The sequence below is a fragment of the Bradyrhizobium sp. UFLA05-89 genome, from assembly GCF_059803475.1.
Window position 1 is genome coordinate 1 of record NZ_JBANBA010000080.1, and the last position, 44,317, is coordinate 44,317.

General features: G+C 57.9%; 29 protein-coding genes, 7 pseudogenes and 1 riboswitch. Of the genes and pseudogenes, 18 read left to right on the forward strand and 18 right to left on the reverse strand.

Annotated features, from left to right (window positions below):
- Positions 1–452: 452 nt before the first annotated feature.
- The gene (locus tag SO139_RS31615; protein ID WP_498541160.1) at positions 453–1,880 is read left to right on the forward strand and encodes an aspartate ammonia-lyase; all 1,428 of its coding nucleotides are present in this window, start codon (positions 453–455) and stop codon (positions 1,878–1,880) included.
- On the opposite strand, the pseudogene SO139_RS31620 reads toward SO139_RS31615, so the two are convergent.
- Positions 1,840–2,055, reverse strand: a pseudogene (locus SO139_RS31620) (transposase); the annotation flags it as partial. The gene SO139_RS31615 and the pseudogene SO139_RS31620 sit on opposite strands and share 41 nt — an antisense overlap.
- A gap of 278 nt (positions 2,056–2,333) precedes the next feature.
- Entirely contained in the window at positions 2,334–3,257 is a 924-nt protein-coding gene (locus SO139_RS31625; protein ID WP_498541161.1) for a TauD/TfdA dioxygenase family protein, read from the reverse strand.
- Positions 3,258–3,856: 599 nt separating this feature from the next.
- Positions 3,857–4,081, forward strand: a riboswitch (cobalamin riboswitch).
- Positions 4,082–4,187: 106 nt separating this feature from the next.
- Between SO139_RS31625 and metE the strand changes: the two genes are divergently transcribed.
- A complete protein-coding gene (metE, locus tag SO139_RS31630) occupies positions 4,188–6,512 on the forward strand; it encodes a 5-methyltetrahydropteroyltriglutamate--homocysteine S-methyltransferase (protein ID WP_498541173.1) in 2,325 nt (774 codons plus the stop codon).
- Between the two features lie 22 nt (positions 6,513–6,534).
- Here metE and SO139_RS31635 read toward each other — a convergent pair.
- Positions 6,535–6,678, reverse strand: a pseudogene (locus SO139_RS31635) (transposase); the annotation flags it as partial.
- A 121-nt stretch (positions 6,679–6,799) separates the two neighbouring features.
- A complete protein-coding gene (locus SO139_RS31640) occupies positions 6,800–7,096 on the reverse strand; it encodes a hypothetical protein (protein ID WP_498541162.1) in 297 nt (98 codons plus the stop codon).
- Positions 7,097–7,439: 343 nt separating this feature from the next.
- Between SO139_RS31640 and SO139_RS31645 the strand changes: the two genes are divergently transcribed.
- Positions 7,440–7,988 (forward strand): avidin/streptavidin family protein, encoded by a 549-nt coding sequence (locus tag SO139_RS31645; protein WP_449379876.1) that lies wholly within the window; start codon positions 7,440–7,442, stop codon positions 7,986–7,988.
- 652 nt (positions 7,989–8,640) lie between these two features.
- Here SO139_RS31645 and SO139_RS31650 read toward each other — a convergent pair.
- From SO139_RS31650 to SO139_RS31665, 4 genes are all read right to left on the reverse strand, one after another.
- The gene (locus SO139_RS31650; protein WP_449379877.1) at positions 8,641–10,023 is read right to left on the reverse strand and encodes an MFS transporter; all 1,383 of its coding nucleotides are present in this window, start codon (positions 10,021–10,023) and stop codon (positions 8,641–8,643) included.
- Positions 10,024–10,089: 66 nt separating this feature from the next.
- Positions 10,090–10,983, reverse strand: a complete 894-nt coding sequence (locus SO139_RS31655) for a beta-keto acid cleavage family enzyme (protein ID WP_498541163.1) — start codon at positions 10,981–10,983, stop codon at positions 10,090–10,092.
- Between the two features lie 406 nt (positions 10,984–11,389).
- Complete coding sequence (locus SO139_RS31660; RefSeq protein ID WP_498541164.1) at positions 11,390–12,031, reverse strand: hypothetical protein; 642 nt, start codon at positions 12,029–12,031, stop codon at positions 11,390–11,392.
- Between the two features lie 301 nt (positions 12,032–12,332).
- Positions 12,333–13,115, reverse strand: coding sequence for an outer membrane protein (locus tag SO139_RS31665; protein ID WP_449379881.1), 783 nt, complete (start codon positions 13,113–13,115; stop codon positions 12,333–12,335).
- A 703-nt stretch (positions 13,116–13,818) separates the two neighbouring features.
- On the opposite strand from SO139_RS31665, the gene SO139_RS31670 reads away from it, so the two are divergent.
- Complete coding sequence (locus SO139_RS31670; RefSeq protein ID WP_498541165.1) at positions 13,819–14,283, forward strand: hypothetical protein; 465 nt, start codon at positions 13,819–13,821, stop codon at positions 14,281–14,283.
- A 559-nt stretch (positions 14,284–14,842) separates the two neighbouring features.
- On the opposite strand, the gene SO139_RS31675 is transcribed toward SO139_RS31670, so the two are convergent.
- From SO139_RS31675 to SO139_RS31685, 3 genes are all read right to left on the reverse strand, one after another.
- The gene (locus SO139_RS31675) at positions 14,843–16,201 is read right to left on the reverse strand and encodes a CaiB/BaiF CoA transferase family protein (RefSeq protein WP_498541174.1); all 1,359 of its coding nucleotides are present in this window, start codon (positions 16,199–16,201) and stop codon (positions 14,843–14,845) included.
- Entirely contained in the window at positions 16,089–17,246 is a 1,158-nt protein-coding gene (locus SO139_RS31680; protein WP_498541175.1) for a CoA transferase, read from the reverse strand. The genes SO139_RS31675 and SO139_RS31680 overlap by 113 nt, the downstream gene beginning before the upstream one ends.
- An 83-nt stretch (positions 17,247–17,329) precedes the next feature.
- A complete protein-coding gene (locus tag SO139_RS31685) occupies positions 17,330–18,970 on the reverse strand; it encodes a flavin-containing monooxygenase (protein WP_498541166.1) in 1,641 nt (546 codons plus the stop codon).
- Positions 18,971–19,321: 351 nt separating this feature from the next.
- Here SO139_RS31685 and SO139_RS31690 point away from each other — a divergent pair, with 351 nt between their 5' ends.
- From SO139_RS31690 to SO139_RS31725, 8 genes and pseudogenes are all read left to right on the forward strand, one after another.
- Positions 19,322–19,885 (forward strand): hypothetical protein, encoded by a 564-nt coding sequence (locus SO139_RS31690; RefSeq protein ID WP_498541167.1) that lies wholly within the window; start codon positions 19,322–19,324, stop codon positions 19,883–19,885.
- A gap of 136 nt (positions 19,886–20,021) precedes the next feature.
- Positions 20,022–20,240: pseudogene (locus SO139_RS31695) on the forward strand (transposase); the annotation flags it as partial.
- A gap of 1,428 nt (positions 20,241–21,668) precedes the next feature.
- Positions 21,669–21,835: pseudogene (locus tag SO139_RS31700) on the forward strand (cyclic nucleotide-binding domain-containing protein); the annotation flags it as partial.
- Positions 21,836–22,110: 275 nt separating this feature from the next.
- A pseudogene (locus SO139_RS31705) lies at positions 22,111–22,292 on the forward strand (hypothetical protein); the annotation flags it as partial.
- Between the two features lie 56 nt (positions 22,293–22,348).
- Positions 22,349–22,909, forward strand: coding sequence for a GNAT family N-acetyltransferase (locus SO139_RS31710; RefSeq protein ID WP_449379886.1), 561 nt, complete (start codon positions 22,349–22,351; stop codon positions 22,907–22,909).
- A 698-nt stretch (positions 22,910–23,607) separates the two neighbouring features.
- On the forward strand, positions 23,608–23,811 hold the full coding sequence (locus SO139_RS31715) for a hypothetical protein (RefSeq protein ID WP_449379887.1): 204 nt from the start codon (positions 23,608–23,610) through the stop codon (positions 23,809–23,811).
- 5 nt (positions 23,812–23,816) lie between these two features.
- Positions 23,817–24,737, forward strand: coding sequence for a GH25 family lysozyme (locus SO139_RS31720; RefSeq protein ID WP_449379888.1), 921 nt, complete (start codon positions 23,817–23,819; stop codon positions 24,735–24,737).
- 123 nt (positions 24,738–24,860) lie between these two features.
- Entirely contained in the window at positions 24,861–27,251 is a 2,391-nt protein-coding gene (locus SO139_RS31725; RefSeq protein WP_498541168.1) for a T6SS phospholipase effector Tle1-like catalytic domain-containing protein, read from the forward strand.
- 120 nt (positions 27,252–27,371) lie between these two features.
- On the opposite strand, the gene SO139_RS31730 is transcribed toward SO139_RS31725, so the two are convergent.
- Positions 27,372–27,539 carry a transposase gene (locus tag SO139_RS31730; RefSeq protein ID WP_449379890.1) on the reverse strand — a complete coding sequence of 56 codons (168 nt, stop codon included), beginning with the start codon at positions 27,537–27,539 and terminating at the stop codon, positions 27,372–27,374.
- Positions 27,540–27,556: 17 nt separating this feature from the next.
- Positions 27,557–28,629: pseudogene (locus SO139_RS31735) on the reverse strand (IS256 family transposase); the annotation flags it as partial.
- A gap of 1,196 nt (positions 28,630–29,825) precedes the next feature.
- On the opposite strand from SO139_RS31735, the gene SO139_RS31740 reads away from it, so the two are divergent.
- Together SO139_RS31740 and SO139_RS31745 are read left to right on the forward strand one after the other, a co-directional pair.
- Positions 29,826–30,569, forward strand: a complete 744-nt coding sequence (locus SO139_RS31740) for a response regulator transcription factor (RefSeq protein WP_449384269.1) — start codon at positions 29,826–29,828, stop codon at positions 30,567–30,569.
- Positions 30,570–31,063: 494 nt separating this feature from the next.
- Positions 31,064–31,258, forward strand: a complete 195-nt coding sequence (locus tag SO139_RS31745; protein ID WP_498538062.1) for a hypothetical protein — start codon at positions 31,064–31,066, stop codon at positions 31,256–31,258.
- A gap of 316 nt (positions 31,259–31,574) precedes the next feature.
- Here the strand turns inward: SO139_RS31745 and SO139_RS31750 are convergent, their stop codons facing one another.
- Positions 31,575–32,258, reverse strand: coding sequence for a helix-turn-helix domain-containing protein (locus tag SO139_RS31750; protein WP_449384268.1), 684 nt, complete (start codon positions 32,256–32,258; stop codon positions 31,575–31,577).
- Positions 32,259–33,908: 1,650 nt separating this feature from the next.
- Here SO139_RS31750 and SO139_RS31755 point away from each other — a divergent pair.
- From SO139_RS31755 to SO139_RS31770, 4 genes are all read left to right on the forward strand, one after another.
- Positions 33,909–34,226 carry a MoaF-related domain-containing protein gene (locus SO139_RS31755; protein WP_498541169.1) on the forward strand — a complete coding sequence of 106 codons (318 nt, stop codon included), beginning with the start codon at positions 33,909–33,911 and terminating at the stop codon, positions 34,224–34,226.
- The gene (locus tag SO139_RS31760) at positions 34,223–34,975 is read left to right on the forward strand and encodes a DJ-1/PfpI family protein (RefSeq protein ID WP_449384265.1); all 753 of its coding nucleotides are present in this window, start codon (positions 34,223–34,225) and stop codon (positions 34,973–34,975) included. The genes SO139_RS31755 and SO139_RS31760 overlap by 4 nt, the downstream gene beginning before the upstream one ends.
- Positions 34,965–36,584: a tyrosinase family protein gene (locus tag SO139_RS31765; protein ID WP_449384264.1), complete on the forward strand. Its 1,620-nt coding sequence runs from the start codon at positions 34,965–34,967 to the stop codon at positions 36,582–36,584. The genes SO139_RS31760 and SO139_RS31765 overlap by 11 nt, the downstream gene beginning before the upstream one ends.
- Before the next feature lie 69 nt (positions 36,585–36,653).
- Positions 36,654–36,974, forward strand: a complete 321-nt coding sequence (locus SO139_RS31770) for a hypothetical protein (protein WP_449384263.1) — start codon at positions 36,654–36,656, stop codon at positions 36,972–36,974.
- A 2,568-nt stretch (positions 36,975–39,542) separates the two neighbouring features.
- On the opposite strand, the pseudogene SO139_RS31775 reads toward SO139_RS31770, so the two are convergent.
- The 4 genes and pseudogenes from SO139_RS31775 to groES form a co-directional block, all read right to left on the reverse strand.
- Positions 39,543–40,647: pseudogene (locus SO139_RS31775) on the reverse strand (Fic family protein).
- Between the two features lie 185 nt (positions 40,648–40,832).
- On the reverse strand, positions 40,833–41,246 hold the full coding sequence (locus SO139_RS31780) for a hypothetical protein (protein WP_498541170.1): 414 nt from the start codon (positions 41,244–41,246) through the stop codon (positions 40,833–40,835).
- Between the two features lie 668 nt (positions 41,247–41,914).
- Positions 41,915–43,564: a chaperonin GroEL gene (gene groL, locus SO139_RS31785; protein WP_498541171.1), complete on the reverse strand. Its 1,650-nt coding sequence runs from the start codon at positions 43,562–43,564 to the stop codon at positions 41,915–41,917.
- Between the two features lie 81 nt (positions 43,565–43,645).
- On the reverse strand, positions 43,646–43,960 hold the full coding sequence (groES, locus tag SO139_RS31790; protein WP_498541172.1) for a co-chaperone GroES: 315 nt from the start codon (positions 43,958–43,960) through the stop codon (positions 43,646–43,648).
- Positions 43,961–44,317 lie beyond the last annotated feature (357 nt).

Consider the following 44,317-nt stretch of genomic DNA (forward strand, 5'->3'; position numbering starts at 1 on the left):
ATCACATACACCCCCCGAACGGGACATGCGTTGAATCTGTTGGTCTCCACGTCGATATTCTTCTAACCGCGAAGAGAGCGTGGACGCTCGTAGATCAATCTATGAAGAACCATCGCAAAATTGCGGAGTCCGCTATACTCGCTACGCTAAGGCGGACACCTGTCGCGATAGGATCCGCAGGCTGTCAGACGGCATGCGCCATTTGTCCGGAGTTGTTCGATGTTGCTGGTCCCCTGTCGTCAGGCAAGGGAAGACGGCAATGTTTCGGCAAGGCTTGCATTTTGTCTGGACGAGCACAATGGCCGGTTTCGATGAAGCATCATCAATGCGGTGCTCACCGGAGCCGCTCTACGAATTGACCTTTGTCCGATCGCTGCCGTGGCGCAAATTGCTTGGGCGATGAACATTATTGATATCGATAGCCACTCGAAGAAAACGAAAGCGTTGTCGTCATGGGGCAGATACGCATCGAAGAAGACCTTCTCGGTGAGAGAGAGCTGCCCGCGGACGCACTCTACGGCATCAATACCCTTCGGGCTGTGGAAAATTTTCCGCTAACGGGCCGTACCATCGCGACGCTGCCTGAGTTCGTCACAGCAATGGCGATGATTAAGGAAGCTGCGGCGCGAGCCAATCAAGAGATCGGCGCGCTTTCAGCGGAGCGAGCCGAAGCCATCATCAAAGCGTGCCAGGAGATCCTCTTGGGAAAGCACGATGCTCACTTGATTGTCGATGTGCTCGAAGGCTCCGGTGGTACATCCTCCAACATGAATGTTAATGAAGTGGTCGCAAACGTGGCCACGCGGCTGAGCGGAAAACCAGCTGGCGACTACTCCTTCATCCATCCAAACGATCACGTCAATCTCAGTCAATCCACCAACGACGTGCTTCCGACGGCCATAAGGCTCGCGATCTTTCGTGTGTCGCAAGGTACTTCGCTTGCCTTGATGCAATTGGCCGCTGCCTTCTCGGAAAAGAAGAAGGAGTATTCCGAAACCTTGCGCCTTGGCCGCACATGTTTGCAGGATGCTGTTCCGATGTTGTTCGGTCAGACATTCGGGGCATATGGGGCGGTCCTACAGCGTCATGCGAAGCAAGTGGAGGAGTTGCGGCGCCAACTCCTGGTCCTTCCACTCGGTGGTACCGCAGTTGGCACCGGACTTAACTCTAAACCTGGCTACAAACAGGCGGTGTTCCGACACTTGTCGACCTTGATTGGTAACGAAATCAAGCCAGCTACCGATACATTCGATGCGATGCAGAATTTAGACGCGTGTGCGCGGTTATCGGCCGAACTTCGAAATTCAGCGAATTCCCTCTGGAAGATTGCAAATGACCTCATTGTGCTCTCGTCGGGTCCCGGCGGCGCTATCGGAGAAATTGCCTTGCCCGCGATCCAGGCTGGATCTTCGGTTATGCCCGGCAAGGTAAACCCAGTTATTCCTATAGCGGTGTGCCAAGCAGCATTTGCGATCGTGGGGAACGATGCTGCCATCGCGATGGCCTGCCAGCACGGCCTGCTGGAGATCAATTGCTACGACATGCTGGTTTGCGATCGCCTGATCGAGTCCATCATCCTCCTTCAACGTTCGGCGACGATCTTCCTCGAGCGGTGTGTGTGCTCGCTTACGGTAAATGAAGAGCGGTCCCGGCAGAATTTGCTGGCGTCGAGTGCGCTAGCGACAGCACTGGTACCTGAGTTCGGGTACGCCAGTGTCGCCGCGGCTGTAAGAGCGGCGCTCAATGAACATCGACCTTTTCTTGAGATCGCCATCGAACGTGGACTAGTGAGGCGCGAAGACGTGGAGTCGCTCATGTACTGCGCTGCGATTGAAGCGACTAAGACGAAGAGGACTCATGAAGGCGCAGCCATAGCCTGATCGACGCGAGTCGAACGAAGGCAAGGTAGTTGGCGGCAAGTCTGTCGTAGCGCGTCGCTACCCGCCGATATTGTTTGATCCTGTTGAAGAACAACTCGACCTGGTTGCGAGCTCGGTAGAGATAAGGGCTGAAGCAGATCGGGTTGCTGCGATTGATTTTCGGCGGGATACGGGTATAACGACCGCGCTCGCCCACGCTTCTCAAGGTTAGACGCGGCTGTCGGGAGGCACTTTCAAAGCGGCAAGCCGCCATTGCTGATGGGGACGACGGCATCTTGCGACAAAGCCGATATGGCCTCACAAGAACCGGCCCTGCTTTTGATTTGAAAGCGCGGGCCGCTCGAAGACATCGTGGAAATGCGATAACGAAGCAAGCCGAATGCTGCATGCAGCAAATTGGCGAACAAAGGTAGGGTGTGCATCGACCGGATCGCGGCCAATCTTGTGAAGGCGCTAGGCGACCTTCGGTTCCTTGGCTGCCTTGATGCGTGTTACGCTGCTCTGACCATCGATGCTGACGGGTACTTCACCGGCGACGGTGGCGCGACGAACGAGGCGATGCTGATCGCCGTAATCGTTCACCGCGTAATGCTGTGTAGCCCGATTGTCCCAGATCGCTATATCGCCTTCCCTCCAGCTCCAGCGGACGGTATTTTCGAGAGCCGTGATATGAGACTGAAAGACATCAAACAGCTTCTGGCCGTCGTATTTTGGGATACCAACGAAATTTTGCACCAGAGCGCCGAGCACCAGTGTGCGTTCGCCGGTCTCGGGGTGCACGCGCACCACAGGATGGTCAGTCTGATAGATCGTTCTAGTAAAGACTTCGTCCAAGTGCTTTTTGTCGAGCTCGCTGACACGGTCCAGTATAGCGTAGTCAAAGGAGTTGCTGTGAACGGCCCAAAGCTTGTCTGCAAGCCGCTGCAACGGCGGTGCTAGGTCGAGGTAGGCCGCAACGGTGTTTGACCAGGCTGTGTCGCCACCGAAGGGTGGTATTACAACGCCTCGTAGCACCGCAATTTTGGGGTAGGCATCGACGAAGGTTCCATCGGTGTGCCACAAGTCGGCCCGGCTACCGGCGCGGGCAGAGTCAAGCTCGATGATCGACGTCGTTCCCTTTATGGCACCGAGCGTTGGATGAGGTGCCAGACTTCCAAAACGAAGTGTAAAGCGCTCCTGCTCAGCATCGTCGAGATGACCCTGGTCGCGGAAGAAAATAACCTTGTGCTCCAGCAGCAGCTCATTGATCGCGGCGATCGTCTGGTCCGGCAAGTCTCCCGACAGCTTGACGTTTCGGATCTCTGCGCCGATGCGCGCTGCGCGTTTGACGATGTCGGCACGAGGAATGATGCTATCCGACGATACGGCTGCATCCATGGTGACACTCTCCAATTTGCAGGTTGTTCGCCAGACCAAGCTATTCAACTGCGGCAGGAGTCGACGAACGCTAAATTGCGGACCGCATAGCGGAAATCCGCCACAATGCGTGACAACAGCGACGAGCTCTTCTTGTGCTCTTGAGGCGACCTCGTAAAATTGACCGGGTCTGTCAGTTCGATCAATTCCTAGTATTGGTAGTTGACCGATCCAAAATGCCTTGCACTTCGCTGGGACGTTGATGCAGATGTTGCAGTTCGGCGCCGACGAACAAGAAAACCGTCCGCGTTGGAATCGACAACGACGCTCCTCAAGGTCTCGTTGGCCGAGATCTATTTTGCTTCCTTCGTACTGTTCGATCGATGGCGATCTTGACGGCGGCGGAGGTCGACGCCATGAAGGTATAAGACGCACTTTACGACGCACTCGCACGTGTTAGGCGCGAGCTCGTCGAGCAGATCCTGCCGCGTGAAGCTTTGCGCGACGATTGCTCCGGACAGATGCGAAGGGCTCGATGCTTTCTTCGTTAAGACAGACCTGCCCGGCCAGAAGCCGCAGCAAAGGTAATCCGCAGAGGTTGACGTTACCCCTCTGGTGCAGATAATCGAAGTTGTCGAGGTTCTCCAGATCTCTCTTGATCTGGAGCTAAGAGGGAAGCCGGTGCGTCCTCGATCCGTTCAGGATTGAATCAATGCCGGCGCTGCCCCCGCAACTGTAAGCGGCGAGCCCGCATCCATACGTGTCACTGAAGCAGGCGCTTCGGGAAGGCCGGATGCAGGCGATGACTCGCGAGCCAGGAGACCTGCCCCGACAACATAATCGACCACGGGCGGGGTGTCCGGTGGTACGCCAAGCAGTAGGGCGCTTTCGCGGCCCTCCTGCCTGCGTCTCCGCCATAGCCTTTGCTCCAACCACAATGGGGTTAAAGCTATGTCTCTTCCCTCACTTCCTGTCGCAACCCTCGGCATGCCACGTATCGGGCCACGCCGCGAACTCAAACTGGCGCTCGAAGGCTACTGGGAGGGCAAGATCAACGACCGGCAGCTTCTTGAAGCTGCGGCCGGCCTTCGTGTCGCTAACTGGGCACGGCAGAATTCGCTTGGCGTCACCGTCATCCCATCGAATGATTTCTCACTCTATGACCAGGTTCTCGACACGAGCGTCATGGTTGGCGCGATTCCTAAAGCGTACGGCTGGGAGGACGGTCCGGTCTCGCTGACAACCTATTTCGCCATGGCACGGGGCTCGCAAGACCAGGAGCACGACGGTCAAGCCCATCATGGCCATGGCGCCGCTGCGCAGGAAATGACCAAGTGGTTCGATACCAATTACCACTACATGGTGCCCGAATTCCATAAAGGTCAGACCTTCAGGCTTTCCTCCCGTAAGCCGATCGAGGAATATGAGGAGGCGAAAGCCCTTGGCTATCAAACACGGCCTGTCCTGATCGGACCAGTCACCTTCCTTAAGCTCGGCAAGAGCGCCGACTTGGCGTTTGATCCGATTTCGCTGCTCGATAGCCTCGTTCCGGTCTATGTCGAGGTCCTCCAAGAACTGGCGAAACGTGGAGCCGAGTGGGTCCAGCTTGACGAGCCCTGCTTGGTGCTCGATCTGGACGAGACCACACGAAGCGCGCTGCAGCGTGTCTATCGGCGTTTCGCCAAGGAGGTGCCCGGCATCAAGATCATGCTTGCCACTTATTTCGGTGCAATTGGCGACAATCTGGCGACAGCTCTGGGGCTGCCAGTCGCCGGATTGCACGTCGATCTGGTGCGCGCTCCTCAACAATTGAGCCAGATTGAACCCGGCGCCCGCGCGGACCTCGTGATTTCACTCGGCATCATCGATGGCCGCAACGTGTGGCGCTCCGACCTGTCGGCACTCGTGGAGCGGTTCAGGCCCGTCATTGCAACGTTCGGCAAGGATCGCGTGCAGCTGGCGCCGTCCTGCTCACTCCTTCATGTCCCAATCGACCTTGAGCTGGAGACCGATCTCGATTCTGACGTAAAGAGCTGGCTTGCCTTCTCGGTTCAGAAGATCGGCGAGCTCGCGACCTTGGCAAAAGCGCTCGCGGTCGACGGAAAGGTCGTTGCCGCCGCGTTTGCCGAATCGGACTTTGCGGCGACGGCCCGCCGAGCTTCGCCAAAGATCCATGACACGGCCGTTGCCCAGCGTACGGCGGCGATTGATGCGGTTATGCGCCGCCGCAATAGCGCTTTTGAGAGCCGCGCCGAGGTTCAGCGCAAGCGTTTCGGCCTGCCGCTTTTCCCAACGACCACGATCGGGTCGTTCCCGCAGACGGCAGAAGTCCGCACTGCTCGCGCCGCGCGTGCCAAGGGAAAGTTAACAGACGCGCAATATGAACAGTTCCTGAAGGATGAAACGGCTCGCGCCGTCCGATGGCAGGAAGACATCGGACTCGACGTGCTCGTACACGGCGAGTTCGAGCGCAACGATATGGTCCAGTATTTCGCTGAGCAGCTCTCCGGGTTCCTATTTACTAAGCACGGCTGGGTGCAATCTTATGGCTCCCGTTACGTTCGCCCTCCGATCTTATTCGGCGATGTCTCCCGGTCGAAGGCGATGACCGTCGAATGGTGGAGCTACGCGCAATCGCTGACCAGGAAGCCTATGAAGGCCATGCTTACGGGGCCGGTGACGATCCTGAATTGGTCGTTCGTCCGTGACGACATTCCGCGCAGCGAGGCCTGCCGTCAGATCGCGCTCGCGATCCGGGACGAGGTCGCCGACCTCGAAAAGGCGGGCGCGACCATGATCCAAATCGATGAGGCAGCGCTACGCGAAGGTTTGCCGCTCCGTCGATCCGACTGGAAGGCCTATCTCGACTGGGCCGTGGAGAGCTTCCGCATCTGCTCCTCTGGTGTTGCCGACGCAACGCAGATCCATACCCATATGTGCTATTCGGAGTTCAATGCCATCATTGATGGAATCGCCGCGATGGACGCTGATGTCATCTCGATCGAAACCTCCCGTTCTAAGATGGAACTGCTCGATGCATTCACCGCCTTCAAATACCCGAACGACATCGGCCCCGGCGTCTATGACATCCACTCGCCGCGCGTGCCCGAAGCCACTGAGATGAAGGATCTCATCGCGCTGGCCCGCCAACGGCTGTCGGACTCACAGCTCTGGATCAATCCGGATTGCGGTCTGAAGACTCGTCAATGGGAGGAAGTCCGTCCGGCGCTCATCAACATGGTTGCAGCGGCCCGCGAACTACGCGAGGCGGGCTGACGACAGCGTGACCTTGCGCCTGCAACAGCTCCTGCAGCAGCTTCTCCGGCGGGATTGGCGGCCGTCCAATCGACGAATAGAGCGCGACACACTCGCGCTCAAGCGCCGAACGCGGCTCGTTCACCATCGTCCGGGTTGCTTGCAGCGGATGATCACGTTGCCCTCGCCCAGCTTTTACTGTCTCGACGGGTAAGCCTGACTACTTCCATGGACATCGACGAAGACGGGCCTTTTCTTGCTAGACGGCGCTCAACGGAAATTAGTTGCCACTCCGCGCGCACGAACAATTATAGATCAGATTGTATATTCGCTAAAACGTCGCCGGCCACGATTTCGGGGTCTCCAAGCTCAAGGTCATGCAGGCTCGCTTGAACAAACTCCAACACCTTGTGATTGGCCGCAATGGCGCTTTCGCGATCCTCGAAGATCATAACAGCGACACAGATACCTTCGCCTGCATCCAACACGTAGTAAGATCTGAAACCATGCGCTTCCCTTAGGATCTGACCGATACCGCTTTTGGCGCGGCGAGCAGCATCCGCAACCGAACGAACTTTGAGGTACTTGCGAATGACCATGTACATCGAAGCGCCTCGACTTTCAGTTCCACCTCACCCATCAAAGCCCATCGAGCCGCGCTTGGACGAGCTCCCACTCCCGCTGTGGCCACAACGCCCGCCCCAAAGGGCCTGCGCTAGGGATTGTTAGTGGGCGACTGAGAGTGAGCCGACCCGCCTCGTTGCCGTACATGATGGCCCAGAGCTGCGGACAGCTCAACCAAAGCCGGCCGGTTACGTGTCAGCCGCTCGCAACTGAAGAACCCCATCATTCTGCCTCACAGAACTAAAATTCCAGACGTTGATCACAACTCAACCTGTTAGCGCTATCACAATCTACTACCCGTTTAAATTGCCAACGTAAAGTTTTATGATTGAGCCGCTCCGCTACTGGAGCGATATGGAGTCGGAAATGTCTCAAGCAAAGTGGAAATTGACGAACTGGATGGCCGCGGCCTGCCTAGGCCTGTTCCTGGCGGCGCCTGCATCGGCGCAGCCGATCTGGACCTGGACCAACCAATACGGCTCGACTCTGGCGGTTGACAATTATAATGCCAACACAGGTGCGATTTCCGGCACTTACACCAACAATGCGAGCAATAGCTGCGATGAAGGTGCCCCTCAGGCGATGACGGGCTGGCTTGCGCGGTCTAATAGTGGCACGGCGATCAGCTTTTCGGTGAATTTTGCGGGCTGCGGGTCGACAACCGTATGGACGGGCCAGCTGAACACTGCATCGGGATTTCAGGGGCTCTGGCTACTTTCACTCGCCGAACCGGTGATCTGGAATGGCATCAGCGCAGGCGCGGACACTTTCACCTTCGCAAGCGGCGACAAATCGAAATTGCTGTCCGCCGTCGGAGAGACGGCCAAGAGCGGTTCAGGCGAGAAGCTCTCGAATACAAAGAATCGCAAATGACCTGATCTGCCACGTGGCGAAGGAAGGAATGCCAAAACCCTGATCTTTCCCGCCCTCCTCTGCGCCGACGTTCGCTCTGGCTCAACCACGCATTTGGTATGGATCTCGAGATCGAAGTCTTGCCGAGCCTGAATGCCTGAACTGTTCAGGCTCGGCTTTATTCATTGGAGATACGCGCCGACTGAGCGTATCGTAGATCCAATGTGCGAACTAGTCTGCGAGAAATGGATCATTGGTTGCAGCTCAAACCGCCACCAATTAGCAAGACGCAGGAGCTGGCCGCATCTGAATTTCCGTCCCAATCTAAAGTTTCCAGATTGCAATACGTTCGCTTGCATCGGGAGCGGGCATCGAGATCGCCTTCAAATTCGCGAGTCGCCAGGATCGAGTTGCGTCAGAGGACGCTCGGTCCAAAAGCCGGTCAAGCCCAGACGGTCATAGCAAGAGCGTTCCACCAAATAGAATGAATTCATGTGCCTAGCGGTTCGTTGCCGGCACGCCATTCTTTGCCACCGATATGTCCTCGATCAGTTTACCACTCCCATCAACGTAGGCGATCCAGGATTCGCGTGCGATCTCATTCAGCGGGTCCTTCACCGCAGACACCGCATTTCGGTACACTTTAACGGGAAAGTCCTCTATAGGCGCTCGGTCAGCGAGCAACGTCAGTATGGTACAGGACCACCAGTCTAAGGCTGCCGGCGATGCCCGTTGCAACAATTAGCACGATTGCCATTGCGACCAAGCCAATGTCAAAGGATCCCGTCCTATCCTTAAGGAAGCCGACCATGTATGGGCCAACGAAGGCTCCAAAAGCACCAATGGAATTGATGAATGCGATGCCTCCGGCGGCAGCGGCGCCAGTAAGGAAACTCTGCGGGATCGTGTAGAGGATTGTTCGTGCCGAGATCGTTCCGATCAGAGCGAGCGTCATGCATATGAGCGCCGGCACGAGCGAGGTGAGTACGACCGAAAAGACGAGTCCGGTGGCGCCGAGCATCAATGCGGCGATCAGATTATAGATTTTTTGCCCCTTACGATCGACAAGGCGCGCCCAGAGCAACATGCCTATTGTCACAAATAAATAGGGCACTGCCGAGAGCCAACCGACCTGCATATTGCTCAAGTTGCGGCTCTTTAGGATCAGAGGGAGCCACATACCGATCCCATAAGTGCCGATCGTGAAAGCGAAGGTAATGCCCGTCAACATCAGCACGCGGACGTCCTTCATCGCCGCCAACAGATCCTTTTTGACCTTGCTGTACTTCTCCCTTGCGAGTTCATCCAGCAGCGCGTCCCGCTCTCGGGGCGTCAGCCACGAGGCCCTGTCAGGCGTGTCGGCTAGCAGAACGAGACATAGGACTCCGAGCAGACAGGCCGGAAGACCTTCGATCAGGAACATCCACTGCCAGCCGGCCAATCCCCACACTCCATCCATTCCCAATAGCGAAGCCGATAGTGGATTGCCGATCAACGAAGACAGCGGTGTTGCTGCCATGAACCAGGCGAGGACGCCTGTCCGCGATCGCTCTGGAAACCAGATGGAAATGTACCAGATGACACCGGGGAAAAAGCCTGATTCGAACACTCCTAGTAGGAAACGGATCCCGTAGAAGCTGTATGGTCCGACGGCGAATGCCGTCGCCGCGGCTGCAAGACCCCAGGTTATCATGATGCGGGCGAGCCAACGGCGCGCACCGAAGCGGTACATCATCATGTTGCTGGGAACTTCCAGCAGGCAGTAACTAAAGAAGAGCATCCCGGCACCCCAGCCGAACTGGGCGGCACTTAAGCCGATGGCTTCGTTCATCTGCAGCGCAGCGATGCCGACGCTGGTCCGGTCGAGGTCGTTGACGAAATAACCCAGGCCCAAAAGTGGCACGAGCCGCCGCGTGTTCTTGCTGACAGCGCTCGCGACCAAACCAGACCTTGCCTCGTCATGACACTGGGGGGCAGCGGCGTCCAACAATTCGTTCTGCTCCTGCAATTGGTCACTGACCAGACGCCGATTCTTGCTTAGGTGCTTGAGCTGCACGGCGAAATCAGCCCAAAACTTTGGGAATCACTGCCGCAATCGAGAGCATCGGATCGGCTATCCGCGCTATTTGCGTGGCGCGAGCCCAAGCATTGCCCGAGCTTCCACTGCGGTGGCGGGCTCGTACCCAAGTTCTCGGATAATCCTAACCGTCTTCTCGACCAGCCGCACGTTCGTGGCAAGTATGCCTTGTTCGAGATAAAGGTTGTCCTCCAGGCCGACACGAACGTGGCCGCCTGCGAGCACCGCGTGAGTTGTTGCGTGCACCTGTGCTCGACCGACGCCGCTAACGCAAAACATAGCTCCTTTGGGAAGATTCCCGATGAGCATATTGAGGATCTGCGGCGTGTACGGCAATCCGCCCTGAATTCCGCGATCGGCACCAAGAACGAAGTTGATCCAATAGGGAGGTTTGTCGAAGCCCTTATTGATCAAGCGTATCGGATCTTGGAGAAGATGGGAAAGTGAGAAACATTCCCACTCAGGTTTGATGCCCTTCTTTTGGAATCGTTTTGCCATGATGTCGCAGCGGCTGGGCGAGGTGTTAACGACAATCTCGCGGTCGCCAAAGCAGGCTAGAACGGTGTGGGCGTCAAATGTCGCCATGTCAGCACCGGCCTCGAGGCCCTTCAGACGCTGTTCGAATATAATCTCATCGAGACCGGGCTCTATGGATCGCACCATGTCTCCATCGATGCCCCCGCCCGTGCTGTTGTTGATGATGATGCCGCACTTTGCGAGGATCCGGGAATTGATGTCCTGGTATATTTCCGGATTACAGGTCGCGCCATCGTCCGGCCTGCGCGCATGCAGCGCCACGATAGATGCACCCGCATCGTAGCACCGGTACACATCCTCGGCGATTTCGTTAGGCTGCGTCGGCAGGTGTGGGTTTTGCGATTTTTTCACCACACCTCCCGTCGGGGCGATCGTGACGATGACCTTGCTCTCAAATTTCATACTGCGTCTCCTTTCGAGGGCTTAAGTCATAGGTGGGTGCCGTCCAGCTCGCGTCGATAGGTGAGCGGCAACCACGGCGTTTGGTCGAAATCGGCATTGTTCTGGTCAATCCGTTTCCGTATTGGGTTCGATTTCGGCATACGCGATGCCCGTGAAATTGCCCTGGGATCAAAGGACATTGCGTTTATTCCCTCCATCATGATCGGCGGAATAGATCGAGCCGGCGAGGTCGGTGATGAACATCTGGTTGCCGGGAACGTCGAGTGCGATGCCGATTCCCTCCATCAGATGAGTGATCAGAATTTCCGGCTCCGTCTTCGTGTCGACGCTTGCGCGATTGGCTGTGTTGCCTCGCGGAGGGTCGCCGCGGTCCGTCCAGTAGAGGACGCGGTGTGCAAGATCGAATTCAAGGTGAATTGGTTCCCGGCAAGCCATCGAACAATAGCTCGATATCGGAGCGGTTTGCTGGGCTCTCACCCTCCGGTATGTCGATGTTGGCGCGGAAGATTCGGCCCAGGCCGCCATTGTCCGGACCCTTTTGCGTCCAGTAAATCTGGCGACGCGCGGTGTCGATGGTGACGCCAATGCACCATCTGGTCGGAGCGCGCCGGTCCACGTCACCGCGGCCCGCCTCGATGAGCGTCTCTATTGCAGAGCCATCGAGATTACATCGCATAACCCGCATACCTTCACGGTCAGACCAGTACAGCTTGCCACCTTTTTGATCGAGTTGAATCTGCTTCGGCGTGAATGTGGCGCCGCGCGGAACGACGACTTTGCGAGCACTTCCATCGATATCGGCGCGCTCGATCGAACCATCGTTCACGGCAACACCGGAGCCCATATTGGTCCAATAGATGTGACCCGCGCCGACATCGATGGCGATTCCGTCAGGAAGCTGACAATCCGTAACAATAACTTTTCGATCGGAACCATCTGGATTCATCGCTTGAATACGGTTGGTGCTCACCTCGAGGAAGAATAACCGACGACCTGCGATCGGCCGGTCGGACGAGAGTTGCGATTTGACCGCATTAGCGTCGGTCATGGTATTCTCCCTCACGGCTGAGGTATCGCATATGCTTAGCTTATGATTGCCTTCCAAGCCGCAACAGCGATTGCCGATCCGAATCTGACTTGTGCTGGCAACGGATAGGGTACGCGCTCTCGATAGTTAGTGTTGATACGCCGAAGCATCTCGCGTGCACGCACTACTGCGGACCAATCAGGAAGATCTGCACGGTAAGCAGTGGAGCAAGGGCCGAGCAACTGCCAAACCATTCTTGCGGCAGATGGTCGTTTGACGCTTCCACGACACGCCACGTGGCATCGGCGCTGCTGCGCGATCCTTACTTGCGAAGGTCAATATTGCGAGCCCCGTCACTCCAGTGGTAGTTCACGCGAACCAACCCGATGTCAACGTCTTGACCGATGCGGGCGGTCCCTGCACGAGCGCTCGCTGGAGCGCCTGTGAAACCGCTTGAGAAAAAGAAGTCCACATCCCGACGGCCCATGAACAAGTGGTCGTACTCAACGCCGATAGACCAATTCGGAGCGAAGCCGAATTCAACACCCGCGCCAACCGCACCGCCCCAACGAATTTCGCTGCCATTGTCGATTGTCAGCTCGCTCGCAAGATCGAAGACCCGGTATTTGTCGCGGACGGCTGCAGCGCCACCCTTCATATAGAGCAGCACGTTATTCCAGGCATAGCCGACCTGACCCGTGAACAGGCCAAATGCATTAATTTTTGATTCATCTTTGACGCCTGCGAAGGCGAGGTTGGTGTTGGAGCCCTTGAAATCGGCCCAGTTGCCCTGCGCCTCAAGGCCGAACACCCAGTTCGCCGCCTGCCATCGATAGCCGATTTGACCGCCGGCGGTGCCTCCTGTCGCACTATGGCATCCCATGATGAGCGGCGGAGCGACGACCAAGCCGCCAGCATTGACGACGTCCCAGCACTGATGCGCGGAGCCTCCACCTCCATCAATGCCGGCGTAGAAGCCGGTCCAATCGTAGATCCGAGTGACCGTTGCGAGCGCTTTGACGTGGGGCCGCACCGTCAGATCAGCGGCGGAGACTGAAGCGGCCATCGCAATCAGGGCAACTATGCCCAGCAGCATTTCTTTCATTCTTTTTGGCTCCGTTCCGTGGTTCGCTTGATCGTCTATCGGTCACGATAGCCATGTGTTCGTCCTCTCCATCAATTGACAAGGTTGGTAGTTGACTGCATCGCAGGCAATATCAAATCTGCCGCAACAGCCCCGCAACTTCATGAGTAGGTCGATAAGCCCGGGGGCGAAGTTCTGCCCTAGACAGGCGCCGCACAAGGGCGTTCGCAGAACCGAAAGGTCGGGAGCTGGGCAGTACCCCATCGGTACGAATATCGCGGTCCAGGCGGTCGCCTCATTTTAGGATCGTCATCTCTGTCCGGTTGAAGACACGGATGTCCAGCCTGACGAAGGTCTCCAGCAGCGCTGGCTGCAAAACACGAGGTTTTTTCTTCACAGAGGGACGCGCGCAACCTCGTTAGTGGCACGGCGATTGCTGGGATGGATTAGAGGTGACGGCGCCGGTGCGCTCCTACGGTCTTCCCAAGGGTCCAGATGAGGCCAGCCCGATTGATCAACGAAAGCTATTCTGGTGTCCTCTGTCAGATCGGCAGAAGTGCTTGGCGCGGCGCCGAGCTGAGCGATCATGCTGCTGTGCAACGGGCCTGAGAGCGCACCGCGCGGCTCATGCTGCACGTTTCGACGAGGGCATCCCATCGCCCCCCTTTCTCATCCTGGACGATTCGAGCGCCGGCGCTAGCAATCACAACAACAGGAGATGGTGATGACGAAGGAAGATGGACTCAACGATGACATAGGCATTGCTACAGGCGCATTTCAGGACTTTGCCAAGCGAGCCATTGAGACGCAGACGGAGTTCTCGAAAAGAGCTTTCGATATCTATTGTCATTGGCAGGAACGAATTCAAACCGAATCAACACAGGCGATGGAGCTCTTCGGGAAAGTCACTTCCACGAACTCCGCAACCGATCAGATCCGTTTTCTTCAGGTCTGGATGAAAGGCGCCACGCAGCGGGCCTCGCAGGACGTGATCTATTCCATTGAAACCGCAAAACTTCTCGCGAATATTGAACTTCCACTCTTCGTCGGCTCTGAGCTGTTCAAGCCTGCAGTCCTCTTCCCTCTCTTGACGACGCTCAACTTGCCAGCGGGCGCTGGCATTAACTTTCATTGTGGTTCCTGGCAGCTGCCGACCCTGCGGATTGAAGGAGGTCGACCGGAACGATGAAGATTGGATTTCCCGACCAATAGGCCATGGGGATGCAGAGCTTCTTCGCTCGAAGCAGCGTAAGGCTGGCCGTGACGCTGGCAAATATTGTGCGTGCCGATTTTTCCTTCCTCCAAACCAAGAAAGGCCATCAGCATCCGTTTGGCTCGGCTATAACCGTCCGAGGGGGCGAGTGCGCATTACCGGGGTAAGCCAAAGCCCCGTGGTCGCATTACGGGCGCGCTCTGCGCCGATATTCTTCGGACCAATCGCATGTCGGCAACGACCGAAATCCAACTATCTTGTCTCCCGGCCGTCCTGCCGCTTGCGGCACATCGAACCAGGAGTGCAAATGACCCAAGAACTCCAAAGCCGAAGACCAAGACCTTCGACGCTAGGAAGAGCTCAATGTCGAATTTGTCGCGGATCTGACACCGGACGACTCGTCCTCCGCGAGCTAGAGAAAGCCGGCGGGTACGCTCACCGATCGGCACCTCCACCACGAACGAAAAAAGCGGACGTTGGCAAATGTGCGTCGTTGCGGTCGACTGTTATGTTCAGGGCGCTTGTTAGCTTTTTGCTAACTCCGCACGGCGACCATCGACGTCCCGATGATGCCCTTCGACGCCAATTGCGCGATCTCGGTGCCGGAGAGCCCTAGAAGTCCTGTTAGGATCTCGCTGTTGTGCTCTCCCAGAGTTGGCGCTGCCATGCGGATCGCAAGAGGCCGAGAACCATCCCGAATCGGCATTGACGGCTGTGGATGCACGCCAGTGAACGCACGTTCCACTTTCTGCAGAAATGCACGCGACCGGAGATGCGGGTCCGTAAGCAGGTCAGTTGGCTGCCGGGCTACGCCAGCCGCAATTCCTTCCGCCTGCAACATCGACATCGCCTGCTCGGCATCGCGGGTGAGCGTCCAGGCCTCGATGACCTTCTCTATCTCATCCTCGATGCCGCGGCGCGCTTCCGCAGATTGCAGCGATGCGTCTTTCGACCAGTCTGCCCGTCCAATGATAATGGCAAGCCTCTGCCACATTGTCTCGTCGCTCACCGCTACCATGACCCAGCTGTCCTCACCTGCGCACCGGAAGCAGCCATGCGGCACGAACTGCGGATGTCGAGTACCATACCTAGGTGGCGGCACGCCGCCGATCGATTGAACGGTGATCCAAGGCGCCGCAAACGGCATCATGCATTCGATTTGCGACAGGTCAATGAACTGTCCTAGCCCGGTATCGCGGGCGTGAATCAGCGCGACCAGGACCGCTGCGCAGCCGTTCAACCCACCGACGGCATCCCCAAAGGCAACGTGGCTCATCACGGGAGGGCCGTCCGGATTTCCGACTACCATCGGCAGCCCAGAGCCCTGCTCGAGGGTCGAGCCGTAGGCCCGACAATCGCGATTGAGGCTGTTTGCTCCAAAAGCTGACATCGACAACATGACAAGCCGAGGATTGAGCGTTCGAAGCACCTCGTAGCCAAGCCCGAGCTTTGGCAGCACGTCAACCGAATAATTGTCTACGACGACGTCGGCTCCCGCCAGAAGACGCTTGGCAAGAGCGAGTCCTTGGGGCTGCGTGAGATCGAGCGTGATGCCTCGCTTGTTGCGGTTCATGACGCAGAAGGCCGGTGTCTTTTCGTACATCTGAGCGTCGACATAAGCGGGCCGTCGGTCAACACCGCGCCACCAATCCGGGTACTTGGTGGACTCGATCTTGATGACGTCTGCACCAAGATCAGCCAGAGTGCGCGTGCACAACGGACCTGCCCAGCCCATCGTGAAGTCAATGACGCGGATCCCACGCAAGGGCTGCCGTCCGGCATCAACGCACCTGGCCGCCTGCGACATAGCCAAGGATCGCTGCTTTTGGATGTCCGCAAAAGTTTGCTGCTCGCCCGGTTCCGGAACCTTGCCGCCTCGTCGCGGCGGCGTCATGGTGAGCCGCTGCATCGATCCGGCGGTCATGCCTTCTTCTTGGCCAAGCACGACAGGCACGATTGCGCCGCGCACCTTTTTTTTTGGTATCGCGCAGCAGATCGGAGACGATCGGGATCTTCCGCTTGCGTCCCTCCGCAAACCACTCCTGCGCTGTCCGCGCTTTCAGCCTCGGCACGAACTGTTGTTCGATCCTCTCAATGTGCTTCAATCGCTCTTCGCCGAGGACCAGAGCCGGATTGTCGCGCAGTTCGGACAGGCCGAGCATATCGCAGAATGCGCGCCATTGTGCCGGTGTGAACGTCGTCACACCGAGCCATCCTTTCCTGGTCTCGTAAATGCCGCCCGGAAAAACCGGCCAGAAGCGATTAACGCCAATCCGGCGCATGACCTCGCCGCGCGCCGATGCCTCGAACATGAGATATTCGCTGATAGCCAGGCTCGATTCGAAGATGCTGACCGACCACGACGCCCCTGCTTCACCCTTCGTTCGTGCAACCGCCGAAGAGGCCGCGGCGATGAACCCCCACAAACCGCCGAGGATACCGGTCTGGAAATCTGGTGCGTGCAGCGGCGGCCCCTCGACCGGTCCGACCAGCTTGACGAGGCCGGCGAGCGCGCGGATGGTGGCATCGGTTGCGGCAAATCCTGCATAAGGACCCTCGCGGCCGAACCAGCTCGCTTCGAGGCAGATCAATCTGGATCGCCGCTGGCGAATCGCGGCGATGTCAATGGGCGGGCAATCCGCTGCATCAACGTCCCTGCCGTCAATCAGTATATCGCAGTTTTCGATCATCGCAGTCAGCCGCGCGATCGCATTCGGGGCAGCGGGGTCGATGATCGTGCTTGATTTGTTGAAGTTCAGGAACGCGAACCAAACGCTCTGCCCCATCGGAGTGAGCGGCGCACAGTCGCGAAGTGGATCGCCCGCCGGCGGTTCGACCTTCTGAACATCCGCGCCGAAGTCGGCCAACAATCGCGCGCAATAGCTAGTTGCCGCCGAACTGCCAATCTCGACGACCCGAAGAGCTGACAGCACTCCCATCACGGCTCCATTTTCCCAGATAAGAGGCCATCAGTCGGGAACTCTCGCAATTGCTCGCATCCGAATCGTTCTTAAGTATGGAGCTAGTGCATAGCAAAGCCCTGATAGCCGCTTGCGGCGACCTCGTCGCATTTTTGTCGATAGCTGCCTACCCCGCCGGTGTAGGAGAGCACCCGGCGCGGTTTCCCTTCGACGTTCGATCCCAAGTACCAAGAATTGGTCTTGGCGACTAACATCTCATTGGCAGTCTCATCATGATGCGCCACCCATTTTTCTTCCGCCTCTTTGGTGGGCTCGATTACGTTCAGGTTCTTGTCACGGAGATAGCTGATGCATCCGGTTATCCACTCGACCTGCTGCTGCAGGCAGGTGGTCATGTTGCAAAGCGCTGCCGAGGGAGCAAGCGGCACGGCGGTCGTGAAGAGATTGGGATAGCCGTGCACCTGCAACCCCATAGTGGTCCGAATGTCTCTGCTCCATTCTTCCTTCAGTGATCGTCCGTCGCGACCGCGGATGTCGATACGAGTCAAAGCGCCAGTTCCTGCGTCGAATCCGGTCGCCAGGATGATAACGTCAAGTGGGTGAACCGTGCCATCCGCCGTCTGAATGCCTTCGGCCGTGATGCGCTCGATTGGGTTGGTCTTGACACTGACAATCTCCACATTGGGTCGCTTGAACGCCTCGAGGAAATTCTGCTCCAAAGGTACCCGGTGGGTGCCGAAACCGTATTCGCTTGGGATCAGCAGGTCGCACAGCTTGGGATCCCTAAGGCGCTCGCGCATTTTCGCGCGCACGAATTCGGATATCTCCCCGTTAATCGTTTCATCGAAAAACAGCTCAACGAAGGATGAAATCCACAACTTTACAGAACCGTCGTTCCAGCAATCCTCTATCACCTTGCGACGCTGTTGAGGGGGTAGATCGGCCCAGGCGTATTCGAAGTCATACTCGAAGCCCGTGAAGGTATGCGGCAGCCGCTCCGCAAGGACTTTGAACTTTGACTTGTAGACATCGACGTCCGCGGCCGCGTACTTGAGGTTCTTCATAGGGATGATGTATTGTGGGGTGCGGACGAACACCTTGAGATGGCCAACCTCTTCCGCGATCGTCTGGATAACTTGGATTCCCGTCGCTCCGATACCAACCACGCCCACACACTTGCCAGCGAGATCGACCAGCTGATGCGGCCATCGCGCCGTATGAAACACCTGGCCCTTGAAGGTCTCCTGCCCCGGGAAGGATACATGGGGCGCCGAGAGCATGCCACAACAAGTGACGAGAAACTGGGCGTCTATCACATCACCATTGTCGGTCGTGACCACCCATCGTTCCACCGTTTCATTGAAATGAGCGCTCTTGACCGTCGTGTTGAACTGAATGTCTCGACGTAGATCAAGCTCGTCCGCTACGAAATTCAGCCAGCGTTCGATTTCCGGCTGGCTCGGAAACTTTTCGCTCCAGCTCCATCCTTTATAGAGTTTTTCCGAGAAAAGGTATTGATAGATGTAGCCTTCCGAATCGACGCGCGCACCGGGATATCGGTTCCAATACCAAGTGCCGCCGACGCCGGAGGCCGCGTCGATCGCCCTGACGCTCAGCCCGAGCTCCCGCAGACGGTAGAGTTGATAAAGGCCCGCAATGCCCGCTCCGATGACAACAGCGTCGAATTTCGCTGTCGCATGCGCGCCCTTACCACCATTGGGTCTAACCGTGGGCTGGATCATTTCTCCTCCTGCGTGCCGTTGAGGCCCCAGCGAGGAGAACAGCAAGTACCGTACCAGAGAGTAAGCGTCGCACTCGTATCAGCGCTAAGCATGTGAAGAAGTGCTCCGCATTGCCGCGTCTTAGATAACGCCTCTCACGAATAATCGCACGGCATGGGATTGTCGGGGCCGCTACTCCTACAACATCGTGCGGCATGCAACATTTGGAAAAGGTCAACTACCAACACTAGCAATTGATTTAGATGACAGGCATGTGTCACTGATTGCTGGCTGAATATCGCATCAGAGCTCGCCGAGCTTCAGCAATAGCTCATCCATTGATACAAATCGTTCTGAGAAGGACTTGCGGCAATGCAATCGTCTGCACTGACGTCACGCGGCGATATCGCTGAAGCCGCCCCTGTCTATTCTCCCGATATTGCACAAATCATCAAGTGGCGCGATAGCTCCTATGCCGCTGATCTCTATATCGCCGCAGTCTCATGGCTTGATCTCTTTACTTATCTCGATGGTCATCCGGTAACGGAGGAGGAGCTACGACTTCATTTCTCTCTCCGCGAGCGGCCAACGCGCACCATGGTTCGACTCTTCGAATCGTGGGGCCTCATCTCCAACGAATCCGGCCGGCTGCACGCAACGGCCCCAGCCGTTCAGTATTTGAGCGGCAATTCCGCAGACAACGTCGCCTCGTATATTGCAACCATGAAGTATAAGCCTTCTGTTCGGGAACTTTATGAGATCTTACGGCAGGATGGTTCTGACACCTGGCACGTCGAGCGCGGCGTAACCAAGAGCTGGGACGCATTCGCACCTCCTGCCAATCAGAACACAAGACGGGAGCTACGGGCGACACGACAACTACGGATTCGCGCTCTCAGCGCAACCGGGCGAGTCGCAGAGGCGGCCAGCTACTAACTCGAGCTCGCGGCTCATCGTATGCATCGGCCTGCCCGCACCTTCGTGCTCCCGGTGCCTCTGTCCCGATGGTCGCACCATACGCTACGATCTTGAATATCGCAGCGGAACATCGGCACCGAGAAATCTCATACCGGTTACCAATCCGCTCGAACGCGTCAACGGCGAGATCAAGCGGCGGACCGAAGTGGTCGGCATCTTCCCCAACGAGGACGCCATCATTCGCCTGATCGGCGCCATCCTGCTCGAACAGAACGACGAGTGGGCCGTCCAGCGCGGCCGCTACATGACGCTGGAAACGATCGCGCCTTTGGGCGATGATCCCGCCGTCAGCTTCCCGGCTATCGCCAGCTGACCGATCCGGCCCATGCCGGCGAACGTGGTGACACCCACTCAGCTACACCACGCCACGGGACACGATCTTCGATATGGCCTTGTGCGGCGGCTCTCTGCTCTTTGCATTGTCGACGGCTCGTGACCTCACGAAAGAATTGCTACCATCATTGAGAAAGAGACTGACGTGTCATCCGTTGCATGGACTGAGTTTTTCGCACGCTGCGGTTCAAGTGATCAAAGATGTCGAGCCCGAGAAGAACCTTCGATTTCATGACAATCGACAAAAGTACCTAATGTTCGTCAATACGTGCAGCGAGAAGCGCGTCGTATCAGAACGAATAGCACTCGAACTCGATCAGATTCGTCCGCGTCCGCCTGCTGTGCGGGTCTTTGATGCGGGCGTTGGCGATGGAGGCTCGCATGCTCGAACGCCGTGATTGACACTCACCTGGCTGGCCGGCCCCTTCGGGATGGCCGCCCGGCGCTTCGGCTTTTGCCCTGCGGAGCCGGGAGTAGGTCACTCCCGACGCTAGTCTTGGCCCGTATGTCCTATTAAACCGGCCTCGGCCACGTCTCACTGAACTGTCGCGTTCATGGTGATTACCGACGTTCCCGAACCCGAAGGGCCCTTTCCCGTGAAGCTGACGGCAAACGCGTCGTTGCCCTTGCCCACTTTGGCGGTGTAGGTGTAAGTAGATATGTTCAGCTTCTTCAGAGTCCCATGTGCGGGCTTTTGAGAGATTGGTCGAAGCGGCAATCACCCGTCCAGCTTGAGCGGCAATAAATGTACCGCCGGCCGAAACATTGAAGTAGCCGCTAGAGTTTACTCCCCAACTCGACTGGAAACGTAACCGGACACTCTGAACCGGCCTCCGCAGAGATCGGTATCAAGCCAAGAACGGCCACCGCGGCAATTGGTGGTGTACGAAAATGCATTTCTGTCTCCACAATGTGAAGGCGATCTCAACCGCCGACCTGAACCTTTGTTGACGCACCTCAAAGAACCCCGTCGCGCTCACTCGCGACCGGAACTCCAGTTGAAGTCGAGATACGGCGGCATACTGCAGACCGGCGACGCATTTCTCCCTCAAGGAACTTCAGCGCGCCGGAAATCGTTGACTTTGCCTCGCTCGGTTCGTGAACCTGGGCAGAATGCCAGGCCATGGACTGCCAGCCATTGAACCAATTATCCCTAGACTGCTTCGGATCTAGATCAAAAACCGCGAGATTGACGGTCTTACGATTCGTGTAAATGCTATAACCGTCATACTGAGAGTCCCTGAACGCTGCTAGACGTGCCAGCGACACTGAATTCTGTTTTGAGAGTTTTTGTCCGGGTTGATTTTTGATTCAGGAGCCGGCTGATGTTTGTTCGCATCACCACAGACCACGCGCCTCGCCCAAATTCGCTCAAACACTTCCGCTTGGCGAGCAACTCAACCCATCGTCAAGCGAATTCACGTACAAAACGGGGAAGCAACTCTACGGCGAAAAGGAGCCTGCCGAGTACGTCTATCTCGTAAGCGAGGTGCAGTGCGGAGCTACAAGCTACTCTCCGATGGTCAGCGCCAGATCGGCGCATTTCACTTGGTCGGTGACATTTTTACCCGAGAACGGTGAGATGCACCGGGTTACAACGGGCGAGATGAGCGAAGTTTACGACGGGTTGGGCGCAGCGCATAAGCCAACGAGTGTCAAATGCAAGTGCGAGCGTTGGGTTATCAGCGACTTGCATGATTTCGTCACCAACCGGTGCGCGTTGGTCGTTTTTCTGCGCGCAAATATCAACGCGTCTACTCGAAAAATACGAAAGGCTGATTATCTCCACTCTGTCAAAAAGAGTTTGTCTTGGACTCGCGCATACGAAGATTGTCTGAGAGGATTTAGTCATTGGACGACGATGTCAGAACGACTATCGCGCTGCTCTGCTTTCGCTGGTCGCCATCGGCTTTGTGCTGATCTATAGGACATCCGGCGTCCTAAACTTCGCTAAGGCGCGATGCTGCTGTTCGCGGCGCGGATCTTCGTCAGTCTGGTCGAGCGTGGAACGTCCTTTGCGTTCGCGCCGGTTGCGATGCCCGCCGATGCACCAGGTGCATGTTGCTTGAGCTTGGAGGAGGATCACATATGGTGACCACGCGCGAAGTGTCTGTCGATGACGCCCCAACGGTGACCCACATGGTTGCTGCCCTAGTCGCCGAACTCGGCGCCGGCCAGGTACTGGCCGAACCAGATACCCAGCTTGTGGCTGAACTTCTTGCCATGAAGGAACGTATCTATGGGTTTCTAGCTTTCGCGGAGGACCGCCCGGTCGGCGTCATTATGTTGTCGGAAAGTGCAGCCCTTTTCGCGCGCGGGACCTACGCCACTATCACCGAACTCTACGTGGTGCCGGACCAGCGATCGTCTGGGGTCGCGATGCGCCTCATTGAGGCTGCCGTACGCTTGGGGGCGGCAAAAGGCTGGGGCCAGCTTGAATTGGCGGCGCCCAGGCAGCCGATGTGGAGCCGCAATTCCAGCTTGGCATTGTACTTCAAGGCTGGTTTTGCAGAGATCGGCCCACGTCTAAAGCTGCCACTGCAATGCCTCAGTACCCCGCGTACGCAAGGCGCTCCTAAGGGGCGATCGCGATTAGACTCTCGGCGGCAACGCGCACTATCCCGCTCTAGCCGGATTCAACTGCTGTAAGGCTTGCATTGGAATCCGTGGGCACTCTTTCGGCCAATTGGACTACGCAATACTACTGGCGCTGGCTGGCTCCGCCGCTTTTCGAGCAGCCTAGTGAGCATCGTTGAATAGGCGAAAGCCACGACAGCGAGACAGCTACGGTGGTCACGTAGCGATAGGATGCGCGAGACACGCAATTCGATCTGATTTTCAACTATTGCTGATTCTTAGCGAATTAGCTGGCTTTCGCGAAGTACTCTCGCGGCGAGCGAACAATACCGCTCCGGGTGCCGGATCGTCCTGCCCATCGCTGCTACGCATGATCCGCGGGAGGCCCGGCAAGCCTATGATGTCATCTTGCCCGCACCGAATGCCTGGCTAAAGACGGCCGCGAACATCTTTTGAGAGGAGGTCGTTAACTAGACCTATTTCATATCTTTCGTTTGCGCTTTCGTAGCCAATGCTTGGGTTGTATCGCGAGCAAAAGACTTGCTTCGAGGGTGTTGAGAGAGCGCTACCGCGCGCTTTACAATCTTGTCGATCAACTTTCGGCTGTGGATATGTTCGGGCCCCCCCCGTTTGGGAGTTGCTGAAGGAGGTCGACCCTCAAATACTTTACGCATTGCATTTGGCTTGCTTATTCCTTCACGTGGGGGCGCGTGTGAGATGATTGACTTGCCGTCACGGGCGTATCTCGCCTGCTGTCTACCGGCTCGGGCGTGGCCGGCGCCTTTGCCGCAATCACTCTCATCACGGATACCAGCAAGACTATTTCTCCCGAGCAGCTGTTTACGATCGCGGCAGCCGGCTACACCGGTGCCGATTTCATCGAAGGTTTCATAACGCGGATTTCAGGCAACCAGCCGGATGCTCCCGCAGTGAAGCATGTTGCCACTAATTCTTCCGATGACGCCGTAGGATAAATGCCATGGGATCAGCTGTTGAATTGCCTATTAACGGCCAAGCCACCGCAAATGTCAGGGTCAATCTGAGACAGGGCTCGCCAAGCCTTCAATCTCCGGTTCTGCGAAAGCTGAATGCCGGGACAACAATTTCGATCGAAGGCCTTGTCATCGGCGATGCCGTCCAGGGCAACGCGCATTGGTACCGGACGGCGGACAGTGCCTATGCGTGGGCCGGCGCTTTCTCTTCCATCCAGCGGATCGAGCTGTCGCCGTCCCTCTCTCCTGGCAAAGCGGCTGTGGATACAGGGCTGGACCGCGTTCCGCTGGTGGTCGACATCTTTCACGGAGACAGTGTCGTCAGCTTCGATCAGGCATTCGCCGCGGGGCTGCGTGGGGTCATTCACAAGGCGACAACTGGCGCGTCCGGCAGGGACGATGCGTACAAGCGTCGGCGTGATCTTGCAAATCGTGCAGGGCTGCTTTGGGGTGCAACGCATTGGGGTACGGCCCATGCACCGATAAGCGATCAGGTGAGCAACTTCCTTGACTGGGCTGATCCCGACAAGGACACGCTCGTTGCCCTTGATTTTGAGCGCGATGATGGAAACCAGATGACACTCGAGGGAGCACGTGAGTTCCTGGAGCTTGTCAACAACGAGCTCGGACGGAAAGCGGTGCTCTACAGCGGAGACACGCTAAAGACCGCACTTGGCAACAGGAGCGAACCGTTTTTCGGCTCGCACAGGCTTTGGCTGGCACAATATGGCAACCATCTAACCGTGCAGCGGAGCTGGCAGACGTATTGGCTGTGGCAGTACACCGACGGCGAGAAGGGGCCCGGGCGCAAGACTGTACCGGGAATTCCCGGAGACCGGCGCAAACGCCTCGACTGCGACCAGTTTGCAGGTAGCGTCGATGATCTGAAGGCCCAGTGGGCGGAGTAGCTGTACTCGCGGCGGGGGCGCGCAACTGTTGGAGTACGCCCCCGTCGCATCGTCAATGAGCAGCCGGGCTGTAGGCGAGAGTTCAAACAAAATTCAATTCTTCAATCTGGATTTGCTCCTGCGGTGAGGAAAGCCGACATGCCGAGACGAATCGTCCTCCTTTCCGACGGCACGGGCAATTCGGCCGCCCAGGTCTGGCGCACGAATGTCTGGCGCTTATTCTGCGCACTTGACCTCTCGAACGACGATCAAGTCGCCTTCTACGATGATGGTGTCGGCACCTCTTCGTTCAAGCCGCTTGCGCTGTTAGGCGGCGCATTCGGCATCGGACTTCGCCGCAACGTGCGCGAGCTCTACAAGTTTGCTTGCCGCAATCACCGCGGCAAGGATGACCAAATCTTTGGTTTCGGCTTTTCGCGCGGCGCCTTCACGATCAGGGTCTTGACGGGGCTGATCCTGGACCAGGGGCTGATCGATGCGAGTAGCATCTCGGAAGAGGAGCTCGATCGGCAGGCCCGTCAGGCCTATCGCGACTACCAGCGCAAGCACTTTCATACCAACTGGTATTTGCTCTATCAGGGATTCCGAAAGCTCATCGGTCGGCCTATCCTCGCATGGGATTCAGAGGTCCCAGCTCGCCGACATGCCGTTGAGATCCGTTTCCTCGGCCTCTGGGACACGGTGGCGGCTTACGGGTTGCCGATCGACGAGATGACGCGTGGAGTGAGCCAATGGATCTGGCCGCTCGAGCTCCCCAATCACACGCTTGGCAACGAGGTGAAACGCGCCTGCCACGCACTTTCACTCGATGATGAGCGGACGACCTTTCATCCCATTCTCTGGAACGAGCGCGATCCGGAATGGATGGCGCCGGCAGAGACGGAAAAACCGGGCTTTACCGCCAGCGAGCGGATCGTGCAGGTCTGGTTCTGCGGCGTCCATGCGAATGTGGGCGGAGGTTATCCCGACGACTCGCTGGCCCAAATCCCTCTTTGCTGGATCATGGAGGAGGCTCGAGCGTGTGGCCTCAAATTCAAGACCGAGAACCCGGCTGCGTTGGCCGAGGTGAGACAGGCGCAGGACAAGGACGGCAGGCTCTACGATCCACGCTCGGGCTTTGGCGCCTACTATCGTTATGGCCCTCGTCGGCTTTCACGGTTGTGCGACCAGCGGTTTTCCAGAACTACGGGGGACGAGGTTTACATCGAAAGACCCAAGATCCACGAGACCGCGCTACGTCGTATCAAGAATAACGCGCATGTCTATGCGCCGATCGGGATTCCGCACGAATACGATATCGTGATGGCAAAGCCGGTCCCGCATCCAGAGAATGCCGACTACTGCACCTTCGAAGTCAAGAGACTTCCAACCAAGCCGGGAAACGGCGTCTACGAGACCGCTAGCCAGGCCGCTGCGCGCGTCAGCGCCGAGCGAAAAGGGGTTTGGCCGAGAGTGTACTTACGCGCTGCCCTGTACTTCTCAACTCTCGCGGCGACCGCCTTTGCGATCATTTTTCCACTGGCTGGACGCGGCAATTCGATCAATGCAGATGCGAACCCGCTTGGCATCGTTTCGGACATCATTCGGACGGCCAGCGGCTTCGTTCCAGGCTGGGCCTCCGGCTGGCTTAGCTCATACGCGGATTACCCCTTCACATTCTGCGTGTTGGCCCTCGTGCTGACCGCCCTGCTGTATGGAAGCAGTCGTGTTGCTTCCAGCGTTACCGGAGAGATGCAGGGGCTCTGGAAGAAGGCTTTTGACGAGAAACTGACTCCCGTGTCGATCAAGCCGGAGCGCAATCCGAAGAGCGGCCTGCTGTTTGTGCAATCGATCTGGAAATACTACGTTGGCCCAGCAATTTCCGCGGCGATCTTAGCCTATCTGACAGTCACGGTCGCCGCGAAGTTTCTCTTGACGGCAGTCGATCAGGCCGGCCTCATTTGCGAAAAATCTGCAGCGCCCACAGACATTCCTGACGGTGGCGTCCTGATCTCGTTCGATGCCAGCAAAGTATGTCATGCGACCGGCTACAAGATCGGACGGCTGGACCGGTATTTCATCTGGACCACACCAGACCCTGGCGAGCTCAAAAAGCAACACCCGAACTACAAGGATGATCACGCGGCCTGTACGCAGCCGGGTGTCCCGCTGGGCGGTGCAGGCGTCACGACGGATGGCCGTGGCTACAGCACCTTCGGCGATCCGGCGGATGCGACACGGCTTAGTTGGTATCAAATGGCTCTACACGTGCTCAAGCTGCCGCTACGACGCTACTATGGCGAGCCGTGGTTCCAGCCGATCGCACGCTACGGCCAATTCGGTGATCAGGTCGATTTCCTCGAGCCCGACCCGAATCCGGCTTTCAGAAAGATTTCCGAGTACGTATCTCCGAAGGTGCCGGGAGAGCTCATCTTCTATGTCAATGAAGCAGCTCTGCCGGTGCCGCAGAGCTTTCAGTGGTTCTACAACAATCACCAGGGCTGCATCTCGTTCTTCGTCAAGCCATCCAAGTAGGACGTAGCGCCTCAGATAAATAATGATTTCAAACGTCTCCCCGCGCTGGCATGGATCGTGTCCCGTGGCGTGGTGTAGCTGAGCTTAGGCCACCACGTTCGCCGGCATGAGCCGGATCGATCAGCTGGCGATTGCCGGGAAGCTGACGGGGGGATCATCGCCCAACGGGGCGATCGTTTCCAGTGTCATGTAGCGGCCGCGCTGGACCGCCCACTCGTCATTCTGTTCGAGCAGGATGGCGCCGACCAGACGGGTGATGGCGTCCTCATTGGGGAAGATGCCGACCACTTCGGTTCGTCGCTTGATCTCGCCGTTGACGCGTTCGAGTGGATTGGAGTGGTCCGCAGGTGCTTCCAATGCTCGGCCGGGAAGTCGTAGAAGGCCAGCAGCGCGTATCGATCCTTACTGAGGCAGTCGGCCGCCTTCTCGTATTTGGGCGTGTAGCTCTCGATGAAGGCGTCGAACGCCAGCTCGGCGGCGGCCTTCGTTTCGGCCATCCAGATCTCCTGCAACGCGCGTTTGGCCTTCGGGTGCTGGCTCTTCGGCAGCTTGGCGAGAACGTTGGCGGCCTTGTGCACCCAGCAGCGCTGCTCGCGCGTTTTCGGCCAGACCTCACCGGCCGCCTTCCAGAACCCGAGTGCGCCATCGGCGATCACGAGCTGCGGAGGTACGTCGAGCCCGCGCCGCTTCAGATCGAGCAGCAGATCGCGCCAGTCGTGCGCGCTCTCGCGGACGCCATCGGTGAAGCCGACCAGTTCCTTGCGGCCTTCCGGCGTCGCGCCGATCAGCACAAGGATGCACTGCTTTTCGTCTTCGAGGCGTGCTTCGAGATGGATGCCATCAGCCCAGATGTAGACGTAGCGCTTCGCCGAAAGATCGCGTTTCTGCCGCGCGGTGTGCTCGTCGAGCCAGCCCTCCTTCAGCCGGCCGACGGCGGATGCCGACAGCCCGGCAGCATCCTTGCCGAGCAGCGCCGACAGCGCCTCGGAGAAGTCACCGGTCGAGATACCCTTCAGATAGAGGATTGGCAGCAACGTCTCGATCGACTTCGATCGGCGCATGTAGGGCGGTAGGATCGACGGTAAGAACCGGATGCGATCGGGGTCGGCAGCGCAGACCTCGCGATCGCGCACGCGTGGCTGGCGGACGACGACCGGACCGATACCGGTCATCACCTCGCGCTCCGGCAGGTGACCGTGGCGGACCACGCGCTGATGGCCGTCCCGGGTTTTCAAATCGGCATGCTTACCGAGAAAGTCCGCGACCTCCGCCTCGACCGCCTTGGCCAGCAGGGCACGCGCCCATCGCGCAAGATTTCGGTGAGTGGATCGTCGAACCCTCCTGGCTGAATCAGCTTGGTGACGTTATCGTTGGACACGGCATATCGCTCCTTCGTGGAGAAGTGGAGGCGTCAAGCACCCCCACGATATGCCGCCTTCCCGATTCCCGCCGTCACCAACTTTCGGCGATAGCTCGGTTACCGGCTTTCAAAGCTTAAGACTCGCGATTTAACTGCCTTCACTTCCGAAATTCTGCGTGTGATTGCGAGACTGCGCAGCTTTTGGACACGACGGTCCGCCCGTTGAACGACGCGAGCGGGGCGCGAGAGGCGCTAAGCGTCCGCACGATTTAGTTGGCATTACACAGAGCTGAACCAGACGCCACATTTACGCCAGGGTTTTTGCGCCCACACTGAGGGGGACGATCGCAAAAACGGGTTAATTCCGCCAGTGGTTCTCAAGCGACGACGAGGATCGAACGAAACGAATGCTGGGCATTCGCCCACCAATAGGTAGTGGTTGCGGCCCCCTGACGCTCGATAACCGCTTCTGGCACTTCGCGATATATTGTATCGCTGCACAACTTCAGTCGCTTTGTGACATGGTCATCATCGCATCGCGCCACCAAGTTTTTAGTACACGGCCTAACATTCTCGTGATTCAGTCATCGGCCGTGTTCGCGGGATGAAGCGTAGTGGACGCCCGCTGGATATGCTTGCCCAATCCCGGCGCGCGCGCTAACGCGGCGAACGGCGTCGATCAGATAGGCCTCACGGGTGTTCGTCCTTCTCAACACTGCAGTCGGTGAGATCTCTTTTCTTCCGCATGCGGCGGAGTGAATTGGACCATCCAATCTGGCGATCAGAGAAAAGCTTTCCCCAAAAAGCCGGATTGGCAGTCCGGCGTAGCGTCCCCTTCACTCACACGGATCTTGGGGCGAGACCGCCTCTCAACGCAACCAGTTTTGGTTCTCTGATTTCCGCATGCAGTGTCGTTCTTCGCCAGTTCGGATTTTGAGTTCGAAGGCCAGCCTGTTTCGATGAGCTCAAAGCCTCTTTGCGAAGGCGCGAGCAGGAGCTAGAGTTGGCAGCATTGCTTTTACTGAGCACGAAGGCGCACGTGAGTAGATTGCCGACCCATCAAAGCGCCGGCCACAGGAACAAAATCCAATAGCTATAATTTGGCCCGCAGCATTGTCACGCAGCTGAACTAGAATGATTGCCTGATTTTTCGCGCGGAACCGGCGCCGCTCCCTTCCCGCGACAAAATAAATCGATCGAGGAGATTTTTAATCATGAGTACGAGCCCGGTAACGATTTATGTGGTTGATGATGATGAGGAAATCAGGAGTGCTCTCGGAAGTCTCTGCGAGGATGCCGGACTTCAGGTGAGACTGTTCGGCTCGATTGACGAATTCATAACGGAGGATCTCTCTGATGGCCCGTCATGTCTGGTGCTGGACGTTCGCTTCCCCGGCACGTCACCGACCGGTTTGGAGTTGCAGAGAACACTCGCCGATTCAGGCATCCTGATTCCGATCGTATTTATCAGCGGCGTTTCGGATATTCGGGTTTCCGTGGAAGCGATGAAACGCGGGGCGGTGGACTTTCTGCCCAAGCCTTTCCGCGAGCAGGAATTTTATGATGCGGTGCGGCTTGGCGTTGAATGCGACCGAAGTCGGCTGGAGCGCGAGCACGTCGCGCGCGAAGCCCGGCTACGTGTCGAGGGTCTCACGGCACGGGAGCGTGACATCCTACCGTTGGTGGCAGACGGATTGCTCGCCAAGCAGATCGCGATCAGGCTGAATGTCAGCGAGGTGACGGTGAAGGTCAATCGTGCTCGGATGATGAAAAAGCTGGAACTTCGTACCCCCGTAGAAATCGTGCGGCTCGTTGACAGCATCAGAACCGATACTGCGACGATACGTCCAAGCCTCGTGCGATCAAATGTGACTCACTTTCAGGCCAGATCGAAAGCGGGACCTCTCGAGAGCAGTCCCCTCTCCTCGCAAAGGTATGCGGCGAGCAGGAAAACGTAACATCCTCCGGGAGCCTGGCCGGCAATCTTGCTCAAAGACTCCTGGGCGGCGCTCTTATCGATGCGTCACTGCACTCATTCTGTGAACTCCAGCTCAAACCGATTCATCTCCGTCGACCGGGTATGGAAAATGAGCGACCTTCCCGACAATGTGGCCAAGCGCGGCGAAGCAAATTTGACGAGTTGCGCTGGGTGCAATGTTGCCGCACCAGATCACTTATTGCGGAGAGAGGTCGCCTCTCGCCACCTGTGGGGCGGCGGTCCGTCGACCCACTTTGGCGCGCGGCGTCAACACTGCGATCTGATGCGGAGATGCCGGCATTCCACCAAGCGTAAGCCGGGGGGTGGCGCCTCTTCCTCGGCGTTGGCCGGGCCCAACGTCGCAAGCTGGTGGGGCTCCAAATGGGAGGCGTAGGCACAAAATTGTCGAGGCGCGGTCCACTCCCCGGAGACCGATGGAGGCACCCTGACGTTGCATGTCAGCTCGGAGGGGGCATGTTCGACATTTATGTGAACGATAAACGTGATTTGCTGGTCGTCACGCAGGGTTCGTCATTGCCGCTAAGTGGCGCGTTGGGGAAGTGGCCGAGGAGGAAAAGGCGAGTCGCCAGCATTAGCGATGAGATCAGGTTGGCCATAGTGGAGCAGGGCTATTACATGCGCAAGCTAAGCGATTTGAGGAAGCATTAGGGCAAGTTTTGGCGACCCCTTCCCGTCGTCGATCCGTCAGCTGCGACAGCGGAATTATGCGACCACGGCTGGCGTGACTGCGATCGTGTGCAGAGACCTATCCAATGAGAAATCAGGAACGTCGCACTTCGCACCAATAGGACCATCATTTCGGTCTCGCCTCGCCGCGGGACCAGGCGCAGAATTAACGGAAGACACAGCTGTCGCCAGCAACGATCAGGAATCGTTCGAGAACTGAGACTGCAGTTGATGCCCGCCCTTGAGCTGGCTGTGAGCAGGGAGAGCGACATTTGCGAAGAAGAAGTCGCCCGGCGAATTAACTTTGCAAATCAAAACTCACAAGCTGCCGACGGTCGCGGATCACGATCTCGCGCTGATTTCTCCCTATAAAATCGAGGATTCCCCGTCTGTGAAGATGGGACACGGCGCGCGAAACGGTTTCGAGCGTCAAGCCAAGGTAGTCGGCGATATCGCGGCGGGACATCGGGAGGGACAATGCGCCGGCCGCAGCGGATCGCTCGTCCATTTCAAGCAAAAAGGCCGCCACTTTTTCCAACGAGGTTTTTCGTCCAAGCAGCAGCATATGGTTTTCGGCGTGTTGTAGACTTTGAGCGGTCATCCTGAGCAGATTGTGAAAAACGACCGCATCATTCTCGGCTGCGTCTTCAAGGCTGGTGCGCCTGATTATTCGAACCGTAGTCTCCACGACCGCTTCTGCGGTGAACCGATGGTTCTCACCGTTCTCTAGTCCGAAGATATCGCTGACCAGATGAAACGCGCCAATTTGGCGTCGACCATCCGAGAGCAGTTTGTAGGTTCGGACCGCACCTTTGGTAACCTGATAGACGTACGCGGCGGGTTCTTTCTCGCCGTAAATCTCCTTCCCCTTCCTGTAGGTGAACTCACTCAAGTTAACGCTCAGATCGGAGCTGCTTGTAATCCCGAGGTCGGAAAGCGAGTTGGGGCGGGACGTTCTGACTTGGTTGGTGCGCACGAACATGGGGCACTCCTGCGGAAAGCCAAACGCGATTTGGCGCGCGGAGTGAAAGAACACCCCTTGCGCCAAAGAATGCATCTGATCGACCAGGACCGTAGCCAATCACTGTCCCTGAGATCAATGCGGTTGGTGCCATGAAAGCTATCGTTCGTGGTACGTCTCGAGTAAGTAAAACCTGAGGACTCACACTAAGCACCCTCACGCCTTCTTCATGAGTTAGGTTCAGCGCAAAGCCGCGCTGAAGCCGAGACCGAGGATGTAAGTGCAAGGACGGACGCTGCCCGAGGGTATCTCCCGGTCTGCAAAAGCGTAAGCGCGGAAGACCGGGGAAAAGCGGCCGAGCATCGCGCCCTTGCAGGCACCAGGGGTAGCGCCCCTTTAATTCTATCGTGCGAGGGATCGTGACGCTTGGCCGGCGCGCTCGCGCATAGAGCCCGGTCGGCTCTTTCGACGCGCCTCCACGTCCCGACGGTCGAAGAGATCAGGGTCCAACCCCTTTGCATGAGCGTCAGCGCGTGTGACGGAAGCAGAGTTGAAGGCAGCATCGCGAGGACAAAGTGCGTGTTTTACGGAAACAAGGAGGAAAAGCTGCGTCCCGGTACAGAGAATGGCCGCAGAGAGACGAACGGTGATGCAAAATGCGGATAGTGTTGTGCAGTCCCGATTTCTGGAATCGGTAGCTATGGGCGTACCGTCTGCTCGTTCGCTAGGCCCTGCGCCCAAAGCAAGCAGCGAGGGTTTCGGTGTGCACTCACTTTAGTGATACGTGAAGCAACGCAGGCAATGTGGGCGCTTGTACTCGTTGTTAACCTAAGGTAGCATTGCCCATACTTATTACTGCGATTGACCAATCAATTTGCACCATCGTTTGTGCCTGGAGAGCGATATGTGTATAAGAGACAGGGTAGCATTCCATCCAAGTCTCGGGCCGATCTGCGATGGGCCTCTCGGGCAGGCGCCTTGTCAGGTGATCCGGCGCTATCTAGCGATGCAACAACTTGCGGCTCGGCAATACCCATTCCAACAAATCGGAGCGCTCCCTAACGGGGCCCCGCTTTGCATGGGGCCGTTGGGGCCGGGAGTGTGCGATGCTATCCGCAACTACTTGATGCAACAAAACCAGGGCGGCCCGGGTCTGAAGAGCATCGATCCTGCACGTCCTCAGTTGGTCAACACCGGCACCACTGTCCAGCCGATGTGCAACGGTCCCCATGGCACAACGCCATGTTATCTCGTTCCTCAAATGAGCCTTGAACGGCTATCCGGCCAAGTCCCGTCACCGGGGGCGTTCGGTGTAGCGTCGGGCGGAGATCCACAGAGAACCGCCGACGAGTGCGCAAGGCGAGACGGCCCAGATGTATCCCAGTTTGCCGGGCGTGCGGATCAGCAGGTGATCCTGCCTCAAAGCCAGCAGGGGCTGCTGGACAGTGCGGTTTCGAACAGGGACGGCTCGTCCTTTGCGTCGTGTGCTGCTCTACATCTTGGGATCCAGCTGTCGGACAATCAGCGCATCCTTGCACAGTGTGCCATGAGATCAAACGGCGACCGGGCGGCCTTCCTCGGTTGCGCCGGAGGGAATTTCGCCAACTGCAAGCGGTTCGAGCTTTCGTTACGAGGCGAAACCAGCAACGTCCGAGAATGGGGAGTGGTACCATGGCATGTGGATTTCCCGGAGTAGGTCATCGCTATTTCGTCGATTTCGTCGCCTTTCAGGTCGAGCTCGATTTCGCGTCGGAAACATCGCTGACCTACTACAACCTGGACAAGAACGGCAACAAGGTCGGATCGGAAACCGTTACCATCAAGGTCGAGCCGATCACCGACGGGATTTTCCTGGTGACCTGGCAAGAGTCCGACAAGACGACGGTCGTTCACATCGAAGATTACAACCGTCAGACCATCGTCACCAATATCACGGAGCCGGATCTCTCCTTTGACCAGTTTCACGGTAAGTTCCGGGAATTGCCATGAGGGCGGCTTCGCTCGATACGGCACCACCGTCGACGCAGCGGATCGGCATCTTCGTCTTCGAAGGCTTCGAGCCGATCGACGTGTTTGGCTTCGCCGAGGCCTTCACCATCTCTCGTTTTCTCGGCCAGAACTACTGGGACCCGTCACCCTATCCTTTCGCAACGATGCTCATTGGGCGCCACCTCGAGAAGGTGAGGAGCATCAACGGTCCTGCAGTCATGCCGGACCTGGACATGAAGCAGGCGCTCGCCGATCCACCGGATCTCCTTATGATCCCCGGTGGCGGGGGTACGTGGCCGCTGCTCGACGAACAGGCCGATCCTGAAGGCGTTGCGATGCTGCTCGAATGGGTGTGCCAGATGGACGCCAAGGTGAATCTTATGGCCTCCGTCTGCACGGGCGCAGCGGTGCTCGCGCGCGCTGGCCTGCTGACTGGTCTCCCGGCCGCGACAAATCATGGTGCTTTTACCTGGGTGGCAAAGCAGGGACCAAAGGTCCTTTGGGACAATGTGTCGCGTTGGGTCGACGCAGGACGCTACGTGACGTCGGCCGGCGTGTCGGCCGGAACGGACCTCGGCTTCTACCTGGTGTCGAGACTGGCTGGGCGTGCCGTTGCCGAAAACGCAGTGGCAGCGGCGGAGTACGATTGGCATCGCGACCCGCAGACGCCAATTTTCTACCCGCCTCAAGCTCAATGGGACGACTGCGTCGTTGACAGGAAAACTACGGGAGGGACAGATGCAAATTGAGCAAATCACACGCCGCGAGCTTCTGGGAGCGATGGCGGCCACCGCGGTTGCTCTTCCCTTCAAGCCGGCTCTTGCAGCAGCAAGATACAAGAGATGCAATGTCACGAGCGATGAAGGACGCAAGGCGCTCGTGAGCTACGCCAAAGGCGTCGAAGCGATGCTGAGGCTGCCCGCCGATCATCCCCACAATTGGTTCCGCAACGCCTTCGTCCACCTCCTGGACTGTCCACATGGAAACTGGTGGTTCTATGTGTGGCATCGTGGGTATCTCGGTTATTTCGAGCAGACCATCCGCTCGCTCAGCGGTGACGCCGATTTCGCCCTTCCCTACTGGGACTGGACCGAACTGCCGCAAATACCAGACGAGATGTTCGCGGGCGTGCTGTCGCCGACGAGCGATGCTTTCAAGCCTTATACGGAAAATTTTGCTGTTTTCACCTCGTTCATCAAGCCGACGCTCTCACGATACTGGGACAGCCTCTCTTCCGCGCAGAAGGGTCAGCTCACCGCGCGCACCTACGTGCAATTCGATGATCTGTGGAACGGTCCACTCGGTGTGACCGGCAAGGGCGTGGCAGGAAACGAATGCTTCGCACCAACCTGCGGCGCGCGTTACCTGTCAAAGACCAATCCTCATCTCGACGGTGATACGACGCGGGCCGTGTCAAAGCTGACTGTCTCTGCTGGTCTGCTGGCGCCTGATTTCTACAACCCTGTGAACTATCTCAGCTTCAACAGTATCAAGAGCCCATCCCACAACACAGCGTCGACCGGCGCGCCGACGAGCTTTTCGGTCCTCGAGGGAATGCCGCACAATCTTGTCCACAACTGCATTGGCGGACAAGGCCCACTCGATCCTGGCCCCTATGGAAACATGACCAATTTCCTTTCTCCGGTCGATCCGGTTTTTTTCCTTCACCACTCCAATATGGATCGGCTCTGGGACGTGTGGACGCGCAAACAGAAGTCGCGCCATCAACCCTATTTGCCCGAGGGCGACGACTTGAAAACCCTGTCGGATGAGCCGTTCTTGTTCTTTGTAGACGCCAATGGAGACTATGTCTTGAACGGCAAGGCCGGGGACTATCTCGCCACTGAGAGATTCGACTACGACTATGACGACAAGGGTTTTGGCGAAACACTCGTTCAACCGGAAGTCGCCGAGCTCACTACGCAGAAGCCACCGGTAGCCGCCGCGCGCGTATCGGCGAATGCCGCTTCGGTTGAGATTCCGGCTGCGACATTGCAGGGGCGCAGCAACGCCAATAACCCGCGGCCGCTGGTCGCGCAGGTCACGCTGACGCGCCCCCAGGGCACCTCAAGCACCCGCCGGTTCCGCGTATTCATCGGCGCACCGTCCGACGCTACCAATCTCGGCGTTGACAGCCCGTATTATGCCGGAACAGTCGGGTTTTTCGGCCCGCAAATGGCAGACATGGGCATGTCCCACGAGGCAACCTTTGCGGTCCCGCTTCCCGCCACGCTGCACGCTCTCACTGCGCCCCTTGCCACCGCGGCCACCAATGCAAATCTGGCCGTAAGGGTCACGCCAGTAAATGGGGAGGAGACCACTCCTGTGCTCAAGGCAGTCTCGATCGGAGCGCTGTAGGCCGTGCGCCATTTGGTAATCGTGTTGATGCTCGCAGCATCCGCTGCCTATGGCGCAGAGGAAGGAGGAATGGAACGAACGCTTACGCTCCCCCATTCCCTTGCCCCAGGGGCCATCGCGTGGATCGAGGTGCAAGTGGGACCTCTTGCGCCGGGTCAGCGTGTCCGTGTCACCACGCAAGCTGGCGAGCTACTCGGCGCCATCTCGCCTTTCGGCCCGGGCGAGCGCCAGAACGCTGGCATCTATTCGTTGCCCGTACCTCCCGATGCGATTCACGACGACAATCTATCCGTTGTCGTGACCATCACCGAAGCAAACAAGCCTCCTCGCGCGCCGAATCCAGCGGAGGTGAAGAGTCTGAAGTTGTTGGCTCCTAATACGACAAGGTAAAGAAACTGGCGCGCCCGGCACGATTAGGTGGGTTCATCGACACTACGAAACCTTCCTAAAACTCGGCGGCTCTGTCAGATTCAGGCTGCGGATTATCGAAAGAGTAATGGCCTGGACGCTGGTGGTCGCAGCCATCATACGACGTGGGTCGAGCTTCGCCCTGCCCGTCACGTCGATCGATAAGCCCGACAATGGGGCCGACCTTGCTCGCTTGTTTGCGCGCTCTGTGTGTTTCGCAAGGAGGAGCTCGTCCTATTCGGCAGATGCTTGCGTCAACGAATCGGCGATTGCCATGCACACCGCCCTTAGCTCGATCGCAATCTGGCTCCAACGCCAGCTGCGAGGAATCTACCTCATATACGGAGGTATTACGATGGCGGGCGGGTGCATCGCTGTGTCCCGTTCTTGGCCACTGATGATCGAATTCACTGGTGCTGCCTGACTGGCGGTCCGGCCGACACGCTGTCGCGTGTCTGCTTGGCAACCAATGTCGACAAGCGGACATGGTCGTGCAGCCCTGAGCGGGCTGAAACTCGCGAGTCTTTAGCCGGCATACAGCTTGCAGTGAATGGGCGCGAGATGGCGTAAGCCGCGCTATGCATGCGTTGCGTGTTTCCGCTGCTTGGCTTGATACGCGAGCCCTGCGAACGCAAGGTCACAAGTCCACGGCGACTAGGTGTGATTGGCGGCAGCCAGGGCGGACTGCTGTTGGCGCGGCAATCACCCAATGTCCCGAGCGATCATCAAGGGGCCGCCATACACCGAACTGAAGCGTCGGGCGCCTCCTGGATTGCCGACGGCGACCTCGCCATTGCCGAGCAGCGCACGTGGATCAGGTCTGCTCGCCTCATCAGACACTGGTCCTGGACAAGACCCAACCCGCCTCCTTAATTCTCACCTCAAAAGCACGACTGCATGCATCCGATGACCCGGCCGCAGGGCTGCCGCGAGGCTCGCGGACTACGGGAACATCGATGGGGGACACGCCGCCGCGCGCCAATCTCATCGGATATGTGCGTCAACTAACCCGCAAATACGCCTATGCACCGAGGCAGCTTTGTTCTGAGCAAGCTCGACGGACGGACTTATCGAAGCAGATAAAGTCCAGACCATTGGTTGTTTCGACGTCACACGTTGGTCAGCTGAATTCGTTCAGGCGCCAGCAAGGCGATATCACCGAACAGCCGACGGCGGGCAAGATGCAACTCCGATCTTGACTGCTGCTGGAGGAAGGCGCTCCGTCTTGTGGAGGCGTTCGAACACGGGCCGCCAATTGCCGCGTCATCGGGCCGCATCTCGGTCGCAGAGCCTCGTTGGCCCAGGATTTGCTATTCCTACCTCAACTTCGTTCCATTTTTCTGGAGAGATCGCGCAGCAATGTCACGCCGCTGAGCGGGTTTTCTCAATGCCGACCGTACTTCCGAGGCCGCAAGATCCGAAGGGCCTGTGGCGCCTCAATCGAGATTTGGTCGAAAGCGCGGAGCCAGGCCGGCGAGTTCGGCGTGACAGACCGGCGCCGAAAGAGGCGGTCAGTCGTTCCCGCCGGCGAACTAACGAGATTGACAGCGGCTCATCTCGCTCGGTCCGCCGCGTCCGTCCGCAGGCATCACGTCGATCAAGCGACAATCGGACTGATACTTCAATACGGAATAACCCGCGGACCCAACTCCGCGCCGAAATTCGGCGTTCCGCCACTCATTCTCGAGAATTCCGGCTCCTTAGCCCAGTGAATGATGGATGTTCCGCTCAGGCTGTCCCTATAACTAGAGAAGCGCCGCGTTTCCGAGTTGAACTCGGCAGGTGACTTCGTTCCGTCAGGCTTCCGTAAGCCTGCTGTGCAATCATTGATTGTCGTCAGTCAGCCCCTGCACAGGATTGGCGACTCAGAGGCCCGGCCGGATTCGCCTCCAATGCCGGGCCTCCTCGCTTTGGGGAGTGCCTTAGATATTGCGTACCGGCGCGCTTCGCTGAAGCTTTGATCTTGTCGTTATCCTCGCCCTTACCTTGTTTCTATCACCCATCCTCAGCGCAGACAGCGGCGCGGTATGCAGACGACCCCATCAAGCCCCGTCACTACAAAGGCTCCGGCGCGTGCTAAATCATTAAGGACATAGACCAACTTGGTCAGTGCCTCGATCTCGCCTTCAAGAAACGCTCAATCTCTGCACGTCCTCGAGCAATCGGCGATGTCACGGCAAGTCTTTAATGGGATTGAGCGCCGTAAATCCTTCGACAGGTTCAAGCTGCGAAGCGCCAGAAGTAAATTAGACTTTTCGCTCTCGTTTCGACCAAGGATCGACGTGATCCGTGCGAGTTTGATGTTTCCGCTGTCCTGAATGGACCTGAAATTGGATACACGAAATGAAGTAAGCAGCATCATCCCCCCGAAATTTGTATTTAATATACAACCCGCGACTGGAGCTCGCCAAAGTAGAAATAGTGGCTCCAGCCTTAAAGGGACTTGCTCAGCAAGCACGAAGGGGACAAGTCGCTGATCACAACGGGGGTGAAGGCCGCGCTAGAGGCGCGCGATAGCCCGCGTCAGACGAGTATGGTTGATAGTTCTGCTCACTCGTTTGCATCGAGTTTCAGGTGATAACGCGTATGCTGGAGCTCGCCCGTCCTGGTCAATGCGCCTTTCGCGACGAGGTCCTGCAGGTCACGAGTGGCGGTCGCGCGAGCCGCCTTGGTAATGCTGATGTACTTCTCGGCGCTGAGACCGCCCTTGAACCCATCGATGCCCTCCTTGAACATTCGAGCCAGAGCCTTCTCCTGGCGTTCGTTGTACTGACCGCGGAGACGCTCATAGAACTTTGTCTTCGCAATGTAGAAATCGACACGGTGGTTAGTGTTAACCTGCGCCTCAAAAATGGTATTGGCGAAGTACAGCAGCCAATCCGTTAGCTCCATGCGGCGGTTGTTGCGCTCAAGCGCATCGTAGTAAGCCTTCCGCTTGCGCTCGATCGTGTAGGCGAGCGCAATTAGCGTCGGTTGGCCGAGATTTTGCGCAAGCGACTTTTCCGCGACCGCGCGGGCAATGCGGCCATTCCCGTCTTCGAATGGATGGATGCTGACGAAGTACAGATGGGCAAGAGCGGCGCGCGTCATCACCGGCAGCTGTTGACGGGTGTCAGGGCCCGTGTCGTTGAACCACTGAACGAACGCAGCCATTTCTTTCGCCATGTTTTCAGACGGCGGCGCCTCAAAGTGAACCCTGCGCGGGCCGATTGGGCCAGAGACCACCTCCATGGGCTCTGCATGAGTGCGGAGAGCACCGATCGTTCTGATGGTCCGGTCCCCGCTCATCAACATGCTGTGCCAGCCGAACATGTCTCGTCGGTCAGAGGCTTTTGGAAATTGAGGTATAGGTCGACCATCATCTGCGCGATACCTCTTTCAGCAGAAGGCACGCCGGCCTGCTGTTCGCCAAGGCCGAATTGGTAGCGCAAGGACGATTGAATGCTGTCGCGGTTCAGTATGTCGCCTTCAATTTCCGAGGTCTTCAGCGCCTCATCGCTGATGAGCTCGATCCGCAGGTTTTGCTGATCATCCTGGCTGACGTGCCTGAACGCACCAATGAAGTCGCCCCAGCGAAGGCAGCTTCCAACCGCTCAAGGGCTGCCCGCGTCATAGGTAAGTGGGGCCAGGTCGGTTCCTCCCGGTTCCAAGGCATGAGCTATAGCACTGCTTTCTATAACTCAGCGTGGGATTAATAATGAGCTATAGCAAGCCATCCTATAACTCACTGGAGAGTTGCGAGGCTTTTCGGTCATCCGCGAATTAGACGCGCGACCTGGACCGATGTCGTCCGGCAGACAGCCGACGTTTATGTGAGCCTAGGTCACATTATCGATATCGCTATTGCGTTGCCTTCAGGACCTCGCGAAGCGTCGCTGCGAGGCGCTGATATTGCTCGGGCTTCGTCTCTTTGAGAGTAGCAAGGTCAGCCGCGATGTTGTTGAGGCGTCGCGCTGCAGCTCGTGCCTTGATTTCATTGATATCGCGATGAATCTTGGCAAGTTCTTCGAAAGCCGGCGCATCCTGCTTCGCCTTGGGCAACTCGGCGATAAGAATGGCGAGAGCGTCCATGACGCGGCCTAGCTGGCGACCGTAGCTCTGCGCGGCAACAATCTCTCGTTCGGTATCAGGCGCGCTTGAATTCTGCTCTGTGATGTTGGTTACGCTACCAAACACCCAACCAGGCAGTATGGGCTGAACGAAGTTCCGAGGCGCCGCAAAGAAATCGAGAGGATTGGGCATGCTGCCCTTCATCCAGGATGGCCAATCCCATCTGGGCGGATTCGCAGGCTGAGAGTCGCTGCTCATGAGGTAGCTTCCTTCCGGCGATGTCGAGAGGGAACGATGTTCGCTGTGCTCGCAAGCCCAATGTAGGCCGCGCGATCATCTCTCATTGTGAAGGATTTCACATCCAACGCTTAATGCCCAGCTACGTACAATATCGCAGGCTGGTCCTGACCGTCGCGCGTCGGCAATAGTGCTGCGTCCCAATTTTGCGCCGTACAGTACAATCAGTCCGACTGCTTTGAGGAGGCTGCGCCTAGTTGAAAGCCCTAGCGTGACTTCAGCGCCGGTCCGTAGACGCCATGTCCTTTGTGCTTTGACCTTCTCGTTGGTTCAATACCAGTGGCATTGTCCGCATTTTTTGCTCGCCTTAAAAGTGCTCCACCTGTCGAAATCCGCGGTGGCCCAAATAAGTGGCGGCAGTTGGCGGGCAATAGCATCGGCAGTGACGTGCGAACGACCAGAGCGCCCCACCCTCGTTCGGCATCCGTCGCCGAGCAGGGAATGGTTTCGCTTGATCGTGTCCCTTGACAACGTGGGAACAGGCCAGGGGGGCGCGTTGCGAGCCCATCCTAAGTAGAAAACCCCGGCGTGGCCGCCGAGGTTTTCACATTTCATGGTTCGGTGTAACGGCTAGATCAGAAGTCCATGCCGCCCATGCCACCCATGCCGCCGCCAGGAGGCATGGCGGCACCGGCAGCTGCCTTCTTCGGCAGCTCGGCGACCATGGCCTCGGTGGTGATCAAGAGCGCCGCCACGGAGGAGGCGTTCTGGACTGCAGTTCTCACGACCTTGGTCGGGTCGATGATGCCCTTGGTGACGAGGTTGCCGTATTCGCCAGTCTGCGAGTCGAAGCCGTAGGCGTACTGATCCTTCTCGAGGATCTTGCCGACGATCACCGAACCGTCTTCACCGGCATTGATCGCGATCTGGCGGGCCGGCCAGGACAGCGCCTTGCGCACGATCTCGACGCCGGTCTTCTGGTCGTCGTTCTTGGTGCGCAGACCCTTGAGCGCTTCGGTTGCACGAAGCAGGGCGACGCCGCCGCCCGGGACAATGCCTTCCTCGACCGCGGCGCGGGTCGCATGCATCGCGTCATCAACGCGATCCTTGCGCTCCTTGACCTCGACCTCGGTCGCGCCGCCGACGCGGATCACCGCGACGCCGCCCGCGAGCTTGGCGAGACGCTCCTGGAGCTTCTCACGGTCGTAGTCCGAGGTGGTCTCCTCGATCTGCGCCTTGATCTGGGCCACGCGCGCCTCGATGTCAGCCTTCTTGCCGGCGCCGTTGACGATCGTGGTGTTCTCCTTGTCGATCATCACCTTCTTGGCGCGACCGAGCATGTTGAGCGTGACGTTCTCGAGCTTGATGCCGAGATCTTCCGAGATCGCCTGGCCGCCGGTCAGGATCGCGATGTCCTGCAGCATGGCCTTGCGGCGATCGCCGAAGCCCGGAGCCTTGACGGCCGCGACCTTCAGGCCACCGCGCAGGCGGTTCACGACCAGGGTCGCGAGCGCTTCGCCTTCGACGTCCTCCGCCACGATGACCAGCGGCTTGCCGGTCTGCACCACGGCCTCGAGCAGCGGCAACATCTCGTTCAACGAGGAGAGCTTCTTCTCGTTGATGAGGATGTAGGCGTCTTCCATCTCAACGCGCATCTTGTCGGCATTGGTAACAAAGTAGGGCGAGATGTAGCCGCGATCGAACTGCATGCCCTCGACGACGTCGAGCTCGGTCTCGAGCGACTTCGCTTCCTCGACGGTGATGACACCCTCGTTGCCGACCTTCTTCATGGCGTCTGCGAGGAATTTGCCGATCTCCGCGTCGCCGTTGGCCGAGATGGTGCCGACCTGGGCAATCTCCTCGTTGGAGGTGATCTTCTTGGAGTTCTTCTCGAGGTCCGCAACGACGGCCTCGACGGCGAGGTCGATACCGCGCTTGAGGTCCATCGGGTTCATGCCGGCGGCAACCGCCTTGCCGCCTTCACGGACGATCGCAGCCGCGAGCACGGTCGCGGTGGTGGTGCCGTCGCCGGCCGCGTCAGCGGACTTGGAGGCGACTTCGCGCACCATCTGGGCGCCCATGTTCTCGAACTTGTCGTCGAGCTCGATCTCCTTGGCGACGGTGACGCCGTCCTTGGTGATGCGGGGAGCGCCGAACGACTTGTCGAGGACGACGTTGCGGCCCTTCGGACCGAGCGTGACCTTCACGGCGTTGGCGAGGATGTCGACGCCGCGCAGCATGCGGTCGCGGGCGTCAACGCCGAATTTCACTTCTTTGGCTGACATATTGGTTTCCCTGAGTTCATCTCACCCTTGGCGTGGCGCCCGGCAGGCGCTCCTCAGGGGTGAGCGGTGCGAGCGGTTGAATTAGGCGGCCTTCTTGTTGGAAGCGGGAGTTTCGAGCACGCCCATGATGTCGCTTTCCTTCATGATCAACAGCTCCTGGCCGTCGATCTTGACCTCGGTGCCCGACCACTTGCCGAACAGCACGCGGTCGCCGACCTGGACGTCGATCGGGATCAGCTTGCCGCTCTCGTCGCGGCCGCCGGGGCCGACGGCGATCACTTCGCCCTGGGAGGGCTTTTCCTTGGCCGTATCGGGAATGATGATGCCGCCAGCGGTCTTCTCTTCTGCGTCGATGCGCTTGACCACGACGCGGTCGTGAAGCGGACGGAATTTCATGCAGTCCTCCTAAGCATTTGCATTAGATGGAGATTTTGGGTTGTTAGCAATCGATGCCCGCGAGTGCTACGCAGGCGAGATGGAGATAGGACAGGTTTTTTACGGGAGCAAGGGGCTCGTGGCAGAAAAGCGGGATACTTAGCCACCTGATCCGATAGTTGCGTTTACGATCATTAGCTGGCCTTAACACTGGCCTCGGACCACCTAGCCAAAACCGCGGCTGAGGCACTGAATGTCAGCAGGTTCTTAAACTCGTCGGCCTGAGGTGAGTTGGTCGTGTGCAACACATTTAGCTCGTTGGGTAAAGCATCGACCGGGTGGCTTCTCAGCTGAGGTCAAGCCCCTCCCGATATGCAC

What these genes read in the sequence shown, in the direction of transcription:
- groL (WP_498541171.1), bottom strand. Translation starts at nt 43,564, where the DNA reads ATGTCAGCCAAAGAAGTGAAATTCGGCGTTGACGCCCGCGACCGCATG.
- SO139_RS31615 (WP_498541160.1), top strand. Translation starts at nt 453, where the DNA reads ATGGGGCAGATACGCATCGAAGAAGACCTTCTCGGTGAGAGAGAGCTG.
- SO139_RS31745 (WP_498538062.1), top strand. Translation starts at nt 31,064, where the DNA reads ATGTTCGACATTTATGTGAACGATAAACGTGATTTGCTGGTCGTCACG.
- SO139_RS31670 (WP_498541165.1), top strand. Translation starts at nt 13,819, where the DNA reads ATGACGAAGGAAGATGGACTCAACGATGACATAGGCATTGCTACAGGC.
- SO139_RS31680 (WP_498541175.1), bottom strand. Translation starts at nt 17,246, where the DNA reads ATGGGAGTGCTGTCAGCTCTTCGGGTCGTCGAGATTGGCAGTTCGGCG.
- SO139_RS31740 (WP_449384269.1), top strand. Translation starts at nt 29,826, where the DNA reads ATGAGTACGAGCCCGGTAACGATTTATGTGGTTGATGATGATGAGGAA.
- SO139_RS31690 (WP_498541167.1), top strand. Translation starts at nt 19,322, where the DNA reads ATGCAATCGTCTGCACTGACGTCACGCGGCGATATCGCTGAAGCCGCC.
- SO139_RS31660 (WP_498541164.1), bottom strand. Translation starts at nt 12,031, where the DNA reads ATGACCGACGCTAATGCGGTCAAATCGCAACTCTCGTCCGACCGGCCG.
- SO139_RS31640 (WP_498541162.1), bottom strand. Translation starts at nt 7,096, where the DNA reads ATGTACATGGTCATTCGCAAGTACCTCAAAGTTCGTTCGGTTGCGGAT.
- SO139_RS31755 (WP_498541169.1), top strand. Translation starts at nt 33,909, where the DNA reads ATGGCATGTGGATTTCCCGGAGTAGGTCATCGCTATTTCGTCGATTTC.
- SO139_RS31655 (WP_498541163.1), bottom strand. Translation starts at nt 10,983, where the DNA reads ATGAAATTTGAGAGCAAGGTCATCGTCACGATCGCCCCGACGGGAGGT.
- SO139_RS31710 (WP_449379886.1), top strand. Translation starts at nt 22,349, where the DNA reads ATGGTGACCACGCGCGAAGTGTCTGTCGATGACGCCCCAACGGTGACC.
- SO139_RS31645 (WP_449379876.1), top strand. Translation starts at nt 7,440, where the DNA reads ATGATTGAGCCGCTCCGCTACTGGAGCGATATGGAGTCGGAAATGTCT.
- metE (WP_498541173.1), top strand. Translation starts at nt 4,188, where the DNA reads ATGTCTCTTCCCTCACTTCCTGTCGCAACCCTCGGCATGCCACGTATC.
- SO139_RS31750 (WP_449384268.1), bottom strand. Translation starts at nt 32,258, where the DNA reads ATGTTCGTGCGCACCAACCAAGTCAGAACGTCCCGCCCCAACTCGCTT.
- SO139_RS31780 (WP_498541170.1), bottom strand. Translation starts at nt 41,246, where the DNA reads ATGAAGGGCAGCATGCCCAATCCTCTCGATTTCTTTGCGGCGCCTCGG.
- SO139_RS31625 (WP_498541161.1), bottom strand. Translation starts at nt 3,257, where the DNA reads ATGGATGCAGCCGTATCGTCGGATAGCATCATTCCTCGTGCCGACATC.
- SO139_RS31685 (WP_498541166.1), bottom strand. Translation starts at nt 18,970, where the DNA reads ATGATCCAGCCCACGGTTAGACCCAATGGTGGTAAGGGCGCGCATGCG.
- SO139_RS31720 (WP_449379888.1), top strand. Translation starts at nt 23,817, where the DNA reads ATGGGATCAGCTGTTGAATTGCCTATTAACGGCCAAGCCACCGCAAAT.
- SO139_RS31675 (WP_498541174.1), bottom strand. Translation starts at nt 16,201, where the DNA reads ATGACGCCGCCGCGACGAGGCGGCAAGGTTCCGGAACCGGGCGAGCAG.
- SO139_RS31770 (WP_449384263.1), top strand. Translation starts at nt 36,654, where the DNA reads ATGGAACGAACGCTTACGCTCCCCCATTCCCTTGCCCCAGGGGCCATC.
- SO139_RS31665 (WP_449379881.1), bottom strand. Translation starts at nt 13,115, where the DNA reads ATGAAAGAAATGCTGCTGGGCATAGTTGCCCTGATTGCGATGGCCGCT.
- SO139_RS31760 (WP_449384265.1), top strand. Translation starts at nt 34,223, where the DNA reads ATGAGGGCGGCTTCGCTCGATACGGCACCACCGTCGACGCAGCGGATC.
- groES (WP_498541172.1), bottom strand. Translation starts at nt 43,960, where the DNA reads ATGAAATTCCGTCCGCTTCACGACCGCGTCGTGGTCAAGCGCATCGAC.
- SO139_RS31765 (WP_449384264.1), top strand. Translation starts at nt 34,965, where the DNA reads ATGCAAATTGAGCAAATCACACGCCGCGAGCTTCTGGGAGCGATGGCG.